Annotated in this window: 52 protein-coding genes and 6 pseudogenes (1 of these 58 running past the window's edge); 25 read left to right on the top strand and 33 right to left on the bottom strand. The window is 45.5% G+C overall.

All coding sequences use genetic code 11. The annotated features are described in order from the left end of the window. Positions 1-21 precede the first annotated feature (21 nt). Positions 22-234 carry a DUF2811 domain-containing protein gene (locus AM1_RS34565; RefSeq protein WP_012166607.1) on the top strand — a complete coding sequence of 71 codons (213 nt, stop codon included), beginning with the start codon at positions 22-24 and terminating at the stop codon, positions 232-234. 158 nt (positions 235-392) lie between these two features. Continuing rightward, a complete protein-coding gene (locus tag AM1_RS43740; RefSeq protein WP_012167625.1) occupies positions 393-584 on the top strand; it encodes a dsRNA-binding motif domain-containing protein in 192 nt (63 codons plus the stop codon). Positions 585-743: 159 nt separating this feature from the next. Here the strand turns inward: AM1_RS43740 and AM1_RS34555 are convergent, their stop codons facing one another. Together AM1_RS34555 and recA are read right to left on the bottom strand one after the other, a co-directional pair. Beyond that, positions 744-1121 (bottom strand): VOC family protein, encoded by a 378-nt coding sequence (locus AM1_RS34555; protein ID WP_012167626.1) that lies wholly within the window; start codon positions 1119-1121, stop codon positions 744-746. 9 nt (positions 1122-1130) lie between these two features. Then, positions 1131-2189: a recombinase RecA gene (gene recA / locus AM1_RS34550; protein ID WP_012167627.1), complete on the bottom strand. Its 1059-nt coding sequence runs from the start codon at positions 2187-2189 to the stop codon at positions 1131-1133. A 61-nt stretch (positions 2190-2250) separates the two neighbouring features. On the opposite strand from recA, the gene AM1_RS34545 reads away from it, so the two are divergent. Then, on the top strand, positions 2251-2508 hold the full coding sequence (locus AM1_RS34545; protein WP_390610085.1) for a hypothetical protein: 258 nt from the start codon (positions 2251-2253) through the stop codon (positions 2506-2508). Between the two features lie 30 nt (positions 2509-2538). Beyond that, positions 2539-3354, top strand: coding sequence for a hypothetical protein (locus AM1_RS34540; protein WP_238549380.1), 816 nt, complete (start codon positions 2539-2541; stop codon positions 3352-3354). Between the two features lie 482 nt (positions 3355-3836). Here AM1_RS34540 and AM1_RS34535 read toward each other — a convergent pair whose 3' ends face one another. From AM1_RS34535 to AM1_RS39355, 3 genes are all read right to left on the bottom strand, one after another. Continuing rightward, entirely contained in the window at positions 3837-4070 is a 234-nt protein-coding gene (locus tag AM1_RS34535; protein ID WP_012167629.1) for an RNA recognition motif domain-containing protein, read from the bottom strand. A 278-nt stretch (positions 4071-4348) separates the two neighbouring features. Then, positions 4349-4501, bottom strand: a complete 153-nt coding sequence (locus tag AM1_RS34530; RefSeq protein ID WP_012167630.1) for a chlorophyll a/b-binding protein — start codon at positions 4499-4501, stop codon at positions 4349-4351. 63 nt (positions 4502-4564) lie between these two features. After that, positions 4565-4708 (bottom strand): hypothetical protein, encoded by a 144-nt coding sequence (locus AM1_RS39355; protein WP_012167631.1) that lies wholly within the window; start codon positions 4706-4708, stop codon positions 4565-4567. Between the two features lie 194 nt (positions 4709-4902). Between AM1_RS39355 and AM1_RS38305 the strand changes: the two are divergent. Next, a pseudogene (locus AM1_RS38305) lies at positions 4903-5208 on the top strand (hypothetical protein); the annotation flags it as partial. Between the two features lie 75 nt (positions 5209-5283). Continuing rightward, the gene (locus tag AM1_RS34520) at positions 5284-5898 is read left to right on the top strand and encodes a hypothetical protein (RefSeq protein WP_012166988.1); all 615 of its coding nucleotides are present in this window, start codon (positions 5284-5286) and stop codon (positions 5896-5898) included. Between the two features lie 258 nt (positions 5899-6156). Here AM1_RS34520 and AM1_RS41755 read toward each other — a convergent pair whose 3' ends face one another. Continuing rightward, positions 6157-6615 (bottom strand): hypothetical protein, encoded by a 459-nt coding sequence (locus AM1_RS41755; RefSeq protein WP_148216084.1) that lies wholly within the window; start codon positions 6613-6615, stop codon positions 6157-6159. 574 nt (positions 6616-7189) lie between these two features. Here AM1_RS41755 and AM1_RS34510 point away from each other — a divergent pair. Further along, entirely contained in the window at positions 7190-8173 is a 984-nt protein-coding gene (locus tag AM1_RS34510) for a hypothetical protein (RefSeq protein ID WP_012167635.1), read from the top strand. 143 nt (positions 8174-8316) lie between these two features. On the opposite strand, the gene AM1_RS34505 is transcribed toward AM1_RS34510, so the two are convergent. The 4 genes from AM1_RS34505 to AM1_RS34490 all read right to left on the bottom strand — a co-directional run bounded on the left by AM1_RS34505 (position 8317) and on the right by AM1_RS34490 (position 11743). After that, on the bottom strand, positions 8317-9429 hold the full coding sequence (locus AM1_RS34505; RefSeq protein ID WP_012167636.1) for an alkene reductase: 1113 nt from the start codon (positions 9427-9429) through the stop codon (positions 8317-8319). A 109-nt stretch (positions 9430-9538) separates the two neighbouring features. Then, the gene (locus AM1_RS34500) at positions 9539-10471 is read right to left on the bottom strand and encodes a DUF4351 domain-containing protein (RefSeq protein WP_012167637.1); all 933 of its coding nucleotides are present in this window, start codon (positions 10469-10471) and stop codon (positions 9539-9541) included. A 113-nt stretch (positions 10472-10584) separates the two neighbouring features. Next, positions 10585-11250 carry a hypothetical protein gene (locus tag AM1_RS34495; RefSeq protein WP_012167638.1) on the bottom strand — a complete coding sequence of 222 codons (666 nt, stop codon included), beginning with the start codon at positions 11248-11250 and terminating at the stop codon, positions 10585-10587. A gap of 13 nt (positions 11251-11263) precedes the next feature. Next, positions 11264-11743, bottom strand: a complete 480-nt coding sequence (locus AM1_RS34490; protein WP_012167639.1) for a hypothetical protein — start codon at positions 11741-11743, stop codon at positions 11264-11266. A gap of 213 nt (positions 11744-11956) precedes the next feature. Here AM1_RS34490 and AM1_RS34485 point away from each other — a divergent pair, with 213 nt between their 5' ends. The 8 genes and pseudogenes from AM1_RS34485 to AM1_RS44615 all read left to right on the top strand — a co-directional run bounded on the left by AM1_RS34485 (position 11957) and on the right by AM1_RS44615 (position 21333). Continuing rightward, positions 11957-13012 (top strand): tyrosine-type recombinase/integrase, encoded by a 1056-nt coding sequence (locus AM1_RS34485; protein ID WP_012167641.1) that lies wholly within the window; start codon positions 11957-11959, stop codon positions 13010-13012. Between the two features lie 335 nt (positions 13013-13347). Beyond that, entirely contained in the window at positions 13348-16971 is a 3624-nt protein-coding gene (gene nifJ / locus AM1_RS34480) for a pyruvate:ferredoxin (flavodoxin) oxidoreductase (RefSeq protein ID WP_012167642.1), read from the top strand. Between the two features lie 56 nt (positions 16972-17027). Next, positions 17028-17582, top strand: a complete 555-nt coding sequence (locus AM1_RS34475; RefSeq protein WP_049783899.1) for a hypothetical protein — start codon at positions 17028-17030, stop codon at positions 17580-17582. A gap of 41 nt (positions 17583-17623) precedes the next feature. Then, on the top strand, positions 17624-18346 hold the full coding sequence (locus AM1_RS34470) for an MBL fold metallo-hydrolase (RefSeq protein WP_012167644.1): 723 nt from the start codon (positions 17624-17626) through the stop codon (positions 18344-18346). Positions 18347-18437: 91 nt separating this feature from the next. Next, the gene (locus tag AM1_RS34465) at positions 18438-18920 is read left to right on the top strand and encodes a rhodanese-like domain-containing protein (protein WP_049783898.1); all 483 of its coding nucleotides are present in this window, start codon (positions 18438-18440) and stop codon (positions 18918-18920) included. A 63-nt stretch (positions 18921-18983) separates the two neighbouring features. Then, positions 18984-20720, top strand: a complete 1737-nt coding sequence (locus AM1_RS34460; RefSeq protein ID WP_012167646.1) for a SulP family inorganic anion transporter — start codon at positions 18984-18986, stop codon at positions 20718-20720. Positions 20721-20732: 12 nt separating this feature from the next. Then, positions 20733-20954: pseudogene (locus tag AM1_RS34455) on the top strand (YeeE/YedE family protein); the annotation flags it as partial. Then, entirely contained in the window at positions 20929-21333 is a 405-nt protein-coding gene (locus AM1_RS44615) for a DUF6691 family protein (RefSeq protein WP_012167648.1), read from the top strand. The pseudogene AM1_RS34455 and the gene AM1_RS44615, both read left to right, overlap by 26 nt. Positions 21334-21357: 24 nt before the next feature. Here AM1_RS44615 and AM1_RS34450 read toward each other — a convergent pair whose 3' ends face one another. Continuing rightward, the gene (locus AM1_RS34450; protein ID WP_012167649.1) at positions 21358-21975 is read right to left on the bottom strand and encodes an esterase/lipase family protein; all 618 of its coding nucleotides are present in this window, start codon (positions 21973-21975) and stop codon (positions 21358-21360) included. A 54-nt stretch (positions 21976-22029) separates the two neighbouring features. Then, the gene (locus AM1_RS34445; RefSeq protein ID WP_041661423.1) at positions 22030-22884 is read right to left on the bottom strand and encodes a lysophospholipid acyltransferase family protein; all 855 of its coding nucleotides are present in this window, start codon (positions 22882-22884) and stop codon (positions 22030-22032) included. 667 nt (positions 22885-23551) lie between these two features. Between AM1_RS34445 and AM1_RS34440 the strand changes: the two genes are divergently transcribed. Continuing rightward, entirely contained in the window at positions 23552-23902 is a 351-nt protein-coding gene (locus tag AM1_RS34440) for a DUF5335 family protein (RefSeq protein ID WP_012167652.1), read from the top strand. A gap of 30 nt (positions 23903-23932) precedes the next feature. Continuing rightward, positions 23933-25012, top strand: a complete 1080-nt coding sequence (locus tag AM1_RS34435; RefSeq protein WP_012167653.1) for a DJ-1/PfpI family protein — start codon at positions 23933-23935, stop codon at positions 25010-25012. 248 nt (positions 25013-25260) lie between these two features. On the opposite strand, the gene cls is transcribed toward AM1_RS34435, so the two are convergent. The 7 genes from cls to AM1_RS34395 form a co-directional block, all read right to left on the bottom strand. Further along, positions 25261-26733, bottom strand: a complete 1473-nt coding sequence (gene cls / locus AM1_RS34430; RefSeq protein ID WP_012167655.1) for a cardiolipin synthase — start codon at positions 26731-26733, stop codon at positions 25261-25263. 31 nt (positions 26734-26764) lie between these two features. Continuing rightward, entirely contained in the window at positions 26765-27541 is a 777-nt protein-coding gene (locus AM1_RS34425; RefSeq protein ID WP_012167656.1) for an endonuclease/exonuclease/phosphatase family protein, read from the bottom strand. A gap of 200 nt (positions 27542-27741) precedes the next feature. Next, on the bottom strand, positions 27742-28431 hold the full coding sequence (locus AM1_RS34420; RefSeq protein WP_041661398.1) for a class I SAM-dependent methyltransferase: 690 nt from the start codon (positions 28429-28431) through the stop codon (positions 27742-27744). A gap of 121 nt (positions 28432-28552) precedes the next feature. Then, positions 28553-29395, bottom strand: a complete 843-nt coding sequence (locus AM1_RS34415) for a PaO family protein (RefSeq protein ID WP_238549377.1) — start codon at positions 29393-29395, stop codon at positions 28553-28555. Continuing rightward, a protein-coding gene (locus AM1_RS40485) for an IS630-like element ISAcma30 family transposase (RefSeq protein ID WP_148215677.1) occupies positions 29343-30460 on the bottom strand; the annotation gives its coding sequence in 2 pieces (ribosomal slippage) (positions 29343-30046 and positions 30046-30460; 1119 coding nt in all). The genes AM1_RS34415 and AM1_RS40485 overlap by 53 nt, the downstream gene beginning before the upstream one ends. Positions 30461-30496: 36 nt before the next feature. Continuing rightward, on the bottom strand, positions 30497-31201 hold the full coding sequence (locus tag AM1_RS34400) for a Rieske 2Fe-2S domain-containing protein (RefSeq protein ID WP_012167659.1): 705 nt from the start codon (positions 31199-31201) through the stop codon (positions 30497-30499). A 184-nt stretch (positions 31202-31385) separates the two neighbouring features. Further along, on the bottom strand, positions 31386-32333 hold the full coding sequence (locus tag AM1_RS34395; protein ID WP_012167660.1) for an SDR family oxidoreductase: 948 nt from the start codon (positions 32331-32333) through the stop codon (positions 31386-31388). Positions 32334-32875: 542 nt separating this feature from the next. Between AM1_RS34395 and ftsH the strand changes: the two genes are divergently transcribed. Further along, positions 32876-34843, top strand: a complete 1968-nt coding sequence (gene ftsH / locus AM1_RS34390) for an ATP-dependent zinc metalloprotease FtsH (protein ID WP_012167661.1) — start codon at positions 32876-32878, stop codon at positions 34841-34843. Between the two features lie 174 nt (positions 34844-35017). After that, entirely contained in the window at positions 35018-35554 is a 537-nt protein-coding gene (locus AM1_RS34385; protein WP_010471142.1) for a flavodoxin family protein, read from the top strand. Positions 35555-35906: 352 nt separating this feature from the next. Here the strand turns inward: AM1_RS34385 and AM1_RS34380 are convergent, their stop codons facing one another. Further along, positions 35907-36452, bottom strand: a complete 546-nt coding sequence (locus tag AM1_RS34380; protein WP_010471144.1) for a universal stress protein — start codon at positions 36450-36452, stop codon at positions 35907-35909. Positions 36453-37205: 753 nt separating this feature from the next. Here AM1_RS34380 and AM1_RS41750 point away from each other — a divergent pair. Continuing rightward, positions 37206-37478, top strand: a complete 273-nt coding sequence (locus AM1_RS41750; protein ID WP_012167665.1) for a hypothetical protein — start codon at positions 37206-37208, stop codon at positions 37476-37478. Between the two features lie 135 nt (positions 37479-37613). Further along, positions 37614-38084 carry a hypothetical protein gene (locus AM1_RS41745; protein ID WP_148216083.1) on the top strand — a complete coding sequence of 157 codons (471 nt, stop codon included), beginning with the start codon at positions 37614-37616 and terminating at the stop codon, positions 38082-38084. A 78-nt stretch (positions 38085-38162) separates the two neighbouring features. On the opposite strand, the gene istB is transcribed toward AM1_RS41745, so the two are convergent. Both istB and istA read right to left on the bottom strand, forming a co-directional pair. Beyond that, positions 38163-38981, bottom strand: a complete 819-nt coding sequence (gene istB / locus AM1_RS34370; protein WP_012168214.1) for an IS21-like element ISAcma26 family helper ATPase IstB — start codon at positions 38979-38981, stop codon at positions 38163-38165. 382 nt (positions 38982-39363) lie between these two features. Further along, positions 39364-40416 (bottom strand): annotated as a pseudogene (gene istA / locus AM1_RS43730) (IS21-like element ISAcma26 family transposase); the annotation flags it as partial. A 238-nt stretch (positions 40417-40654) separates the two neighbouring features. Here istA and AM1_RS34360 point away from each other — a divergent pair. Next, positions 40655-40975 (top strand): hypothetical protein, encoded by a 321-nt coding sequence (locus AM1_RS34360; RefSeq protein ID WP_012167667.1) that lies wholly within the window; start codon positions 40655-40657, stop codon positions 40973-40975. A gap of 139 nt (positions 40976-41114) precedes the next feature. Here the strand turns inward: AM1_RS34360 and AM1_RS34355 are convergent. From AM1_RS34355 to AM1_RS34330, 4 genes and pseudogenes are all read right to left on the bottom strand, one after another. After that, positions 41115-43148, bottom strand: a pseudogene (locus AM1_RS34355) (transposase); the annotation flags it as partial. A gap of 7 nt (positions 43149-43155) precedes the next feature. Next, positions 43156-43985, bottom strand: a protein-coding gene (locus AM1_RS40475; RefSeq protein WP_148216081.1) for an IS1 family transposase whose coding sequence is annotated in 2 segments (ribosomal slippage) — positions 43156-43643 and positions 43643-43985 — 831 coding nt in all. Because the reading frame shifts where the segments join, the coding sequence is not laid out codon by codon here. Positions 43986-44050: 65 nt separating this feature from the next. Next, a pseudogene (locus AM1_RS44700) lies at positions 44051-45054 on the bottom strand (DUF4158 domain-containing protein); the annotation flags it as partial. Between the two features lie 4 nt (positions 45055-45058). Beyond that, a complete protein-coding gene (locus AM1_RS34330) occupies positions 45059-45532 on the bottom strand; it encodes a double zinc ribbon domain-containing protein (RefSeq protein WP_041661418.1) in 474 nt (157 codons plus the stop codon). An 80-nt stretch (positions 45533-45612) separates the two neighbouring features. On the opposite strand from AM1_RS34330, the gene AM1_RS34325 reads away from it, so the two are divergent. The 3 genes and pseudogenes from AM1_RS34325 to AM1_RS40470 form a co-directional block, all read left to right on the top strand. Then, the gene (locus tag AM1_RS34325; RefSeq protein WP_012167673.1) at positions 45613-46509 is read left to right on the top strand and encodes a tyrosine-type recombinase/integrase; all 897 of its coding nucleotides are present in this window, start codon (positions 45613-45615) and stop codon (positions 46507-46509) included. A gap of 254 nt (positions 46510-46763) precedes the next feature. Then, a complete protein-coding gene (locus AM1_RS34320; protein WP_083776874.1) occupies positions 46764-47078 on the top strand; it encodes a hypothetical protein in 315 nt (104 codons plus the stop codon). Positions 47079-47144: 66 nt separating this feature from the next. Beyond that, positions 47145-48053, top strand: a pseudogene (locus tag AM1_RS40470) (transposase); the annotation flags it as partial. Between the two features lie 246 nt (positions 48054-48299). On the opposite strand, the gene AM1_RS34315 reads toward AM1_RS40470, so the two are convergent. From AM1_RS34315 to groES, 7 genes are all read right to left on the bottom strand, one after another. Then, positions 48300-48851, bottom strand: a complete 552-nt coding sequence (locus tag AM1_RS34315) for a universal stress protein (protein ID WP_012167677.1) — start codon at positions 48849-48851, stop codon at positions 48300-48302. 303 nt (positions 48852-49154) lie between these two features. Continuing rightward, positions 49155-49409: a hypothetical protein gene (locus AM1_RS34310; RefSeq protein ID WP_010476529.1), complete on the bottom strand. Its 255-nt coding sequence runs from the start codon at positions 49407-49409 to the stop codon at positions 49155-49157. 1255 nt (positions 49410-50664) lie between these two features. Next, entirely contained in the window at positions 50665-51936 is a 1272-nt protein-coding gene (locus AM1_RS34305; RefSeq protein WP_010476531.1) for an MgtC/SapB family protein, read from the bottom strand. A 35-nt stretch (positions 51937-51971) separates the two neighbouring features. After that, positions 51972-52229: a DUF1816 domain-containing protein gene (locus AM1_RS34300; protein ID WP_012167679.1), complete on the bottom strand. Its 258-nt coding sequence runs from the start codon at positions 52227-52229 to the stop codon at positions 51972-51974. Positions 52230-52378: 149 nt separating this feature from the next. Next, positions 52379-52630, bottom strand: a complete 252-nt coding sequence (locus AM1_RS34295) for a DUF1830 domain-containing protein (protein WP_012167680.1) — start codon at positions 52628-52630, stop codon at positions 52379-52381. 198 nt (positions 52631-52828) lie between these two features. Continuing rightward, complete coding sequence (gene groL / locus AM1_RS34290; RefSeq protein WP_041661416.1) at positions 52829-54439, bottom strand: chaperonin GroEL; 1611 nt, start codon at positions 54437-54439, stop codon at positions 52829-52831. Positions 54440-54467: 28 nt separating this feature from the next. Further along, positions 54468-54634: the 3' portion of a co-chaperone GroES gene (gene groES / locus AM1_RS34285; protein ID WP_012167682.1), read on the bottom strand. 145 nt of this gene lie beyond the right edge of the window; only the last 167 of its 312 coding nucleotides appear in the window; its start codon lies off the right edge, out of view; its stop codon occupies positions 54468-54470.

Below are 54634 nucleotides of genomic sequence, written 5' to 3'. Positions count from 1 at the left end.
TTTGAGAAGAGTAACCACTTCATGTCCACTACGATTAGCATATTGGCCGATATCCCTGAAGAGCTACATGATGCCTTGCGAGGTTATTTAGACACCCATCCTGACTGGGATCAGAGTCGGGTTCTTTCAGCGGCGCTATCGTTATTCCTAATGCAGAATGGCACAACAGATCGCCGTACAACTCGTGTGTATTTAGATAGTCTCTTTAGAAGAGAACTACCCACTGCCTGCTGATGAGCAATCTCCAGCCCCTCATCAGCCTGACAGTTTGATTAACGGAGAAACAGCTTGGATTCCTTACCTATCTCTACCCCAACGAAGATCCAGAAGATGCCCTAATCAAGCTCCTTGATAGCGCCCGAAACCGAGCCATTCGCAGAGCAGAACATCAAGTGAGAGTCCTACACCTAGACCAGGACCAAGCCGAGGACCAGGAGGAAGACCCAGAGGAATCCGTGAGCTTGGCTGGTGATGTGACAGAAAATCCGATTGGGGCATTGCAGGAGTTATGCCAGCGGCAGCAAATATCGTTGCCCAGATATGAGTTTGAGACAATACCAGAAGGATTTCGCTGTTCAGTGTAGGTGATGGCCTTGAAGGGGTTGGTGAGGGGGTGTCAAAGAAGGAAGCGAAAGTGGGGGGCTGCGGAGGGTTTGTTGGGGTTGATTGGGGATTAGAAGAGAATGGTTATTGATTGACAGGTTGGCATTCGTATCGACCAATTGCTACGAAATTAACTTTACCTAATTCCCTTCATACTGCCTGACATGCCAGCATACCCCTCCTGGGTCAATAAATTGGACTTCGCGTCCCCAAGGATAATCGGTCGGGGGACCAATCTTCCGGCCTGGAAATTTGGTGGGGATGTCCTTAGCCTGAAGTTCTAGATAATATGCCTCCAGATCATCTACCTCATAGACAATAATTTGATTTGATTGCCATTCCTGAATATCGATATTGGATAAGAGAAATTGTGCTTCACCAAAACGTAATGCGGCCAACCCATCATTCTCATTCTCCCAAAGCTTCTCAAAGCCAAGCTCAACGAAGAACTTAAGGGACTCCTGGAAATTTGGTCCAGAGGGGACAAATGGGTATAGTTTCTTGCCCTGAGTATTCATGGAATATTTTTACGCTGCCTCCTCATCTTCGACTTCCACAGGAGTGGTCGAATTGGCCGATACTTCGCCCCCTAACTCAAGCTTCTGACGGACTTGCTGCTCTATCTTCTGAGAAAATTCTGGATGATCTCCAAAGTACTGAATAGTATTCTCCCGGCCTTGACCGATGTTGCTGCCGTCATAGCTATACCAAGCCCCTTTGCGGACGATCACCTCTGCTTCCTCAGCCATGTCTACTAAGCATCCTACGGTGGAAATCCCTTGACCAAATAGAATGTCAAATTCCGCTAGCTTAAATGGAGGAGCGACCTTGTTCTTAGCGACCTTCACTTTTGCCCGGATACCATACATCTCTGTGCCTTTCTTCAAGGTCTGAACACGACGAATATCCAAGCGAACGGACGCATAGAACTTGAGGGCGTTCCCTCCAGTGGTGACTTCGGGACTGCCATAAGTGACCCCAATCTTTTGACGGAGTTGGTTGAGGAAAATGACGGTGCTACCCGATTTGCAAATGTTGCTGGTGATCTTGCGCAGAGCTTGGCTCATTAGACGTGCTTGCAAACCCATATGGGAGTCGCCCATATCCCCTTCAATCTCAGCCCTTGGAGTGAGAGCAGCGACGGAATCGACGACCACTAAATCCACGGCACTGGAGCGGACCAGCTGATCCACCACTTCCAGGGCCATTTCCCCAGAATCCGGTTGGCACACGAGCAACTCAGAGACATCCACTCCCAAAGCCGCGGCATAAACCGGATCTAAGGCATGTTCCGCGTCCACAAACGCTGCCACTCCCCCAGATTTTTGGATTTCAGCGATCGCATGGAGGGCCACCGTCGTTTTCCCGGAACTTTCAGGGCCATACACTTCAATGACCCGACCTTTGGGGAGCCCTCCGCCCAAGGCTAGATCTAGGGGTAAAGCACCCGTAGAGATGGTTTCAATCTGCATCCGAGCGGCATCTCCCAGCCGCATGATTGCCCCTTTGCCAAACGTCTTTTCCACGTTTTTCATCACCAAATCGAGGGCTTTTTGCTTCTCGGTCATTTCTGTTTTGGCACTCATAAGGGGATCTCCAAAAGATCAAGATGGGGGTGCTAGACCAATATAGTAATCTTGTACTAAGATGGTGTCAACATGGTACTTTTTTCACGATTTGCCGCCTCACCGCGTGGTTGTCATGGCGATAGAGACACTGACTGATTTGGTAGGATTCCCAGATGGCTGGCTCGTTGGCGTCTCATGTTCCTTGGAGTGGGGATATCAATGTTGGGTGATTACCCCAGAAAGACAGGTCCATACTGACGGTGAGTTCTATGAGAGTAGTTTTGTGGCTTTGTCTGCGGGTCGCTTCCTGGTTGAACATTCGCTGGAGGTGGAGTGAAATCATATCGGGAATGATGGTGTGATGGCAATGGATTCACCCCGTATCTACTGTATCCCTGCTTCTGAAGCGCCTGTGATTGCAGTATTTCGACGCGGGCCTAGCAAATGGTTCCATGTCGGTCGGTGGGATCTAACCCAGCAAACGTATGAACCAGGTGCCTGGTTACATGGGCGCATCTATCCCCGTCGCTCTGACCTTTCACCCGATGGTCGATTCCTGTGTTATTTTGCCCACAAGCCCAATGCAACCTGGGAACATGGTGAAACCTACATTGCGATTTCAAAGTTACCTTGGCTAAGAGCGATCTATGCTTTTGGTACTTGCGGTACATGGACGCGCGGTTACTATTTCATACCCCCTGATCAAAGTGATGAGCACCTTAAGATAGACGTTCCATTTCCTTACAATCTCAGTTCCATTCCAGTGGTGCAATTTGCCAATGAACGTCATCGGGGATGGACGGAAACAGCCGATTCTCCATTGCGGCAACCCAATGACTTGTGGGATGAACATCGGAATGCACGACTCTATAAAATACAACCTGAAGGTCATCGAATCCTTTATTTAGAAAGCTTAGGTTTGGCTGGGGGTGAGTTTGGAGAAGATCAAGCAGTAGATGGAATGTCGGTTCTTTATTCGATGCAGTCCAATGAAGGCATTGAGATTCTGGATGCGTATCAATGGGCAGACTGGGATTTGCAGGGAAACCTTTTAGTCGCTACTCGTTCTGGAAAGCTTCAGGTTAATCAGGTAGAAGATAATGGCTTAAGAGTTGTGTTTGAAGTTGATCTATCTGTGATGGACCCTGACCCACTTCCACCACCTTCTTGGGCTCAGAATTAGTTATTCGTTGAAGATGTAATGCTTGGGTAGTTTCTTAGGTCAGCAGAACATCACTCCAAGGTAGCGCTAGAACCACTGACGCTGAAAATTGAGCACAGTTTTGTAAATGTATCGTGAGTTCTTTATCCAGCTTTAGATCGATTATAAAAGCGGAGCATTATGATCAGGAATACCTTATTCTGCCCTTGCTGTTCGAGTGTATCACTGAGTTTTTAAGGCTCAGAATCTCGGTAGTGGTAAAAATCTAGAGGTATTCCCCTTTAGTACATGCAGTAGTTAGATGGTGAAAAGCTCTATCAGTATGAATGACAGAGGGAGGAAATGAAGTTCATGATCTTGGGTGTGGATGAAGTGGAGAAATCTGATCATGTAATCTCATAGCCCATTGGTTTGAGCTATGAGATAGATCCTCTTAATGTAAATTGTCTCTAGGAGAGGTTTCCAACAACAAAATTATCACTATCCATTCTATTTACCTGAGGTTATGCCTTATTTATTGTGAGAGTCTTTCCCATCCACTCACCTCCGTCCAGTTTTTTGATTGCTTTGGCTTCTTCAGCATCATTATCCATTTCTACAAAAGCAAAGCCTTGCTTCTTGCCTGTCTCGCGGTCAATGGGGAGCTTGACCTGTTTTACCGCACCATATTGTGCAAAAGCAATTTTTAGATCTTTCTCTGTAACGGCATAAGAGAGGTTACCAACGTAAATCGACATGATACTCATCCTAAATTATCAATGTGTGTAGAGTAGAGATCTAGCAATTGGTGTATGGGCTTGAAAATTGAACCAGAAAAAACCAGTCAATCTTGAAAGCAAACACTAAAACGATTACTTGTACCGCACTGCTGCTAGCAAATCCCTAATATTACTGACTGCTATAAGTTTCGCCTTAACCGACCCGACAAAGTTAAACTTTGGAAGTGGGCCAGACAAATTTACCTATACAGATGTGTAAGTAAGACTAAATTGAGAGGATAAAATTACAAAAGTCTTTAGAAAGTAAACCAAGAAATAATTTGACCAATAATGCCTTCCCCAGTAAGTGCTTCAGTAATCAAGGCTAGGGTGAAACCAATCATTGCAAGACGGCCATTCCAAGTTTCGGAAAAGGCGCTAAATCCTGTGAAGGAAGACTGAGAATTCATAACAGTTAAATCTCCAGATGAGCGGTTTATAGATGTTCAGTAACGAAAGACATATTTGAGGGATTACATCAAACCCCAGAAATGTAGAACACCTTTACCAGTAACTAATTCAATTGCAATAGCTAAATAAAAACCGACCATTGCTAGACGACCACTCCAAGCCTCAGCAAAAGGGTTAAAGCCGAAGAAATTGCCAGATGAATTCATGTCTTTGGACTCCGATAAATCATGTGTGTTGTGGTCTGATGTGTCTGAATGTAACAAAAGTGTAACAAAATGTCAATGAAATAATTATGTTTAGTTACAGTTTCTTGACTAATACAGGATTTATGTAATCTCAAGCACTATTCTGCGGTTACTGGTACTAGGCGTGAGTTCGAGGAATTGGTAGCAGGCCGGATCGTAATCTGGAGCTGCGACAGAAGGATTAGATAGAGCAAGCCAGGACACGAGGGGAGCTGGAGTATCTGGCTGTTTCTAAGAATGGCTTCGGATGTTACTGGATTACTGTGGCGGGAACGGGGAAACCCTTCGTGAAGGAATCGTTTGCTACACCGGGATTCTGCCGTGAGTGCACCGTCGAGATTGAGGAAAACTTTGAGATTGGGGAAGTGATTGAGCTGAGGCCACCGGAGACGATGGAGCGGATCGAGGAGATGGTTGGAGAGTGGTTGGAGAGGGAGCGGGTGAGTAGGGTTTGGGGGTGATCAGCCTGAGACCTTTTGTTTCAATGTGAAGGTGGGGTAAGACAATAGTCTCAAGCTGTTCAAGGGGTTAGAAATATGAACAAGGTCCTCACAGATTGGGTCACAGTCAAAAACTTAGATATCCAAAACCGTTCCTTATTATTCCGTGTGGGAGGGCAAGATCGTGCTGGAGTAGTCGCCAAAGTTACTGGGTTATTGGAACTCCAGCACCTATATGTGGAAGCCATTCAGTTTAATCTGATTTTGCCCGAACAAAACCAATTTGAGATGGAAATTCTCGCCAAAGGAGCCCTAGAAGATTTGACCTGCATTCAAGGTCGCATCCAATCTAATCAATTTTTGCAGCCTGTCTCTGCTGCCCAAAACACCTATCTCTATTGGCCGCAGGCTTACATGATGCATCTTGCCTTAAACACGCCAGACCAAGAAGGTCTTATTGCCAGAATTTCGAATATCGTTAGTACCCCTCGCGATAACAACAATCCGTTTAGTGCAGGGAATTTTGTCTATTTAGCAGGCATTACCCATAATTCAGATGGTCCTCAGGGAGGCACCGCCTATTTTAGTGTACGAGCCAACATAGCCAGTCAGTCTTTGGAAGTACAACACCAGATTCAGAATCATCTATTGGAATGGGCTAAAGAGAGTTGTATTGAAGAAGATATATGGATCCGTGATCTCAATCCTTGAACGAGGTAGCGATAATTTTTTGTCTAAGTTTTAGTGAAAATAAGATATGGGTCGAATATTTATGTTGCTGGCGATCTAGTTTAGGCAAAACCTGATTGCGAAACTGTCCAACCGCTTGCTCAATCTGGGGTTTAGGGTAAAAATCTGGCTTAATTGATAAGGAGATACTACTTATTCTGAGTTACATGAGACCATTGTAAAAACTCCAAAACTGAGTCTGGGTAATGCAACGCGGAAAAATTTACAGGTGGAATTTTTCTACAGACCTAAATACTTCATCACAGCCCAGCCTTTAATAGCACCCCCAACTGCGGCAAAGAGGATAAAGAAAACGGGGATACTGCCACTAAAAAAAATACCAATAAAACCCATGATCCAGGATATAAAACTGGCTACAAACCACATGAAGGGTAGGCGATTGGTCTGTGATGCCACGCTATGATGACCTCTAAGGAGCAAAAATTGAGCGTAGCCTAAGACCCATCCTCCCAAGATAGCTACAATGGGTAGGCTTAGGAGTAGAATAAGCACCCCTTGTCCACCCATATTGATGCCAGTGCTCAGCAAAGTTAGGTCATGAACTAGCATAATGAGAAAGCCAGTTGCACTGGTGTTGCGAAGCCACTTGTATGCCAAGGTCTTATATTGAAACTTGAGGAGCAATGCCCCTTGAAGACTTCCTAGCAACCCCCAGTAAATGACGTAAATCGTGATCATTAACAGCGATGCATCGAGAGTGCCTGGGTTCCAATGAATCCCCAAAAGATAATACAAGCCGACTGTTAGAAGTAGACAGCCAGGACTGATCAAGCTCCAGAGAGCGAGAAACCTGTTTCTTTTCGCTTGGTTGGGCTCTTGGATCATGCTGTCAGTCAAGTCCTCTCTACCCGACTCGTCACTTTTGGTGGTTCTTCCAAAATACCTCTCTCTGTTTGAGCCTAGAAAAAAATGTAAGCGTTTATTCGGTCTGGGATAGATGTAAATTGTTTTAGCCATTTGATATTGATTTATTAATTTCAAGAAGTTCGATTATTCGTATAAAAGCTGTAATCTACAGATTTTTAGTCTTTCTAGCGATTGGCTATGGCAGGTATTAAAAAGCAAAAAGATAATACTTATTAAGTTGCCTTACCCCAGACCTTAAGAACGCTAACTTGATGAATTTCCATTAATACTGAGTCTTTATATCGTGATGCTAATGTAGAAAAGGCTTGGATTTGAGAGGTAGACAAACTACCACTTTATTTCGTGATAGGGGGAAGTTTTGGTCTACTTAAACTTAGCTAGTTAGATGAATCACAACATTTCCATCTTCACCGCTTTGTTGATTTCGTTGCTTCCTGCTTGTAGTCTGATCGGTTCCAGCTATGGGGGGCATCTGTCGCGGCCAGACGAGGCTCGCATTAATATCTCTGCCGAACCAATGGCAAGTTTTGACGCCGAGCCCAGATCCATCCTGTTTCGGTATCTAGCTGGCAACTCCAGATGGGAGATTCGTCAGGAACGTGGAATCAAATATGCAGTAAGGCGGGAAAAGGTCATGGGTGAATATAAAACGACACGCCATGGCTTTTATAGCAACGATGATGACGATTCCGTGCACCAGACCCGTGTGCTAATTGCCTTCGAAGAGCCATACGGAATAGGACGGGATCGCGGCAATATAACGCGAGCAATTGCAGGGTCTGACGATGTGGCTGTGATTGTTGAAGGAGCTCATGAAGGTACCCCCGGCAACACATCCTACGTCATTATTGAAGGTGATCGCTTATACCTCGAAATCTATGACCAAGCACCTGAGACTGCCCGACAGTTTACAAAGAAAACAATAGGTGAGGTATTCGCTGAATTAGCAGATGTTCTGAAACATCAAGACGAAATCAAAACGACAGGTTTAATTCCTGTCGAGTCGCGTTACCCAGGTAAGCGCCCGAATTCCCCACACTTCAAGGTTTCCGACGGAATGCAGCCGGGAATATATTTGCTCAACGGAGCTATTAACCCAACCACTCCCGGATATGTCTACACAAGGGTCTATGACGTAGAAACCGGACAACGCTTATCTGAGGAACAACTGACGTCTCGCTCGACGCGCTATGTTGGTTGGTCGGATTCTGGTGAGACATTCTTTCCATACAATGCTGAGGTAACGGTCTATGAAGGAGATTGGAGCAACAAATACGAAGCACGGTTTGAGCTCTGGCACAAGTCAGAACAAGGGAATGAATTCAAGATCGCGGAAATAACCAGGATGATTAATGGCTGGGAGCGCTAAGTTTGAAATTGTCAAAAGTCACAGACCCGTCAAACATCGCAGTTCCCTGGCGCTTTGATGGTGTTGAGTCGTTTTTTTATAAACAAAAAACAGAGAATCTCGATTGATATCAGTCAATTGTAGAAAATCCTGAATTAGGTGGTTTAGGCTTGGGATTCTGAATAGATTGGGAAGTCTGTGTATCCTTCCCTCTCGAATGAATACCAAATACTCTGCTCTGCAGGTGGGTTTAAGGGCCAGCCGTTTGTGAAACGTTCCACTAGATCTGGATTGCTGATGAACGGTCGGCCAAAAGCGATTAAGTCAGCGTTACCGTTCGAAATTCTATCGTCTGCATCCTCTTGACTGTAACCACAATTGCCAATGATGGTTCCGTTATAGACAGACCTGAATTCTGATAATTGCATGGGCTCACCTAACTCATGGAATCCAAAGGCCAGACCGTCTAGTATGTGGAGATAAGCTAGATCAAAGGCATTTAACTGCTGAGCAACATACAAGAAAGTTTCACGATAGTCTGGTGACCCCATGTCGTTAAAGACGCCATTCGGCGAAAGTCGCACACCGATGCGGTGAGTTGGCCAGACTTGGGAAATTGCCTCTACGACTTCCTTTAGAAATCGATAGCGATTCTCCAAAGTTCCACCGTAACGATCTTGGCGTTGATTGGTTTTACTCTGCAAGAAGCTATCGAGCAGATAACCGTTGGCACTGTGAATTTCCACACCGTCAAAGCCAGCCGTTTTGGCATTGATAGCCGCATTTCGATAATCTTCAACAACCAGTGGAATCTCATCGGTACTTAAAGCACGTGGGGTTTCGTAGGGCTGCTTGCCTTGTGGGGTATGAATTGAGTCCCCCTCAAGTTTGATAGCTGAGGGGGCTACAGGAAGCTGATGATCCTGATGAAAGCTGCTGTGAGAAGCTCGCCCACAATGCCAAAGTTGCAGAAAAACCTTACCCCCTTTTTCATGAACAGCTTTAGTTACTACTTGCCAAGCTTGGGTTTGCTCTTGGGTGTAGATCCCAGGGACATGCTGCCAACCGATGGCTTGGTCTGAGATAAAGGTTCCTTCTGTAACAATCAAGCCTGTTGATGCCCGTTGAGCGTAATATTCAGCCATCATTGCATTCGCCAACATTTCTTCCCCAGCTCGCGATCTTGTCATGGGAGCCATGACTATCCGATTGGCGAGTGGCAAATCATGAAGATTGAAACTGCTGAGTAATGTCGGGGATGCTCCTGTTGCCGTCATATCTCGATTCTATTGAATTAAGTAATAACCAGGAAATTGTATCTTGAACTGTGTGAAGCCTTAGTTACTGGCAATACACACATAGCATAACCAGTTACCCAGAGCTAATTTAGGAATTCTCAAAATTTTGCAACCAAGCGTTCAAATTTTCTAAGCTCTCGAATTCCAAAAGTGCTTCGCTCAGTTCCTCAAGCTTCTCAACTTCTAAGGACTGGATTTGGGCTTCAACTTCAGGTAATAGATTCCCTAATTTGCGGTTGAGAATACGCAGAACTATGGTTGCTCCCTCCTCTTGCCGACCGCGTGCAAGGCCCTTTTCTTCCCAACTCGTCAATGTCTGCATGATTGCGTCCCTTTCTCCTAATTCTAATGTATCAATTTCTGCCTGAAAGAGTTGTTCCTCGTCCGCTTCCAATCTGAGATAGGTATCGACAAATTGAGAAATAAACTCAGTTCTCGCTGGATCTAGCTGCAAGGTAGTCAACATCCGCAGGCATTCCATCTTTACTTGAGGCCGATCTTCTTTGGCAATTTGCATCTTAGCCATCAAAGCCGACGCTACTGGATTGTGCTGCCTCAAGTAGTCCCGCCAGTGCAAGCGGTTGAGTTGAATGGCCCGGAAATTGAACTGTAAGACTTGAAAATCAGGAAACTCAACGGTATACCTGCTCTCTGCTTCCTTTCGGGGACTGTCATAGGAAAAAATCACCACTGGGTAAATGGGCAAATCATATTTCTCCTGCAATCGTCCGAAGTAGTAGAACATGCGTTTCTCAAAGTCCGCTTGGACTGAAGACTGCGGCTCTATATGAAACAGAAAATAGCTTTCTTGCTCTCGAAATTGAACCCGAGCCAGCAGGTCTATGATGCGCTTCTCTTCTGCACCAATACTGCTGTATACCTCTTGGGATAAAAACGTGACGGGTCCGCGCTCCACATAGTCTAAGACTTGAGGTAAAAACAAATCTAAGAACTCCCAAAAGAACGTCTCGATCAATTCTTTGAACAGACCATCATGGTCAATGGACTCCTGTTGTGTCACCCGCTGCTCCGTGATTCGTATTCGATTCGCTGATTGAGTGTATCACTGGCATCTCATCCGAGTTATCCAGGTACGGCTTCTTGCAGCGGTCTTCGAAAAAAGGGAGATAGTCTTCAAGGCTGGCTGTTCAAGGCACCCGTCTTAATCCAGACATTCTGATCGTAAAACCCACCCCGCTGCTCAAACTGAAATCCACCGAGTAGCATTCCTAGCCAGATAGGTACCAGTGACAGCTGTAGCTCCTGTTTTAGCTCGACCAAAGGCACCATCCCAGATGTCCCCTGTAAGTACGTTGAGATGGCCTGTACCCATGCCAAAACATCCTCTTCTTCCAAGACTTGCAAGACTTCATCAGGTTGCTCAAGCCTTAACTCAGTCTCCAGCTCTTCCAGCAACGATGCCTTGTCCTTGAGCACAACGATCGACTCACACTCCTCTTTGGGTAATGTTCGCCGAGTCACCGGGTCGGGTTCAGCAATTAGATCATCGTCTAACACCATGGATTGCCGAACCATCCCCATTTCGTCATCCAAATCAAGGATGGGACCGTCATCGTTGTGGGCATCTCGCCAGTCCCTGAGGAAGACCTCCGCTCGCCGACTCAAGATTTCCGCCATCTGCAATAGGGCAGTCCCTGCCGTGGATAACTTCTCCTCTAATGGCAACTGGGCGACTACTAAGTCCAATCGCTCCTGCAACTGTTGGAGGTCACTCTCTACTGGAACCGCTTCTGCTTGATTCAGCTGCTGCCAAAGATCGAGTTCCAGTTGCAATGCCATCGTGAACAACCTCCTACGGGAACAAGGGGCAGGGACGAATCGGGCATTGACTTGGATCCACTTCGACTTGTGAATCAAACTGATGAAGTACTTTTCCGTCTAGATGCTCAGAGAAGCGGTTGAGTATACTCCTTGAGTATTTCGTCACATCAGAGTTAGTCCATCCCAGGGTATGAACAGGCTCAACGAACGCAACCCGCTTTTGACCTATCCACAGCTCCGCTGACATGGCATGAAGGGGCGCATCCCTTCTCGCTCGATACATCCGTCGAATGGCCGCAGGTTGGACGGGGACATCCACCGTAACTTCAGGAATCAGCTTCCCCGTCTGTAGTTGATATTTCCGTTTCTTGTTTCGGTTATAGCGATCGCGGTGTTTATACGAGGAACGACGGACATGGCAACGCTGGCCCACCCAGCACTCCTTTAACTTTGCTTGGTCCACGGGTAGCTTGGAACACCGCCTGCATTTTTCTGCGATTGCACGGGCCATCGTCTTAAACCGTAGGTAGGGGATGGGTTTTGGCCAAGGATTTGCTCTTTTTCGGCAAATACCCCCATAGCTTACCATGCTTATTAGTCAAAGTTTAGTCAAAGTCCAAATAATAAGATTTTGGCGTTAGTGTACGGAAATTGCCATTGACGTACACTAAAATGGACGTGGATCAGATCGGCGATGACCGAAGGTCGGTCGGAGACCATCGCAATGGCAGAATCAGGGTTAGTTCGCCTAGAAATCGATGAGTCGGCAGTTGATGTCGATTTGCTTAGAGCAGTCTTGGTGGAGAAAACCAAACCCTCCACGCGGGAAGGGTATACCAAGGATCTGGTGGACTTCTTTTTATTCGTGACCCAAGGGGAAATGGTCTATGGAGTTGAGGGACCGAAGCGCAAAAGTGAGATAAAGGCGCAGGTGAAGGTGGAACTATCCCGGCTGAGTCAGTCCTTTGTGGGGATTGGCCGATTGAAGGCTTTGGAATTAGCCGCTCGGTATCGGGAATGTATGATGCAGCGAGGGTTGCAGGCAAATACCATCAATCGGCGGTTGTCCGCAGTGAAGTCCATGGTGCGGATGGCCAGACGTTTGGAAATGTGTGATTGGACTTTGGCGGAAGTAGATGGCCTAACAGTAAAACCTTATCGGGATACTCGGGGAATTACAGCCTCTCAATTTCGACTGATGATGGTGTTCGTCAATCGGTTTTCCCTGGCTGGGTCTCGGGATTTCGCCATGTTGACGCTACTCTGGGAGGCGGGATTGCGACGGTCTGAGCTGGTAGGCTGTGATGTCCGTCATTTTGATTCGGAGCAAAAACGGTTGTCGATTTTGGGGAAAGGAAGGAACGAAAGAGAGTGGATTGATTTGACGGAAAGTGGGGTACTAGCGATTTCAGAGTGGCTGGAACTGCGAGAAGTTTATGGCCTCACGGAGCCGTTGTTTATCTCGTTGGATCGGGCGAATTGGGGGTCGCGGTTGTCAGGGACATCGGTATATCGAATTGTTCGGGCATTGGCGAAGAAGGCGGGGGTAAGTGAGAACTTTGGACCTCACAAAGTCCGCCATAGTGGGACAACCACCTATTTAGAGATGACGGGTGGGGACTTGCGCGGAGCACAGGCGTATTCCCGACACGCCAATCTGAATACGCTCAAGTTCTATGATGACAATCGCAAACAGCTTCAGAAGAAGGCTTCTGCGAAATTGGCGGAGACGATTTCTTGGCAGAAGAATTCTGATGAATCATCAGAGGTAAGAAAATAGGAATGACGACTCATTAGACCTTATCGGAAATAGCTGAAAGCCTTACTGGTAAAGCGTTTTATTTTTGGAGAAAAATCGGCCTCAAAGACTTACGACATAGACGTTTGAAGTTATTCTCACCCATTTTATTTCCGATAAGGTCTATTCCTTCCCTCAATGTACTGGTATATCAAAGTTTTCCCCGTTTTTAATCAATCTCCACATGGTAAGAATTTCAAGCCATAGTGATTCGATCTTCATATTTTTCTCAAACTCTTTTCCTAGGGTTTGCTTGAGCATAGCGAGAAGCGGATGTAGCTGTCGTCATTGCATGGCAAGCCCAGGAGTATCGACTAATGAAGAATAGTACCTGCACAACCCTTGATGGAAATGAAGCTGTTGCGAGGATAGCCTTTTTTCTGAATGAGTTGATTGCTATTTACCCCATAACTCCAGTATCACCGATGGCTGAATGGGCTGATACATGGACAGAAGCTAATAACAAAAATTTATGGGGTGTAGTTCCTCTGGTCGTTGAAATGCAAAGTGAAGCAGGTGTCGCAGGGGCAGTCCATGGAGCCCTTCAAATGGGGGCACTGACGACTACTTTTACTGCATCTCAGGGATTGCTGTTAATGATTCCCAACCTATTTAAGATTGCGGGAGAACTGACCTCTACGGTATTTCATATTGCTGCACGCTCTGTTGCAGCCCAAGCCTTGTCAATTTTTGGAGACCACAGTGATGTAATGGCAGCGAGGGGGACAGGCTTTGCAATGTTGAGTGCTGCTTCTGTTCAGGAAGCCCAGGATTTTGCCGCGATCGCAACCGCTGCAACCCTAGAAACCCGAATTCCCTTCCTCCATTTCTTTGATGGTTTTCGAACTTCCCATGAGATCCAGAAAGTAGAACTACTGTCCATCGCTACCCTCAAGGAATTAATCCAGGATAAGTCCGTTATGGCCCACCGTGCGCGTGCCCTCAGTCCTGATCATCCCGTCTTGCGTGGCACCGCTCAAAATCCTGATATCTACTTCCAAGCTCGAGAAACAGTCAATCCTTACTATCTGGATTGCTCCACGGTTACACAAACAGTGATGAACGACTTTGCTCAATTAACAGGTCGACAATACCAGCTATTTGAATACCATGGCCATCCAGAGGCGGAACGGATCATCGTTCTGATGGGCTCCGGTTGCGAAACAGTCCATGAAACGGTGGATGCTTTGAACCGACAAGGGGATCAAGTTGGAGTGATCAAAGTACGCCTTTATCGTCCTTGGGATGCGCAGCGATTTATAACCGCTTTACCCCCTTCGACCCAATCCATAGCTGTTTTAGATCGGACTAAAGAGCCTGGTAGTCTCGGTGAACCACTTTACCTGGATGTCCTTGCCACGCTTAGCGAACATTCCTCTCATCTTTCTGTTCAAAAGGTTGTTGGGGGGCGCTATGGTCTGTCCTCTAAAGAGTTTACCCCAGCCATGGTCAAAGGAATCTTTGACCATCTCGCGACTACCAACCCCAAAAATCACTTCACTATTGGTATCAACGATGATGTCACGCTGACAAGCCTACCCTATGATTCTTCTTTTTCCACGGATTCAGATCAGGGAATGAGAGCTATCTTCTATGGCCTAGGGGCTGATGGCACTGTCGGTGCCAATAAGAACTCGATCAAGATCATTGGCGAGCATACTGATCACTATGCCCAAGGCTACTTCGTCTACGATTCCAAAAAATCTGGGTCAGTCACAGTTTCTCATCTCCGATTTGGACCAGACCCCATTCGGTCAACCTATTTAATTGAACAAGCCAACTTTATTGCCTGTCATCATTGGGACTTCCTAGACAAAATTGATGTCCTGAAAGCTGCCCAACCCAAGGCTATTGTCCTGCTAAATAGTCCATACCCAGCTACAGAGATTTGGGAACGCTTACCTGCTCATGTGCAGCAACAAGTACTTCAGAAACATCTTAAGCTCTATGGCATTAATGCCAACCAAATAGCTCAGGCTGTAGGTATGGGGGGACGCATCAATACCGTGATGCAGGTGTGCTTTTTTGTCCTTTCAGATATCTTGCCCCGTGATGTGGGAGTTGCATGTATTAAGGAATCGATTCATCAAACCTATGGCAAGAAGGGCGAGGAAATTGTCCGCATGAACCTTAAGGCAGTAGATGCGGCTCTAGAACAACTCTACAAAGTCCCTATGGATGATTCAATCGGCCAGTTAAAGGTAAACAATAGTCAAGCCTCAACGATGCCGGAAACTGCTCCCAAGTTTGTCCGTGAAGTGCTCAATTATATGATTCAGCGCCAGGGAGATATGCTCCCGGTTAGTGCGTTACCCGCTGATGGTACCTATCCCACGGGCACAGCCAAATGGGAAAAAAGGAATATTGCTCAGTTTATTCCTGTTTGGGATCCAGAGGTCTGTATACAGTGTGGGAAATGTGTCATGGTTTGTCCCCACAGTGTCATTCGGAGTAAAGTCTACGACCCTGAACACACTGAAAAAGCACCAACAACCTTTAAGAGTACAGCGGCCCGTGATCATGCTTGGAGTGATCTTAAATTTTCCATTCAAGTGGCACCGGAAGACTGCACGGGATGCGGCATCTGTGTGGATGTTTGCCCAGCGAAAAATAAGTCAAAACCCCGACTGAAAGCCCTCAACATGGAACCCCAACGTCCTTTGAGAGAAACTGAGGTTCAGAATTGGGATTATTTCTTAACCCTGCCCCATCCCCAACGTCAATCGCTCAATCTCCATAAAATTAGTCATCAACAAATGCAACAACCCTTATTTGAGTTTTCTGGGGCTTGTGCGGGGTGTGGAGAAACACCTTACATCAAACTGATAACACAACTATTTGGCGATCGCATGGTCGTTGCTAATGCCACAGGTTGTTCTTCTATTTACGGTGGCAACCTACCCACAACACCTTGGACCGTAAACGCTGACGGCCGAGGTCCTGCTTGGTCTAACTCCCTATTTGAGGATAATGCTGAGTTTGGTTTGGGTTTCCGAGTCGCGATTGATCAGCAAAAAGAACTTGCTCGTAAACTTCTTGAGGAGGTAGTCAATACCATAGAAGACGAGCATGATTATATCCAGTTTCTAGCTGAGCGACTCTTAGCAGCCAAGCAAGATGACGAAGCTGATATTGCTGAGATCCGTCAAGAAGTTGTTCTATTGAAACAATGGCTAACGGAGCAGGAAATTCATCTGGAGTCCCATAAAAACGACAGACGGGATAACTCGCTGATCGAAAAAATGAGTCAGCTCAAGGCCCTGGCTGACTATTTCGTTAAAAAGAGTGTCTGGATTATTGGTGGAGATGGTTGGGCCTACGATATCGGTTATGGCGGCCTAGATCACGTCTTGGCCAGTGGGCGCAACGTCAATATCCTTGTGCTGGATACCGAAGTTTATTCCAATACGGGTGGACAGATGTCAAAGTCCACTCCAAGAGCTGCCGTTGCCAAATTTGCCGCAGGAGGCAAGCCAACCCCGAAGAAAGATCTGGGTTTAATGGCGATGACCTACGGCAATGTCTATGTGGCTAGTGTTGCTATGGGGGCACGGGATGAACATACCCTTAAAGCTTTTATCGAAGCTGAATCCTATGAAGGCCCCTCCCTAATCATTGCCTATGCCCATTGCATTGCTCATGGGATTGAGATGTCTTCAGCCATGCACCATCAAAAATCCTTGGTAGATGCTGGGCGTTGGCTCTTGTATCGTCATGATCCTCGACGAGTGACCCAAGGCCAAAATCCTTTGGTATTAGATTCGCATGCTCCCAAGGTTCCCATCAACCCATCCATGTATGCCGAGAATCGATTCAAGATGCTAACCCGTAGCCAGCCAGAGACGGCTCAACAACTCTTGCAAGAAGCTCAGCAAGACGTGAATACCCGTTGGCTTCTCTACCAATATTTAGCAGCTAGACCCCAACGGTCCCAGTCTTGATCCTGCTTTGAGCAGACTCCTTTGAGATTGATCGAATCACGCCAGGAGGGAAAATCATGAAATCTAACTATGCTAAGGCCGTTGTTACGGTTCTTTTGACGGGGTTACTCTTGCTGCTCCTGACTGCCTGTCAACAGTCTATGGAATCTAGCTTTGAGCAATTCCCTGCACAAAGTAATGCCCAAACCAATGCTTCCCCTGCCTCAGAATCAGAGTGCCTTAACTCGCCGCCAAGATGGCAGAGACGCCATAGAAGACAAAATTATGGTCAATACAGCAGACTCTACAATCCAAGCACAGTTGAGACTATTCAGGGGCAGGTCATACAAGTAGATACGGTTACCCCTCGTTGGGGAATGTCCACAGGGGTTCATCTTCAGCTTAGGTCTGACGCAGATAATGTTGAAATCCGTCTAGGACCCACTTGGTTCTTTGAGGAGCAAAATTTCATCATTCAACAGGGGGATAAGATTACCCTCACGGGTTCAAGAGTGGAGGTTGATAATCAGCCAGCTGTGATTGCAGCTGCAGTTACCAAAGCCGATGTGACCCTAAAGCTTCGCGATCAAGAGGGTATTCCGGTTTGGAGTAATTGGGGCGCATGTCCCTAAAGCAAGTAGCTGAAGATAATCTGATAGGGAGCATAGTGATGATGGCAAGACATTCACATAGTGAAATATGGTTATTTAGACAGCTTTTCGACCAGCAATCTAACACCTATACCTACCTGATAGCTGATCCTGAGACCAAAGCAGCACTGTTAGTGGATCCTGTTTTAGAGCAAGTAGACCGAGATTTAAAACTGATACACGAATTGGGCTTAAAACTCCAGTTCTGTCTAGAAACCCACATCCATGCTGATCACATTACGGGAACTGAAGCATTACGGGCAAAAACAGGGTGTCAGGGGATCGTGCCAGAGCATGCTCATGCCGCCTGTGCTGATCGTTACTTACAAGATGGGGAAACAATAACCTTGGGGACTATCCCTATCCAAGCCATTGCGACGCCCGGTCACACAGATAGTCATAACGCCTATTTGGTCAATGGAGATCGTGTACTAACGGGAGATGCTTTGTTCATTCGCGGTTGCGGTCGTACAGACTTCCAAAGCGGAGATGCAGGAACACTTTATGACTCAGTCACCCAGAAATTATTTACGCTGTCGGAGGAGATTCTGGTCTTTCCGGGGCATGACTATCGAGGACTTACCCTCTCCTCGATTGGTGAAGAGAAGCAATGGAATCCCCGGTTTAAAGGAAGAGATCGCAACACTTTTATTGAGTTTATGAACGCTTTGGATCTTCCTAATCCACAAAAGATCATGGAAGCGGTCCCAGCTAATGAACGATGTGGTCAAGTGATTACTGCTTAATGATGCTTGGAATACTGGATTGCTAACTCCAAAAGATCAGTTCTTTACCAATCCCATCAGCCTAATGGGCTCATTTCAAAGAGGGAAGACAATGACATTTGCAATGCACAATCTAAAAGAAATTGATGCCCTCACGCTCAAGCAATGGATGGATCGGAATGAGGTGTTATTGATTGATGTCAGCAAACCCCAGGAGTTTGAAAAAAGTCATATTCCTGGAGCAAAACTGATACCGATCGACAAGTTTGACCCCGCCACAGTCCCTCGTCTTCAGGGGCAAAGGATTGTCCTTCAGTGTCAATCTGGTGACCGTTCGACCCAAGCTGCACATCAAATGTTGCAGGCAGGATTTAGCCATGTTCATCATCTTCAAGGCGGTTTAGCTGCTTGGAAGGCTGCTGGATATCCCACTCAGGGCAAGCGATCCATAAACATACTTCGTTTAGCCCAAATTTTAACGGGCTCTTGTGTTCTCCTTGGGACTAGTTTGGGGTCAACGCTATCTCCTTGGTTTGTACTATTCAGTATTGTTGTGGGGGGTAGTCTTGTCTTGATAGGGGTAAGCAACGATTGAAAGTTCTCGACGCCTTCCTCACAGGGAGCAGATTAGACCCGATTTTAGGCTGATTCAAAGTGTATGCCTCTTCATAGACTCACTCACTTAAGTCGCTATCTACCCTTTCTAAAATGGTTTCTGGAATACCGTTCTCAGCACCTTATTGGCGATTTAATGGCAGGAGTAATAGTAGCGATCATGCTGGTTCCTCAAGGCATGGCCTATGCATTGCTGGCTGGTTTACCCCCTCAGATTGGCCTCTATGCCAGCATCATGCCACTGATACTGTATGCGCTTTTGGGGACAAGCAGAACTTTGGCTGTGGGTCCCGTCGCCATCGTTTCGCTGTTAGTGGCCACAGGGGTAGGACAACTCGCTCAACCCAATACGTCTGAATACCTAACTTTGGCTATGATGTTGGCCCTTTTAGTAGGCATCCTACAAATGCTGATGGGAGTGGTTCGACTCGGTTTTCTGGTGAACTTTCTCAGTCATGCCGTAATTTCTGGCTTCACGAGTGCAGCTGCCATCATTATTGGTTTTAGCCAGCTTAAACACCTTTTTGGATTGCAGCTTCCAAAGACCGAGTCCTTTCCAGAATTACTACAGGAGATTTGGCAGCACCTGCCTCAGAGGAATAGCATTACCCTGATCCTTGGTCTCACTAGCCTAGTTGTGTTGCTGGTCTTCAACCATCAATTGCAGCCACTACTGAAGAAGCTAGGGATGCCTCAAAATTTGATTCTCCCCTTGACCAGAGGTGGACCATTGCTGCTGGTGCTCGTTAATACTGTTTTGGTGTGGAGACTCCAACTCCATGAAGTGGCGCAGGTCAAGATTATTGGTGAGATTCGAGCGGGTTTGCCGCCCTTGACGCTGCCCACCTTTGACTTGAAGAGTTGGCAAGCTCTTATGCCTACTGCCGTTGCAATTAGTCTTGTGGGATTTATGGAAAGTATTTCTGTGGCTAAGTCCCTGGCTAGTAAACGTCGGCAAAAAATTGATGCCAACCAAGAGTTGATCGGTCTAGGAGCTGCAAACCTGAGCGCAGCCTTCACTGGTGGATATCCAGTCACTGGGGGATTAAGTCGAACCATGGTTAATTTTAGTGCTGGGGCCAACACAGGTTTAGCATCCATCATCACAGCTTTGCTCATTGCCTTAACGGTTCTATTTTTCACACCCTTATTTTATTTTTTGCCTCAGGCTGTGTTGGCAGCGATCATTATCGTTGCTGTTTTGAATTTGATAGATTTCACGTCACTTCAACGCATGTGGCAATACAATCGTGCAGATGCGGCTTCATTACTGATCACATTTGGTGCTGTGTTGGGGTTAGGGATTGAAGCTGGAATTCTCGTAGGGGTTCTGGCCTCTCTATGCCTGTATTTATGGCGGACCAGCCATCCCCATTTAGCAGTTGTTGGTCGAATTGAGGGCTCTGAGCATTTTAGGAATGTGCTACGGAATCCTGTAAAAACCTACCCACATGTGTTAGCAATTCGTGTGGATGAAAGTCTCTATTTTGCCAATATAAAAGCTTTGGAAGACTATGTGCTGCATGCTGTGTCTCACATATCTGATTTGCAACATCTTGTACTGATCTGTAGTGCCATAAACTTCATTGATGCGAGCGCATTGGAAACGCTTGAAGCACTGTTTGCTGATTTGAACTCTGCTGGCGTGAGGGTCTATTTAGCTGAAGTTAAGGGTCCAGTGATGGATCAGCTAGAGAAGACAGATTTTGTGGAAAAGCTGGGTCGAGAACGCATCTTTCTAAGCACTCATCAGGCTATGCTAGCGCTGGGCTGTAATTGAATAAGGAGAAAAATGGGTACCTTTTACTGGGTTAGGGCTTTGTTAGGAGGTATCCTAATCGGTCTCAGTGCGGCAATCTTTCTACTCTTCAATGGTCGCATTGCTGGTGTGAGCGGTATGGTTAACGGTGCGATCAAGCTTACTCCCCACGAACGCTGGCGTTGGACCTTTATCTTAGGACTATTTATCGGGGGGGCTCTTTACGAATATGTTTTGGCTCCCCAACCCACACCCACGGGTTTACAAGGTTAATTTAGCCTCAGAGAGGATCGCTCGAAGTAGTTCTACTTCAAGCAGTAAGACTCTAGATGTTATAGGTCATAACCGAGAGCTAGAGAGAGCTGCAAAGGACAATAGAACCCCCCGCCTTTACGTGTGGGGAGGTATCAGTAAACAAGCTATCGATTTGCAGTTACTTATCGGCTCAGCTATCTTTGGCATTGGTTGGGGAATGGCAGGTTACTGCCCTGGTCCTGGTCTAGTCGCCTTAGTTTTAGGAATTTGGAATCCATTCTTGTTTATCATTTCGCTCATGTTTGGATCATTGTTTTACCACTGGATTACAACTCAGCGAATAAATCGCTCTCCAAAAGTCCCTAACCCAAATCCCTAAACTGTCTAGGGCCATGGCCATTATTTATTTAGATGAAGTGTGTCGAAAGACTTGAGCTACCGCTGTCTGAACGGTTGCTTGATTCATCATAAAGCCATGGATCCCTGGAAAGGTTATGGGTTGATCGGATTCCAGGAGACGAGTTTCATTCAGAGCCACAAGCCCATCGTTCAACTCCATCCCAAAGGGGCTCCAGGGACCACGAGGACCGCTGGTACCCGCAATGATGGTATAGGAGGCGTGCAAATGGGGCAGAGATGCATAAAATTCTGAGCTGGCGAGATTGGCACCACTGGTTCCCGAGAACCATTGGAAGGGCCATAGATTCCAAGCTATTTTTGCTAAGCGTGGGGGTTGATTGGGCGTGCCTAGCATCACAATATGGCGGGGGAAACTTCTAGATAGAGATAGGGCTGAGCGGGTCAATATCCCACCGAGAGAATGAGCTACAATTCCGTATGGGCCTTTATTTGACAACATCTGGAATCGATTTCGTAAACGCGTTACGATCTGCTCGTAAGATTCAGCAAAGGCAGTGTAGCTAAAAAATTCTGTTTGATAGCCAGACTGATCGAGAGAATATGCGAGGCCCATCATGGACATCGGTGTCCTACCCAGGCCATGAACTAAGAGGATCTTCATTGAGCTGCACAACCCATATATTGGGGATTAGCAAAGATGCCTCTACTCTAACAATTATGGATTTGAGTCCACTAATGCATCTAAATCTTGTTGCATTTGGGCTTGGACCTGTTCGTAACAGGCAGTTACGTAGGTGCGATCGCGCGCTGCTTCTGCCCCATAATGCTCAAACACTATCGGTGGACAGACTTGCGTTTGGATGGGAACAGGTAGTGGAATATTGGGTAGGGGACCAAAAGCTAGCCCCCAAGGGAGGCCAAGATAGACAGGAAAAACATCTGGATCAATTCCACCAAGCCAGGGAATTCCCCAGTCGTGAAGCTGCTGGATCGCCTGGTAAAAATCAGCTAGCACAATCAGCGTCTCGTGAGCACCATTTGAGATCAAAGGAACAATTGGAACTTTTTCCTCCAACGCTAACTTAATAAACCCCTTGCGCCCAGCCAGATGAATTTGGTGGCGTTGACAATAAGGACGAAACACATCCTGTGCCCCACCGGGATAAACTAGAACGCTAGCTCCTTGCCTTAGAGCGTTGATCGCCATCTTAGGGTGAGCCATAATACTGCCAATCTGCCCCGCCAGTCGGGCTAAAGGAGGACATGTTTGCTGAAACGCCTGCCAAATCCCAGGATGTAGCAGTCCATAAATAGGCCGTTCAGCCCCAAACTGTCTACACCAGTCATACATGCTCATATACATATCAGGTGCAGACAGTCCACCGTTATGGGAACCAACCATCAAAATGGGGGCATCGGATGGGACATGGTGCCAACCACTGGTTTGGACATGGAAGTAATGATGATATAGCCAGCTCAAAAGTGGCATCAATTGTTCGATCACCTTCGGATCACGATATTCGAGGGACCACCCCAGAGGAGCAGCATGGCCGTTAGCTTTCAACAACATAGAGACATGGGGGGTGTGATTGTTATCCCCATCCACATAATATAGGGAGAGGAAATTGTAACTGACGCAAACCAACTTCAAGCCAATCTGCTGAGCAACCCTTAGGGCTGAGGTAATTGCCCCTTCGTGCAATCCATCTTCTAGATAAGCACCTACGTGGTAAGTGTTGTTCTCTCCATTGCTCTCCACCACTTCATCACGATAGTGAAATGACTCGACCGTATACAGTGAAGTGTGGTGCTCTTGAGATTCTAAGATTCTGACTTTTTTGCCAGCGTTAGCCATCAATACTGCGAACAATAGAGAAGATAAGCCATTTCCGGCGGTTAAGTAATCTGCAGTTATCGAGTCCCCTCAAATGTTCTTCAGATGAGCCAGACACCTGGAACAGTAAAGACAAATATTGAAGAACTTATGAGGTAAGCACTTTTGGGGTTACTGCTAATGCTTTCAAGGGGATTTCACTAGTAATATTCAGAGCCCCCTTGTTCAATGAATGGCTTATGGGATTGGGGCAAGGATATAGTCCCAGCATTGAAATATCTGTGAACACATACCGGGCAGCGTTTGGTCTCTGGCAATGCCTTCACAAATTTCTCAATTTTATTTTCTAAGTTGAAAGGTAGTTCTTGATGGTGGGGAGCTTTAGACTCCTAGGGAGCGGTTTATGACTGAACAAACGATTCAAGAAACCCAGCAAATCCCTCAAGAGCAGTGGTTAGCTTTTTTTGATCACCTTACAAAGAATTATAAGGGATGTTCCCTTGCAATTGAAGTGACTGACGAAGACATTGGAGATGAAAATCTCGTTCAACAGTCACCCTTAGCGTCCATCACTTACGATCCACCCGCGAAGGGGAACGATTTGATGATTGCGATTGGAGGTGATCAGGTGAACTATGCACATACAGTCAATGCGCCCAAGGCCGTATGGGTTGCCAAAGATATCTCTGGACAAGTAGTTGCAATAGATATTGTGGATCACAACGGTACTCAGACGATCTTGCGTTTGAGTTAGTTATCAAATGGCGAATCAGAGGTTACTCTCATGTCACAACATCCAACGCCGAGAAAACGAATTGCTATTTTACTGGAGAACCAGTTTGAAGGCTCTGCATATCAAGTTCCAAGTACTGCATTGCGAAAAGCAGGGGGTACTGTCTCGGTTATCGGTTCCCGCATGAATGAGGGGTACCAAGACAAACAGGGTTCGGTTACAGTCAAACCGATTGCTACGTCAACTGAGGTGAGGGCTGGGGATTTTGATGCCATCGTTATTCCTGGGGGCCACATTCGTGCCAACCCTAATATGGTCCGGTTGGTTTCTCAATCAATAGACCAGGGTATCTGGGTAGCGGCTGTGGGCTATGGTCCTCAGATACTGATCGAAGCAGACCGACTTCGCGATAAGCATACAACGAGTGCTCGATCGATTCATAAAGATCTCCTAAATGCTGGTGCAATATACGTCAATGAACCTGTTGTCGTTGACGGAAATCTGATCACAGCCAGACAACCTAGCGATCTGCCAATGTTCACCACCATGCTACTCAAGTGTCTAAACTTGACGATTAAAGGAACTAGGCTGCCAGAGTTTACTGACTCCACCTTTAATTGGTGGAAGTTAGGGGAAGCCTGGGGTGGCTCTAGTAAACAGGAGATTGTTAAAGCCCTCAATACAACCATTGTCGGGGAACGGTATACCCTAGAAGCTTTTAGGCAGTATAGTCATCGCGTTTCCCATCAAGATTTGCGATTGTTCTTACAGGGTATTAGTTCAACTAAGCACTATCATGTGGAGCGGCTAGAAGCTCACCTTTATGATGTGTTTGGAGAACGGGCCACTTGGCGGGCCGTGGGTAGTGAAGCTTATGCCGCTCTGCAAAGTTGGCTGCAATCGAGTAATGATACATCGATTTTACGGCGTGCCCTTGGCGATATTCAAACTGGGGTGATTGATGTTCATCACTTATGTAATCAACTGACTGACCCTCAAACCGTATCAATTTTAGAAGAAGTGGAACATGATCTAGCCAATCATGAACAACGATTGGCAGATCTATACCGGGCTAGATCTGGGGATCATATCAAGCCCCCTATGCCCACAACGATCGCTGCAGTCACTTAAGCTGATGAATTTCAGAAGGACAATGAACAATGAAAAATCAACCGAAGCCACCCATCACCCTTAATGTTGATCCAGCTACTCTCCTATGGGTTTGTGTGCTGCTATTTTTAATCCCGCTGCTATTAACAGGACTACTCTCTCATTAAATTCCCATCAAGAATCACTTGTGGACGTTGAAATCCATCTTTTTTTTGGAAAGACCAAGGAATGGATTCGTACCTTTACATAGGGAGTGGATAAAACATCGGCTATTGCAAGGGGGCCAACAATCGTGACACTCTGACAATCAGCTTGAACCAGTTAGGTTTTAGCTCATATTCAGACAGATTAATCTCCATCGAATGCTCAAAATCATCACATAACATCTGTTCAACGTTGCGAGCGAACTCAACATCGCTAACAAAGGTCATGACCTCAAAATTGAGATGAAAAGACCGATTGTCTAGATTGACTGTTCCCACTCCTGCGAGGCAACCATCCACCAACATCACCTTTTGATGCATAAATCCATGGTTATAGCGATACAGTTTAATGCCTGTAGCATCCATTTCGGTGTAGTAAGAATAAGAACAAAGATACACAAGCCAATGGTCTGGTCGATCAGGTAAGAGAATACGTACATCCACCCCTCTCAAGGCAGCCATTTTTAATGACGTGAGTACGGGGTCATCTGGAACAAAATAGGGGCTTGCGATCCACAAGCGATGTTGGGCGAGGTTGATGATACTGCCAAAAAAGAGGGTGCAATCATTTTGAGGATCGGTAGGACCGGGTGAAAAAATGAACACCGTTTGGTTCTTTCCTCGGTCAGGGTGAACTTCCCAGCATGCTTCAGGAATTTCCCTAACGGCCCAAAACCAATCTTTGAGAAAGGGAAGTTGTAAACACTGGACTGCTGGACCTTTCACCTTCAGATGAGTATCCCGCCAAAGACCAACATGAGCATTTTGTCCCAAATACTCATCCCCAATGTTAATGCCACCCACAAAAGCAACTTGACCGTCCACTACCAGGATCTTTCGATGATTGCGGAAGTTGAGTTGAAATTGATTCCCCCATCCTTGAGCACTATTAAAAGCTGAGACTTGAATTCCTCCTTTCTGCAGGACGTTGATGTAGTTTTTTGACAAGTTTTTAGAGCCAATTTCGTCATACAGGATATAAATACGAATCCCCTCTTGAGCCTTTTGCATCAAGATTTTTTGAAAAATGTCCCCGACGTGATCATCATTGAGAATGTACGATTGGAGCAGAATATATTCCTTAGAATTTAAGATCGCTTCTTGCATCGCTGAGTAAGTTTGCTCTGCATTAATCAGCAACTGAACCGAATTACTATGGGTAAACGGAAATTCAGTTAATGCTCCTGCTACCCTCTGAAGGGAGGCAAGTTGTGTAGGAAGAACTGCCTTATAGGACAGGATTTCTAAATAGGTGTTATGGGCAAGATCGTGATTTTGAGCGTAAGCTTGATGATAAGCCTGGGTATATCCGTGGAATTCTACTCGTCCCAAGATCCAATATAGGGGTAGAGCAATCCCTGGGAAGGTAATGAGAGACAAACTCCATGCGATCGCACTTTGTGAAGATCGCACATTCATGACTGCATGAGCTGCGTTCAATACACCTAAGGCGTAAACCAATAGCAACAGTACACTAGGGACCGTCATACCGTGAGCAGAGAGAAAATGATTGGGGTGCTCTATGGCGATGAAGGTCATTAGTAGGGAAATTATCGGCCAATTATAGCGATTAGTGAAGCATCAATTCGACGACCAGGGGGCTGTGATCTGAAGAAGATAATTCTCCCAACACTATTTCACTCCCTAGACATTGTGTGAAGCCACGATAGAAAATATGGTCCAAAGGATAGTCAAAAAATTGTTTCAAATTTTTGTAGTGGGCAGAAGAAAATGTCACTTGTCTTAAATCGAGTCGACGGACCATTGTCTGTAGAACCTTCATCCGATATTCGTTCCAAGTATTGAAATCCCCTGATAGAATGATTGGTCCTGGATGAATCGTCAGTTGTGCTTCCAGTTGTTGCAATTGTGATTGAAATTTTCGAGTACTGACAAAATTGATCCCATGAATATTCACGGCCAATAAAGTCTGTTTTGAGCCAGCTAAAGAATATTCCGTAATGAGGGATACTTTGGGGGTGTTGAGAAAAGGCTCGCAAGCTTGAGTTAAAAATGACTTCCCAGACTGATGTTTAACTTTTGAAGCAGTCAGAACTCCAAAATGTTGATCAGTATATGGGTTGCTCATATTTGGGGCGAATTGCCAACTCATCGCATCACAGTAAAACGGCTTTTTGAGGGTGGAATCGAATCGGAATTCCTGCAAGAAGATTAGATCTGGGGGATACCATTCCACAAGTTTAGAAAAATCTTGCAGCCATTCATGACGATGGTTATTCTTAGCAATGTTCCAGTTCAAGATCCGCAGAGAAGCCTGATCTATAACCATTAGTGAAAACTGATGATTCTCTATGAGAACCTGCTCAGCAGTATTTAAACGAAACATTTTAGGTAACAATCCAACTAATCCTTGATCCAATCTGAAAACGCTATATTCAAGTGGAAGACGTTGCGAATGCTAGGTCTCGGCTCCTCTCTAGCATAACGTTGAGGATTATCTGATTGAGCCACTCGAACCTGAATCTTAGACTATCAAACTCGTTGAGATGATCCTGTACAGCTATTGTGCTCCGAAGTCTACAAGAATTAATTGCCAGAAGTTAGCGCTAATGCCTTTGGGAGAGTAGTTTCTAACGATTTTCTGGCCTTTCCCACAATTTGGGGGCTAACCACGGGTAACGACAGCCGAAAGTGCTGATAATGCACCCATTCAAAACCAGCCTTTTCTAAAGTTTTCCAGGTCTCACGATTTGGATGACAATTATGCAAAAGGGTTTTCCATAAAGGTTTAACAGCTTCTTGGATTCTACGCTCCAAAGTCATCGGTTTCGCTGCAACATGTTCTAGAAAGACAAACAGACCGCCAGGTTTCAGAACACGTTGAATTTCAGATAGGCATTCCTCAAGTTGTGTGACTGAACACAAAACATAGGTACTCACGACAGTATCAATACTATTGTCAGCTACGGGCAATTGCTCAGCAGTTCCCTTAAACACGTTAATCGATGACAATCCCTGGCGGTCAGCCTCTTGCCTAATATACGGATGCAGAAATGGATTCAGTTCAATTCCAATCCAATTAATGTCTGGAGGATAGTAGGACAAATTAATCCCTGCCCCTGGACCCAGTTCTAAAACAGTACCGTGGAGATCAGCAAACAGCCAGTGTTTTAGTTGAGCCATGGTTGCAAACTGCTGACATTCATTTAGCTTGATGTTTTCTTCGGGAACGGTATTGGCTCTCGCCATCCCCCAAGCCAGCAATCGATTGTACATATTGCGTCCTCTTCGATGTTGAGCAAAGTTATGCGTCTATCTCATTCCTACTAATCAGTTTTTTGATCACCGCACAGTTGAATCTTCGGTATTTCACCCAAAAGACTTTTGGTGAAAAGTCCTATTTCTCTGAGACATTGCGAAGTGGGATGGAGCGGCCCTCGTAAAACTTGCGCTCAAGCCACCCTAAACTGAGCCAGATGATGGTGCAAACGATGAAGCTAATGCTGGCAACTCGGGCTAACTTGGCGGTTCCTCCCCAATCTAAGAGATAAAGTTGCACCGTTATCCAAGCCACAAGTGCCCCCATAACCATCCCTTGTCGTCCTCTCTTGATTCGGCTCAGCGTAGTCCGACAACTAGCACAGTGAACAGTATGAGAGTGATAGCGTTCGATCACCTGTTCTCGCCCTATCGCTGGGGGCAACGGCTTATTGGGGAAGGGATCCGCAGTGTAGCGTTGCAGCCACTGGTGTAATGCCACTACAAACCGATCCGCTCGGGTTGGCATATAGTAGGATTGCGCAATCGGTATCCCCTGCTTCTGCTGGGTGAGATGACGCTCCTGAAGGTACAAGAAAATTTGGTCATCTTCTAGAATAGAATTTTGCAGCAAGTGAAAGACCCAACTGGGGGTGTAGCGCATCAACCCCGCTGGCAAAGGAGAGGCGAATTGAAAGGGGAAGCGAGCAAACAGGCGGCATTCTCCCTTGCGAATAGGTGTGCAGTAGGCAACGGTCAGAGTACGATTCTTTTCCTGAGTGGTCAAATCATGCCACATCAGATTGGGGGCGATGAAGGTAGTCAATTGAGTTCCGAATTGGCCTTTTTTAGGACCAACAGCCGTTTTCCAAATTCCTTGAAATCCCTGTCTATCCGCGTGGTTAATCTCTAGTGCTTCGCCACAGTGATTATGACAGGATAGTTTGGGGATAGAGTCGGCTGAGTTTAGTTCGTGCATCATCCACCGTAAACAACCAATTAACCGTTGCCTTATCATGGTTCCGCCTTTTTTCCCATGCAGTGACCTCGTACCGGAGTTGTTCAATATCAGGAATCCGCCGATTTAAGCATTGCCTCGAAAGGGCAGAGAACTCAAACTCAATCATATTGAGCCAACTGCCATGTTTTGGGGTGTAGTGAAACTGAATACGCTTGAGAATCCGCAAGGCTTCATCTGGATTGAAGGTTTTGTAAAGTGCTGCGGGAGAATGGGTATTGAGATTGTCCAAAACAACATGTAGCTTGTCAGCCTGGGGAAACAGACCATCCACTAGATATTGCATGCAAAGTGCAAAATCTTCGCTTTTGCGATGCTCAGTCACCTTCAAATGTCGCCAACTTTTGAGCGGTTGAAAAAAGCCAAATATATTACAAGTGCCCTTCCGCTCATATTCATGGTCGTAGCGTTGAGGACGACCGGGCTTCGGTGGACGGGGCACCCGGGTTTCGCCAATCAGTTGGCAAGGCCGTTCATCAAAACAAACAACAGGCTCATCAGGATCGTAGGGTTGGGCATACCAATCTAGAACGTTCTCCATCCGCCAAACAAAGTCTGCGCCTACAGTAGAAAAACACCACTGCTCTTTTAGCCAAGGCTTAAGCTGTTTTTTTCGAGCGTACGTCGCACAGTTTCATCCGATAGGCTTTCGACGACTTTAAGTTCAACCAGCCGTTCTGCCAATAGCTGCATGGTCCACCGGCAACAACCGGTTGGTGGGTCGCTACAAGCTGTCGCAATTAGCAAGGCCTCTGCTTTGCTATCGAGCTTCTTTTGCCCTCCTGGTCTGGGACGCTCATTGAGGGCAAATTCCACACCACCTTCAACAAATTTCTGGCGAGTACGATGCACGGTAGAGATGCCTGCATTGAGCATTTGAGTAATGGTATCGTCTTTGTGTCCCTCATCTGCCAACATCAAAATCTGGGCTCGTTTCATTTTTCGCGCTGACAGGGTTCTACGTCGGGTGAGTTGTATCAGCTCACTGCGTTCTTCAGGCGTTAGCGTCACAATATATTTGTCAGGCATGATTAGTTGGCTAAAAACAGCTAGATTGTTGCTAGCTTACCTATCCAATTCAGTGTGGTCGAGCACTAGGTCCATGGGGCCAGCCACACTGCGATCGCCAACGGAACGGTGATGAGCAAAGGGTAAATGACTCGGATCCAAGACATTTTCCAACAGTGTGAGCACATCGAAAGGTAGATCGCGCACCCCATCCAAGACAATCCATTTATTTGGTGCTTCTTCTAACGGTGCCACTAATGGGATGGGGATGTGAGCTGCGCGTTCGGATTGCCCCGGATAAACAAACAACATCCCCTGTCTCACTGTTGTTGGCAAAGATTGAACACAAGCCCGTCGGGATTGCTCCACTGATTGGCCACCAACCTGCTGAGGAATCCGACAGCATTGACCTAAACCGGAGAACGCCCAACCGTGATACGGGCATTCCAGCAAACCATCTGCAGTAAGGCGACCTTCAGATAGGGGAGCCAGCCGATGAGGGCATTGATCAGCAAAGACCCTCCAAGTTTCTGCCGATTGATCCCACCAAATGACCAAATCTTGTTCTAACAGCGTGAACGTTGACAATTGAGATGGATCTAAATCCTTCACATAGGCAATGGGATGCCAAGCGTCTTGCCATGTGAATTGGGAGGGATCTTCTCCACCTGGCAACAGCCATTGCCCAAGGGGTTGTTCAGCAGTTGAGGATAGTTCAACTTCATGTGCAGAGTTGTGAGGCTGATTAGAAATCGTACTCATGAACAAACTCCGAAAAAGAGCAGCAAGACATTCGATAAATTCAGCTGCATAAACGCTCGATTTCACCAATTCCAACCTTAAACTGAGGGTCTTCCAAGGAGGTATTGGGAAACGTCGTTCTACACCAATCGGATGTTATTGAACACTAGGCCAACCGTTTTATCGATTAACAGTGATATGGCCCTTACCTCTTGGCATCCACAGGCAATCGCGACTCATTCCATAAGCCCAAAGCCCTATCTGCCTCTACCAAAGACATGCCTTTGGCAAGATTTCTCAAAAAATCCCCAACATGTCTGTGACCAATCGCCTCGCCTGTCATATCTGGGGTACGAGCAGTGAACTCGAAGAATTTGACCAACGCATAAGCATTGTAGTTAAAAGGACGAAGAGCTAATGCCCATAAGGCTATTACCCAAGTAGGGATTGATTTGATGTTAGGTTCTTGATCAAGAATTTCAAAAACTAATTCGGCCATTTGTCGATTGCTATATTTCTCACATCCTCCAACTGGTCTAACTGTATTTCTAAGCAATGGCTCCTTGATCACCCTAGCCACTTCTTCACCAAAATCGAGCGCACTCAAGGGATTATAAATACTAGAACCATCTCCGAACAGATGAATTACACCCTTCCGTTTCGCTGCGACTAAGAACTCTTGTGCATCATTAAAGAATCCAGTGGGCGCAAAGATGTTGTAATCCATCCCTGAGGCCATGATCGCTTGAGCGACCTGATCCCTTGCTTTGGCCAGGGGCGATAGACGTGCCATTTCAGAGGCACGTAACACAGAAACAAAGATGAAATGTTTGACACCTGCAGCTTTAGCCGCTTCAAGAATATTCAGGTTGGCTTGATAGTCCACATCCCAAAAAGTGGGGTGACGGTTGAATGAATGAATACCTATGGATGAGAAAACAACGTCTATATCTTCACAAAGATCTTTCAAAGTGTCTGGTTGAGTAGCATGGCCTATGAAAATGTCATCGCACCAATTGGCATTCCTCAGGCGGTTTTGATCGCGACATAAGGCACGGACCCAAAAACCTTGTTGATGTAAAACCTCTAATACACCACCACCAATATATCCTGTGGCTCCTGCTACCAAAACTTTTGGATGTTGATTACTCATACTTGATCTCCCGCAATAATTTTGCTGTTTATCTCAAGTTGCTCACTGATCAATCAAGCTCTGGAAATTGCTTAACCCATTGTATTTATCTGTTAGATAGTGAGATATCAGCGTTTTGTTCTATAACGAGTCGCTGATTTTTCTAGTCGCACTATTCAGAAAGGTAACTACCTTAAGGCTAGAAAGATAAATTGAGAATCTTGTGAAATCACAAAAAGATTGAGTAGTGAACCCCAATCTTAAAGGTAGGAATACTATCAAGAGATATTATGCCTGCAAGCGATATTGGGAAACAAAGTATATATCTTTGAGCTGTCCTTCACAATTATCCAAACTTTGAGAACCACTTCACTTTATGCCTCACAAATTACTCAAACTCTTCCTCTAACTTCAGGATGAAGTGAAATTAAATTCATTATTTGTCTGAAGGAGGGTACTGAAACATTTGTTATTCAAATTCTCAGATGCTATATCTTATTGACTTGAACAATGCAGCTTTGAATGAATAACAGACAAAATCAACCTATTCAGGAGAAGCAACTATGCCTATTGAAACAGAGCCTAATCGCACTCGAAAAAATTTTGAGCCCAAGCGGTTTGGTGGCAGTTTATTCATTCTGTTTACATTATTATTATTTCTAAATCTATTTGTTTTGCGAGGACCGCGGTTCCCGATAACTGCCTACAGTGATTTTATTACTCAAGTAGAGGCGGGGCAGGTTGAACGGGTGGAGGTTCGGCCAGATCGCATTCGATATATCTTGAAAAGCGATCAGTATGGATTTAATGAGGGGACTGAGACTGCTGCAGTATTCGATACAGTGCCTGTTGGGATTGATTTAGAATTACCCAAGTTTTTGCGAGAGCATGATGTTCAGTACTTTGCTCCACCTCCAAGCTCCTTAAGCTGGTTGCCGACACTTTTAGGGTGGGTTGTACCACCGTTAATTTTCTTTGGCATTTGGAGTTGGTTGATCAATCGAAATCAAGGGGCAGGCCCTGCTGCCCTAACGGTGGGCCAAAGCAAGGCACGCATTTACTCAGAAGGAAGTACAGGTGTAACATTTGACGATGTTGCTGGAGTTGAAGAGGCAAAAACTGAATTGCTAGAAATTGTAGATTTTCTAGCTCATGCCGACAAATACACCCGCTTGGGAGCCAAAATACCCAAAGGTGTCTTGTTAGTTGGCCCACCGGGAACAGGTAAAACTTTGCTCGCTAAAGCTATTGCCGGAGAAGCAAAGGTGCCGTTTTTCAGTATTTCAGGATCAGAGTTTATTGAGCTATTTGTCGGTATTGGCGCAGCCCGAGTTCGCGATTTGTTTGAACAAGCAAAGCAACAAGCTCCTTGTATTGTATTTATCGATGAATTAGATGCCCTAGGCAAGGCACGGGGAGGACCCGGTGGATTCACTGGAGGAAATGATGAGCGAGAACAAACGCTTAATCAACTACTTTCGGAGATGGATGGGTTTGATCCAAATGTTGGGGTTATTCTGTTAGCAGCTACCAACCGTCCAGAGGTACTTGACCCGGCACTGCTCCGTCCTGGTCGATTTGATCGGCAAATAGTAGTAGATCGCCCTGACAAGATGGGTCGGGAGGCAATCTTGAAGGTCCATGTTAGAGGAGTGAAACTGGCTGAAGATATTAACTTGACCAAGTTAGCAGTAAGGACACCCGGATTTTCTGGGGCAGATTTGGCCAATTTGGTGAATGAAGCAGCCCTACTAGCAGCTCGTCAGAGCCGTGATGCAGTAGTCATGTCCGATTTTAATGAAGCGATTGAGCGAGTTGTCGCAGGACTGGAGAAAAAGTCGCGCGTTCTCAATGATTTAGAGAAAAAGACTGTTGCTTATCACGAAGTAGGGCACGCTATTGTGGGCAGTTTAATGCCAGGTGCAGGGACGGTTGAGAAAATTTCGGTCATTCCCCGCGGCATTGGTGCACTGGGCTATACTCTGCAACTTCCTGAAGAAGACCGCTTCTTGATCACAGCAAGTGAATTGCGGGGCCGGATAGCGACTTTGCTAGGAGGACGTTCAGCTGAAGAGTTGATTTTTGGAGTTGTTTCTACAGGAGCCAGTGATGATATCCAAAAAGCAACCGATTTAGCTGAACGGTATGTCACCCTCTACGGTATGAGTGATGAACTTGGTCCGATTGCGTATGAAAAGGCACAACAACAGTTTCTAGAAGGAGTGCCTAATCCACGCCGTACCGTTGGTCCCCAAGTCGTTGAAGCAATTGATCAAGCAGTTAAGGATGTGGTAGATGGGGCTCACCATATGGCATTGAGTATTCTATCCATCAATCAAGATATGCTCCAATTAACTGCAAGTCATCTTTTAGAGAAAGAGGTTTTAGAAAGTCAAGAATTGCATTCGCTGTTGAGTCAACCTCAATTCCCACCTGATATGGATGAATGGTTACAGACAGGTAAGTTACCTCAAGGAAAAGAGTTGATCCAAACTACCCTAAATTCACATCAGCTAATCGGAATTAATTAAGTCATAGGGAAATCTATCAAATCCATATGAAATAGATATTACCGAATCATAATTGTTTATGCGCCATAGAGGAGATCAAGAGATCAATAGTTTTGCAGTTTTGCAGCCTTTGTCTCCATAACTATACTGCTGAATGAGTCTCCCTTTTTGTACTCTTGCATAAGGAGCACGTCTGTGAGAATCTTGATTATCTATTTTTCCTTTTCAGGTAATAATCGGCGACTTGCTGAGTATCTAGCCAAAGAAATTCAGTGCGATATCTGCCCCATTATTGAAAAAAAGAGGCGGACAATGTTAACGATTGTTTTGGATATGATCTTCAAAAGAAGCCCCAAAATCGAGGCAATTGAAACCCCGATCTCAAACTACGATCACACCATCTTGGTTGCACCGATCTGGGATTCTAAGATAGCTAATCCCTTGAAAACATTGATCAAGCGTAAGAAGAATTCATTGAATAATTATTCTTTCATATCATTCTGCGGTTTCGACCGCCCTGGACAAAAAGAAAGAATTACTAATCAACTTACAGATCTCACTGGATATCCACCAAAAGCTGTCTCTGAATTAAAAGTTTGCGAACTCTTTCCATCAGAGTATAGAGACGAAGTCAATACTATTTCCCGCTATCATATCACTAGTAAAGATCTCTTTAAATTTGAAGATAAAATTTATGATTTTCTCCACCTCATACAAAGAACAAAATATTAAATATTCACTCAATATAATAGACTATTTACTTTCTTTAGATGTATATGAGAGTGGAGGAGAAGCTCGTAAGGACAATCATCTGTGTCTTCACCTAGTACAAATCTATTGAAACTTTGGCAAGTGACTCTCTGTAATTATTGAGGATAAATATATTCTTAATGATTATCAATATACTGAATAGCAAGCAACGTCATTAGACCTCTTGCATAATTCAGCTAACGACATAGTAGTGGCCTAAAAATCTAAGTCATATTGCAGCATCAACTGAGTTATTAACACATCAAGAAATGAATATTGCAAGAGGTCTATTATTCCAACGATAAATGGTTAATTTATTAAGTTGATTATGTGATCATGTTGAAATCATAAAACGAAGCTGTTCTGCCGATGAATTGGTGGAGGGCTGTACTGCTAATTGATTCGGTGTTCGTACAACCATGACTGAACATAGGGCGTGATGTACAACATAGTTGCTAATACTACCTAACACTAATTCTTTTAACCCAGAATGACCTCGACTTCCCATTAAAATTAAATCAGCGTTCCATTCCTTAGCAAAATCGCAGATCTCTTGCCGAGGATTACCAAATTTTTGTGTAATCTCAGTAGTAATTCCAACTGACTTTGCTTGCTCAGACAGTATTGCTAATCGATGTAACTCTTTTTCTTTATACTTGTTCCATTCTTGTTGAAAGCGATTCAACGGTATGTCAGAAAAAGCTGGATAGAGATAGGTTCCAGGAAAAACAGGATGTGCTTGATAGCCCTCTCCTTCGATGGATAGAACATGTAGCAGCATAAGTCGAGCATGGCAAGATTCTGCTATTTCCATTGCAACTTCAAAAGCTTGAATAGCATTTATTGAGTGATCCATGGCGACCAAAATCTTCTTAATCATATTAGCCTCCAGACGAATAGCAGATGGGTTGTATTGAAAATCACCCTGCTAAATCAAATGCAATACACTAATAAGGCTTATCTAGAGATACCTTTGTGAATAAATAAAAATCACTAAGTGATTTAATTTTATTGATCGCATTCTTAATGTAAAGGATGATCAACTCATTCTGACTATAACCAAACAGGATGAGAAACTTGTGAAGGAACACTTACAACCTTATATCTAAAAGATAAAAAAGCTTGAAAGAAACAAAGTTTTCCTTGTCGCAAGTAATCCTATTATTTTAATCAATAGATTAGTTCTATATAGCTTTATAGGAGAGAATTAAGACCATGATATTCAATATATTATTCAAATTCAGTAAGGGATTTATATCTAGACTGAAATGAGTATTAATTGCTTTACTTAATACACTCACATTATTCACAGATAGATTTTATAAATTAAAACTATAGAGAGCTATTCAAATCACCTAGTCTTAATCTACTCAATTTTAATTTTTTAGAGGTAATTATGTTGCAATCTACTTTACAATACTTGAACTCTGTAGATTTCTGGGTAAAAATTTCTATTCTTATCCTTGAAATTTTAATTTATAGATGGGCTATCTATAATTTGGAAGATAAATATTTCTCTAAATAATGATTGATGATTAGATTTAGAGGGGCGTAAGCACAGAATCGGGGATGCATGTCTCAAAGAAAAACGGGTCAAGGACAATAGATCCTGTACCCGAATCAAAAACTTGTCATGAGCCTACCATCGCAATTGCCAGCCGTACTAGACCATCACGATGTTCTAGTACAGGCCAAAGCACTCAAAGAAGCAACCAGCCTGAGTCAGATGGTTTATATCGTTCTGCACATGGGTTTGTTTTTGGCTCGATGGCTTCTGGAGGATGAACTCTCACGGCGAGCAAAAACAGTATTTGAATGGCCTAGGTGTCCCACCTGCGGAACCCGCTTGCACTCAAAGGGATGGGAATCTCGTCAGATGCAGACACTGGTGGGAAATATTTACTGAAAGCGACGGGTAGGTCGTTGTCCGAAAGGGTGTCCAGGTAGTCTATCAGCTCCTCTAGATCAATCCATTGGGATTACCTCTTATCAGCACAGCAGTGAAGAACTGGTGCGTCTAGGCTGCTTGTTCAGTCTATTTATGCCCTATGAACTGGCTAGTTGGATGCTGAGTCAGTGGAGTGGTTTATCCGTCAGTTCATCAAGCTTGTGGAATTGGGTGCAAGTCATGGGCAACAAAGCTTATCAGGCGCTAGAGACTCAACTCAAAGCTCAAGCATCAGGTGACCAGGCTCCTTGTGAAGCGATTTCAGAGTTGTTGTCTGCTCTGCCTTTGGCCGTTGCTGCTGACGGTGTAATGGTGCCCTTTCGCCCCACCCCGAAAACACCCAAGGGAAAAATCCAGTGGCGAGAAGTCAAAGTCGCTATCTTAGCCCGCCTGGGAACACGGGTCACCCGAGCTAAGAAGAGTGTCCCCCAACTACTGCGTCGAAGACTGGTAGCAGTATTGGGTATTGGATGTCAACCCCATAGGCGATGTCGCGACAACCACAAGGCGGATCAACCCCCAAATTTGAACCGTATTATTTGGCGTACACTCCCTTTGCGTTAGCTCTTTTTCAGACCTCATACGATACCTTCAGAACAAAACGACAACCCGTGATCGAAATGACAACCAGTGATCGCTCGATTATTTGGACTGGGATTTTTGAGGTTGAGACTGAGTTTGAGCCGTTCTCTGAGTCGCTGATTTGCGCCGATAACTATCGGCTTGAATTTCGATAATCAAGCCATGATGAATTAAGCGATCAATGGCAGCCACCGCCATCATCGAATCAGTGAAAATGTCATCCCATTGGCTGAAGGGTTGATTCGCTGTAATCAACAAACTTTTTCGTTCATAGCGATGCGCAATTAATTCAAACAGAACGGACGTTTCCGCTTCCGACTTTTTGCAATAGCCCAAGTCATCCAAGATCAACAGATCATAGCGGTCCAGTTTTTTGAGCATTGGATGCAGCTGCAGTTGGAGCTTCGCCTGTTGCAGTTGCTGGACCAATGCGTTGGCTGCAAAGAACTTCACCCGCTTACCGAATTCCAGCATCTTTTTGGACACCCCAGTGGCCAGATGTGTTTTTCCAACACCCGAGGGCCCCAGAATAAGGCAATTCTCGGCGCGCTCCAACCAACCCGGATCTGCGGCTAATTGCATCAAGGGAGCTGGATTGAGCTGGGGACAATGGCTAAAGTCAAAGTTGGTAAAACTTTTTGCGTTTGGGAGCCTGGCTTCGGTGAGGGCACGTTTTAGACGAGCTTGTTCTCTTCGTTGGGCCTCCGTTTCGCACAAGGCTAGTAAGAATTCCGCATAAGACCAGTTTTCCTGCATGGCTTGGGATTCGATAGATTCCCAATGGGTCAACATGTGGGAGAGCCTGAGCTTTTTTAAATAGAGGCTCAGGTGCTGGTAGGGGCTCAGCGGGGACTGAGCAGGAGGGGAGGAGTTTGTCATAAAGTTCAAGTGAATGTTGTTCAATGCTGAGTTCAGGAACCTGCTTCATCTGAGGCGGCTCAAACTGTTTTTTCAGGCGATTGAGGGTAAGGCTGGATGAGCGAAGCTGCTGCTGTAAGTACACTGCTACGGCCTGTTCTTTATCTTGAACCGCAGCAATATACAGGGCTTCCACGATGATCTTGGCAGCCTGCTCCAGGTCAAATTGGGCTTTGAGCTGTTCCCAGATTTGGCGGTATTCAGGATTGGGAAGTAGGTCTGATTGCCAGGTGCAATAGATAAAAGCACGAGGCTTCAATCGCATTGAACCAATAACATGGCGATAGTTGATGCAACGGTCGCGACGTTTGCCTTTGCCACTGACGCGCTTCCTCGGCAATTCCACCACCGGGTGTCGCTCCAGATAGCCGACAATCCGGTCATGGTATAGATGCAGTTCCAATTGACGACCAATCAGTCGAGAAGGGACGGTGTATAGAATGCAGCGAACATCGATGGTGCTGCGTTTGCTGACTTTAGCCGTGAGCACTTCATAGTCAGGGGTTCGATATTTGGGCAGTGGTTGTAGATGGTCTTTCTCTTGCTCATACTTGGTTTGGCACTGCTGATTCAACTTGGCAACCTGTGCATCAATTAAGGCTTGATACTCAGCAACGCTCGTAAAATCTGCACTGCCGCGCAGATAGATCGCCTGCTTAATTCGGTTTTTGAGATGGCCATGGGGAGATTCAATGGAGCCATTCTCATGGGCTACACCTTTGTTGTTACGAGTGGGTTCTAGCCGATAGTGGTCACACAGTTCGTCGTACAAACGCGTGAGGTTTTTGGACCGGCGGCCGCCCATGTTGCGATAGGCTGCACTCAAACTATCAGTACGATGCTGTGTAGGAACACCTCCACAGGCTGCAAAGGCATTTTGCAATCCTTCTGAGAGGGCAACAAAGCTTTCGCCTCCTTGGATGATCTGGGCATATCGCCAGCCGCTATATCCCAGACGGTAATGGTAAATCAGGTGCTCAAAGGGTTTGCCGGCAATGGTAATCGTGATGCCTTTGAGTTCTGTAAAATCGGAGAACCCTTGTACCCCTGGTTCATGACGCAATTCAAACATCACTTCAGGGCTTGGTCCATGTAAGGCTTTCCACGTTCTCACCCGACGTTGTAGGGTCCGCAGGACTTGGGGATACTGGCCTGGATACTTATCCTGCAGGTACTCATACAGGGTCATGGGTTTGAGGCGTGGGTCTCGACGCAGCATTGGTTCTAGCTCGTCTTCCCACACATCAGCTAAGGGGTCGGGAACGGTGCGTTGGTCCTGAAGGCGGCCGCGATTAGGTTGATGGGTGCCGGCCTCAATTCGTTGTCCGGTTCTTGTAGATATTTCGGCAATGTAAGCTGCATCAGCTTGTTTTAAGCCGAGGTCTCTTCCGTTCATATAAACACGAGTATGATAGGAATCAATTCTTTTGTTAGGCACTTGTACAGCCCTCTATTGATTAGGGATGTAAAAAGTGTCTTTTTTCTTGAGATTGAATTCTAGAAACGCGATCTCACACATCATTTCTAGGGAATTGAGATCTAGTTTTATCCTTCTCAGGGGATGCCTGGTTTCTTCATAGCTATAGCCGACGTGACATCGTCATTAATCCGTCAGCTCGATTGTCGTCTAATAATTGGGCGATATCGACCAGTTCATCCCCTTACTGCAACTCGAAGCCCACAAACAAGACTTTGAATCGGCCCCAAGCGTCATCTGGTTAAGTGATGGGGGGCGAGGCTTCTGGCGAGTCTACCGCACCTTGTTCTCTCACTGTGCTGTGGCAGTTCTCGATTTTTTTCATGCAGCAGGCCATCTTGCACGAGCAACAAAAGTGATGTTTGGGGATGCCCGCTCTGCTCAAGCCCAAGTCTGGTTCCGGCGCTGGCGACACCAATTGCGACATGGGCAACACCTACTAGTATTGGGGTCCGACAACGATTCATGTAGAAACTGATCATAGGGCTGAAAGCTATATCTGATAACTATTTCAGGCGACGATTTTAGGGCTTTGGCAAAATACGAAGTCAATTTCGGTACTGATGTCCTATTCTTAAACTCTCTTGCCAACTGACAAATATAGTTTTAGCCACCGGCTACACCAACATAGGCTCTGCCTCTTGTTCTTTTTGAGCAATTGGAATTTCGAAATTGATCGGTGGTGGATTTCGCTGTTCATCTAAGAAGAATATTCCGAACCGATTGAGATGGTCCATCCAATAAGGACTCAGTAACGCCAATACCTCTGCATCATACGTGCGGCCATTTTGAGCTTCCTCATTGAGAATGCGACTCATCTCTGAAACGTTGTAGAAAATCAGACAGTTGGCCACCAGGTGATTGTATTTGATGCGCTTTCGGAGTTCAGCCCGGTTGTTGCTAGAGAGGACTTGGTTTTCACCGCCAAAAGCGAGCCACTTAATAAAGCGATTAAATGCCTCGCACTTGTTGGTTTCAGCATGGATCGTTTCCTGCATTTGAGGATCATTGATGTACTGCAGTAAAAAGATAGTTCTCAAGACACCTCCAAGTTCATGAAAGGCTTGAAATAGCTTATTCTTACGGCTATTGGTTCCCAACTTTCTCAACAGAGTAGAGGCTTGAACTTTCCCGTCCTTAATGGACAACGCCACCCGCAACATGTCCGGCAGGTGTGTCTCAATCAGATCCCAGTCCGTCACTTCGGTGAACAAGCTGTCCAAATGCTTGTAGCGGGTGCCCCGAGACGGTCGATAGAACGCTAAGCTCTGCCAGCCTCGAATGCGGGGCATTAGCGTAATGCCCAATAGAAACGCTAAAGCAAACACCGTACAGCTTTGGGATTGAGTATCACCATGAATCGTGTCCGGTTGGATCTCGGAAGTATTCTTGAGCAATCCATCGAGGATGTAAACGGCTTCCCAGACACCACAGGGAATAAAGTGACTGAACAGAGCAATGTAGGTATCACTGATGTGGTAATAGCCAATGCCGCCATACCCGCCATAGCGGATGTGATATTCCGCCAATAGATTCTGCTCATACATATCCCACTTGGTACCATCCACTGAAGCCTGTTTGCCGGACCCCCAAACCTTGGGAAGCGAAAAGCGATTGTAGGAATCGATAATCCCAGTAATGGCCTGTTGTATTTTCTCTTCACTGATATGGCGATGATGAATCCACCAAATTTGGCGACGGTCAGTTCCAGGGAGTGACCGTGCCAGCTGGTTGGGGCCAATGTTGCAGCCATAGCAAAATGTCGTGGTGATATAGCGTTCGACCGGATCTATGATCTTGGTATCAAAGCCAGATAGGGGCCCGAAGCACTGGGTCCAGTTGAGCCATTTCTCGGTGTCACACAGCACATCCAGAATAGAGACGGGTTTGATCTTCCGTTCAATGAGTGCCTTCACTTCCGCCAATCCTTCAGGTAATTGACGTTGGCGTTTATGGATCACCAGACGGTCTTTTTTGAAACTCAAGTGAGCATTGGTGGGAAAGGCCTGATCTGCCGTCTTGGCCGCCGCTCGCAACCGCTGCTTCATCTCTTGAACAAAGGCCTTACCCTCCGTTGGCAGATTGATCATCTTGCCATACTCTTCAGCTGAGTCCTGGTATTCTTCCCATGAAATCAACTGGCTGTAATAGTCACCGAATTCATTACTGCCAGGGATATACAGATCCCCCGACTGCAGTTCCAGACTGATATGAGAGAACACGCACAACTCAAAGTAGAGGCGATGAATTTTAGTGGGCGTAGTCTGTTGCGGGTCAGTGATCAACGACCGCCACTTGTTAGGCACCCAACTGAGATCCAGCAACGGGACAACCGCTTCATCAGGGGGACCCTGATTGACGATCTGGGTCATCGGCACCCATTTACTGCGTTTGGACCCATGGGCTTTGATAAATTCAATCGCGTTGATTAAAGACTGGTCCTGGGTGCTAGAGCACAAGGGAAGTTGCTCTAGGAGTCGGAAGAATACGGCTCGATGGCTACGATAGAAACGAGTCAAAAAAGAGAAGTAGTTGTTGCCCACGTAGGCTAAGTGCTCTTGGCAATCGTCAATGAGCGGTTGTGGATCATCCCCAATCACAATTTTCATCGACTTGAAGCGTGTGGTGATCCGGCCTTCAGAGTCATAGGATTGTGCATCAATACAGTGTGGGGTAGGTGGCTAAGTCTTGCCATCCCCAAGGATGCTCCGTCAGTCCAGCCCGTTGGGCAGCCGTGTTCTTGAATCGAGAGTGGCACCAGATCCAATTGAAATAAGTCAGCACCAGTCTTAAGGTCACTGCACTCTGTTGCCAGACTTTACCAAACTTGTTCTGACGCCGATGCCAGCGACCAGTCTGTTGACGTAGTATGCCATTGGTCCGCTCTAAGCGCTGTGTCAGAGCTTTACTCACGTGATGGATCACCTCATCGGCTAATTGTCGTGAATACCCTTCCCAGCCATCGGTTTGCCAATGGTGACAGACGGTCTTGCCCTCGGTATTCTCAATTAATTTTTGAGCGAGTTCGTCGGTATGTTTGCCAATACGGCCACTGAGCACCAGGCCACTGTCTTTGGCGAGACTCAAGGCTATCCAGCAATCGCCGACGCTCAACTCTTCCGGTTCACAGTGCTTTTGCTTTTTTTGACAAAGGACCACAACTCATCCGCATTGATGACGTCAGTCGAAACGGCCTGAACTTCTTGGTTATGAATCATTTGGGCTTTTTGGCTCGCTGAACGAATCACACTCACACAGGTGTTGTAAGCCACACCTGTGATACGGGATAGGCCCCTCAGGCTACTGCCTTCAGCATGAGATTGAAGGATGGCCTGGATGGTTTCAGAAGAGATCTGACGGCGATAATAAAGGGTATCAAAGGTCTCACTGAAGGTTTGGTGACAGTGGGGGCAACGGTAACGTTGGCTGCCTTTACTGGTTTTACCGTGTTTGTGGGTTGTTGGATGATCACATAGAGGACATTGCATCAGCGGATAGGAAAACTCAACTCCCTATAGGTTTAACAAACCCACTCTTTTTTGATGCACGACCAGTCATAGGCCAATAGAACATGCAAGAAGATATCGATGAGTTCATCCGTGCGAGCTTGCGTCCTGCGACGATAGTCACTCAGGGCTTCTGCCCCCTTGTGATGGAGCTGGCGGACCCGTTTGATAAACATCTCCGCGAGATCATCCAGGGTGTTGGCATATTGAGTCGATAGCAAGGCCAGGGCTAAGGTATAGCGTTTAGCATCGCTCATTTCTTTCATGCGAGCGGCATCTAAAGACTGGGCTTCTGCGGCGAGGGCCTTGATCTTGACGGCGGGAATATCCTCCAAACCGGAAGTTGGGATCTGCAGATCAGCCAACCATTCCAATCGCTCAATCCACTCTTGCAGCCGCGAGAGCAAGGGTTTGCCGGGGTCTTCCTTCAAGCGGTTCCATAACGATTTCTCTGCTAGAGAAGCCGACAAAAACAACCGATTCAGCTTCACCCGCTCCGTCCGCTTTAAGGCCTGACTGACTTGTTTTACAGCTGAGTAGATACGGCTTGTCTGACCTGACGGGCTGCGCGATCTAGGGCAATAAAAGCGGGTAATTCCAGTCGATGGCGGACCAATTCTTCAATGGCCACATTGATGAGGTCAGCGAGTTCATGTTTCGTCACTGCGGCCTTTTCCATGGACGCCTCAATGACCGCTTTGGCTTGAGGACCATACTTGGTGATTTGTAGATACCCCCGAATAATATTCAGGTGCCGGTAGCGTGTGGGGGAGCGATCATAAGTCGTCAGATCCAGTTGGAAACCGTGTAGGCCAACTATAGTGGCGATGTGACGCACAGCAGCAGCGGGCACATCACTGGTCTTGATGGCATAGCCCAAGCGCTGGTAGGTTTTGAGCATCACCAAAAACCCCAATTGAGTTTGAGGACTACGGGTGAGGTGCTGCGCTAGCGCCATTTCCTCTTTAGTGGGAGTGTAGATAGCTGAAAGGTCTTGATCTGAAGGATTCCGTTTCAAACGTGGATAGGCGGTTTCATGTACACTGGCCACGACCTCAAACTCCTTGGATCTGCTGCTGGGTTTGATAGGGGGTTCCGCAATAGGGGCAAAAACGATGCTTGAGGGAGGTAATGGGTTCTTGGCAGCTGATACAGCGATCTTGTAGTCGAGTGCCGCAAGCAAAACAGTGTTTAGATCTGAGGTCCATCCACAGCGGCTCTGGAGCACTGCCTATGCGCCAACACTGGGGGCAGAATTTCAAAGTTTGCGTGGCTTGGATGGCTCGACCTCGGCTGATGGAATCCAAGTAATCAGGTGGAATTTGTAAGGCACAAGCTAAGCCCTGACGAGTTTTATGATTGAGGGACAACGTTTTGCCGCGCTCCAGCTTACCCAAGCTTTGGGCATGAATATTGGCCTTGAGAGCGACTTCCTTCTGGGTGAGACCGAGTCTGACTCGTAGACGGCGAAGATACTCAGCCAAGGATTCATCGGCAAGGGGGAGGGAATCGGATTCTAAAGGTTGCATGGATTTATCACTGGATATTTCTTCCCCAGAGGTATAGTGCATGAGGCGAAGTGAGTCTTTAGATTTAAGCAAAGCTCCAGATGAATCAGCCTTTAGCCACCGTGGCAACCCAGTTTTTAGATCGCCCCCATCTGGCTACGAGCACAGCCCGCTCCTATGAACTGACCTTGATGCCGTTACTGAAGCGATATGGCAGCTGGTCAGTGGAATTATTAGATGCTGACATCCTGTCTGAGTATCTCAATAGCCTGACGCACCTGTCTTACACGACTCACCATCGGCATCAAGCCACCCTCAAGGCCTTACTCAACTTTGCTGTGCGCCAACGGTATATTCGCAGCAATCCCATTGCCCAGTTAGAGCATCGTTCACCGGATAAAGCCAAGGGAGAGCATCTAAGTGATCAGCCCATTCGGTTTTTGAAACCCGAGCAATTGACGACCTTGTATCAAGCTGTTTATAACGATGCACGCTTGTATGCACTGGTGAAGCTATTGCATCACAGTGGGGCCCGCATCTCAGAAATTTTGGCCTTGGATTTGGCAGAAGTCGATCTGGAGCAACGGCAATTTCAGGTCGTGGGTAAAGGCAACAAAACCCGTTGGTGCTTTTATAGTGAAAATGCAGCTGCAGCCTTGCAGACCTATATTCAGCACTATCGCTATACGCCTTCGCCAGCATTGTTCACGGCTAGAAAGACCCCTACGAGTCAAGTGACCCGTCTGAGTTACAGAACAGCCCATCATCACTGGCATCAATCGATTCAAGGCTATCCACAACTCCAAGGGATAAGGTTGCACGATCTGCGTCATACTTTTGCGACAGAGCGAGTGGGACTAATGGGGTTGGAGGAACTCAGAGCGTTAATGGGGCACCAGCATATCCAGACCACCCTTCGATATCAGACTGTCACATCTGAACAAGCAAAAGGGGCAGCGCAAAGAGCATTTCAATATTTGGAAAATGCAGTTCAATAAGATGTTCTCAAGATGATGACATGGGTAGCTCAGAATTGACCATCTTGCCGAACATATTGGAGATCTCTCAGAGTATTGAAACTACTCTGCAATCAAACAGTGAGTTTAAAAACGGGTCCAAAACAACGATATGAACTTCTACCTCACCTCAAAATACAAAACCGTTGTCTGAAATAGCTATCAGATATAGCTTTCAGCTCTATGATCAGTTTTTGTACGAATCGTTGTCATACCCCGTATTGCGGTCCTTGACGATGTTGATTCACTCACAATTGTTTACGGGCAAGTCTTTTACGACGTTGCTCCAGGTACAGGCTTATTTCCAGCGCCATCACCGACACATCCGATATCGCCACTTTGAACAACAACAGATGCCGCTGGGGTCAGGAATGGTCGAAAGTGCTTGTAAGTGGCTGATTCAACAGCGCTTTAAGGGGGTTGGCATGCGCTGGAGTGAGGATGGTTTCAATCATCTACTCATTCTTCGGCTTACTTGGGTCAATGAACGGTTTGACTCCCTATTCCCAGGGGTGACCATTCCGAAATCTAAGGCATCCCCGATCCACTAGCTACGCCCATTTAGAGAAACTAATATTTCAGACATAAATTGCTTGTTTGTCATGAAATTCGATTAATTTCCGTGTAAGGATTGCAATCGGTGTTTCAATGAACGCACCGATACCCCAATGGCTCGCTTACGCACCTCTAGTTCAGTGGTGAGCTGTGCCATCAATGCTCGCACCGAAGGAATGAGCGTTCGTGCTACAGGTGGGATTTTCGGTAAATCTCACACCATCATTATGCGTTGAGAAAAACGCCTAGCAGACCAAGCAAAGAACGGGGCACCCCCCTCTCCAGCAGGCCCTGATGTGACGGTAGGAGGGGATGAAGTATACACTCGTGTAGGCAAAAATCTTCCCCCCAGTTAGTCCCAGGGCTGGAACATCCACGTTCTTGAACGCGAAAGCCGCTATTGGTTGACAGCACAAGCTGACCTCAAGGATACACAACTTTTTGCAAATGGCGTTTACTAGGCTTGGGAGTGGGTGAAAGCCTGTGATGGGATTCGATGGTTTACCGTTCGAGTAGCGTGCCGAAGGCTTAGGTGAAAGGCTTTATGGACAAGAGCTTTGGAAGCTCGCCAGTGTCTATCTCAACGGTGAGGAGTGTCACCCTGACTATGGGCATCGCAAGGTTTAGCGAGAAGGGTTAGAAGTCGCGATGAAAGTTAAAGGGTCTCAGGGGAATCGGCGAGTAGAGTGGGTGAAAGCAGAGCATCCCTTTACCGCTATGAGTACAGGGTCTGAGGTCTATGCCAATCATAATGAGGCTCACAATGCTGCCTTGAGGAGACGATGTAGTGCTTATCGAAGACGGCAGAATCTCTATGCGAAGAAGCGGCCGGGGTTACAGAGAGTGCTAGACGTACGACGCCTGATTCAAAAGTTAGACCCCATTGGGGACTCAGTAAGCAGACCACACTAGCAATGGAGATGAGATTTTGTTCTCGTCCGTTGAGCACACTAGAACTCCTCACTAAAAAGAGTTTAAGTGTGTACCTATTAATAGACCAGTGCCATGAGTTTCCTCTGCACCTAAAGTACAGAGTTTTTAAATTTCCTTAGAAATCTTAGGGGTGTGATGTGCCCAGCCCCAAACGAAAATGGCTAAACAAAGAACACCCAGTTTAACTACGAAGTAAGTCGCTCCGCTGGAATATAAAGGATATAGCATCGTAATCCCTCCCTTATGGAACTGAATTTATTTTTCGATTTTCTGGGTACCTAAAATTATTGCCAACCAGAAAGATGTGAATAAAGAACCTCATTTTCTAGTGAGTTTGATGGCTGTTGATTCCTTGAAAGTCGTGCAACTTCAACTGAACAAGGTGCATGGTGTGTAACATAGTTTCTGACACTATTGTGAGAAGGTGTACTATCACTAGCTGGTTCTTCTCCACCCAAAAGAATTAAGTCTGCACGCCAAGATAGCGCTAAGTCACAAATTAATTGTCCCGGTTCTCCAATTATGCAGATATAGTCCGCATCTATACGGGCAGCCTTGGCTCTCTCTACACAACCAACTAGACGCCTTAAAATCCTCCCCTCAGAATTGGATTTAGGGAAATTAGACTTTTGAACAGGCATTACATTTGAATTTTTCTGAGTAGATTGTAATTGGTCACTAAGTGTCTTGTTGGAAGGTAAATTTTGATCTTGAGAATTTAGAACATGGAGTAGTTTGAGACTAGACTTATGTTCTTGTGCGATGAGAAATGCTTGTTCGAATACAAACTCACTGGAATCAGAATCATCCATGGCGATCAAGATTCTCTTATTCATCATTACCTCCATCTGTTTAAGTGGTGGAAGGTAGAAGATAGTATTACCTTTTCACCTCACCTTCAAATTACTGATATAGTTTGAAGATCTTGTGAGTGAAATGATCCTACTGGCTCAAATTCTGTAGAGCTATTGACTTAAGTTTCATTCCTAAGTAACTTTTTATTTTGGTAGGCTTCAATTTTAATTTATACGCTTGGAAAAAGACTAACAAATTGCGGAACTGATTATTCACCTGCCGTTGATTGATCGGTGAATGTCAAAGTGTTTATGAAATTACCTGCTGATAGTTTAACTATTCATTTAACTCAAAATCTTAAGTTCACATCCTAAGTAAGGACCCTCTACAAACTGGCTGTTGTCTTTTTGAACTGAGTCAAAATCTTTTAAGATAAAAAACACACCATCATTAGTACTTCCTATGATTTTACCTTTACATCCACGCAAAGGTCCTTTCAGGATTTCGACTGAAGTGCCAAAGGAAATCTTTCTTTGATTACTTAGCATCTTTTGCTCAGTGCTGGCTGATATTAGATGATTTTGGTTGGTTTCTTTCATAGCTAGTGATTGTTTCTTTAAAAAAGACCATCATCTGCTTTTAGATATCCAGAAAATATTTCTTAATTTCCAATAGTATTGAATTATAGAAATATACATATATATAACCTAGGTATTTGTCATAGATGCATAGGATATTTTTTTGCTTATCCCTTGGTTAAGTAAAGCTTGAATTCCAATTCTTATATAGGCTCAAAAGGTGCCATGGAGAATAAGTTGAAACATAGAAATAGGAGGAAGAAAAAAACCAACGTACACATGTCAAGAAAGAATTTTATCTCTATAACGGAGGATAACTATTATTTTGGGCTAAGGATCCTATGCAAGATCATTAGTATTCATAACTCTGAATCCCTAAACAATTCTTTTCGGTTAGACGTGCTTAGCTAATTACACATAATCTTTGAATTGATTAGTACCTAGTCTATTCTAAGAACTTGGAGGTTTTGTGAGACATAGTAGAAATCTGCCGCCACTAAAAATATTATTCAACAGTATAATTATATTTATTAAAATTAAATATAGTATTTAATCCTCCAAATATTGATGAGAAATATATCGGTGTCATCTAATAATTCGAGAAGAAAGCTAAAGTTCCTTTTATTCCTATAGCTATAAATCATCAGCCAAGAGACGCACTATCTATATCTTTATCAGTGCTCACTTCATTCTTGCTTTCTCACAAATACTTCAAATTTTACAAATATATTTTTATTATCAATGTCTAACTTATAACAGGCAGAAAGTGATGCTTATCGTAACTGTCTGGTTTATGCCGAGGACGCAAGAAAGTTATTGTTAACTATTTCAGAAGAATACTAGTTACTGAAAAGATAATTTCTCTAAGTAAATAGCAGGATGTAATCATGGTATACACAATAGATTTGATTAAAATACTGGTTGAACAAGAGCAAATATCTAGGAAAATTATTTTAGTGAACCAGCTTGATATTCCTAATCCTAGAGAAGTATCTGATAATCATGTCAGTTCTTCTATTAATTTAGGAATAGTAATAGCGATTTTAGTGGTGATCTTGATTTGCTGTTCCCCAAACTTTATTAAGCTCTTTCGCAGATCTTTAGTATATTTGCGAAAAGATAGTTGTAATCATTGTCTAAAGTGTAAGTTTTACAATCGAAATGCATACCTTAGTTGTGCTGTTCACCCAGGAAGGGTCCTAACAAGCGATGCACTAAACTGTCAAGACTTTCAATCAAAATAGTGGCGTTAATAGTTTTAGTAACCTCGCATTTTCTACCTCAAATATAAAATAGGAAGTAAGCTGATCAAAGCTAGAATACTTTGTAAAATAAGGCTTGATTTCCCTACTTTCCAATCACCAATACCCAATGTGTATATACCTTTCGCGATACTATTACTAGCTGCGGCTATTAAAATAGCGATCGCACTAATGTTTAGCGCAGTAGACTGACCAGCAGATTGGGTGATACCCATGACGAAAGGATCTACATCCGCGAACCCCAAAATACCAGCTAGGGTGTAGATGCCCGCTTGACCCAAAACCTCAATTGCGTAGTGTGTCAAAACTAGCAACATCACAAATACCCCTGCAAAGAGTAATGCAAATCTTAGCTCAAGTGGATTTTGAGATGTTGCTCGGACTGAGTAAACCTTAGCTGAGCGACCTGTAAATATTAACCATATTCCACCTCCTAAAATAGCGATGCTTGCCACGAGACTCATAGGTCCCCATAGGAGGGCTGCAAGAGACTTATTGAAGATACCCGTTAAAACGATCAAGCGGCAATACATCATCCCTGAGGCGATGAGAATTGCTCCTGCATACCTTCTTGGCAGAGGATCTGAGGTGGATTGTTTGGCAAGGGCCACGGTTGTAACGGTTGAAGAATAAGCTCCACCAATCAACGCAATAATAATCAGAGTCCCTCTCCCCTGAAATGCACGCTGCAACAGATAGCTGGCATAGGAGATGCCGCTTACAGCAATGACGACTAACCAAGTCTTAAAGGGATTGAGTTGAAACTCGCCATAGGCTTGATTGGGCAGAACTGGCAAGATCACAAATGTCAGTAGTAAAAACTTGGTTAATGTAAGAATATCTTCTGAAGAAAATTGGGTAGCCAACTTTTCTAAAACAGACTTTAATTCCAATAAAAATAAACTGGTAATCGCTAAGGTTGCGGCTTCCCAGTAGTGACCAAAGTAGACAAGAGCACCCACCAAATAGGTTGCTAAGCAAGCAATTTCTGAAGTTACCCCTGCATTTTCTACTGTTTGCAACTTATGCCAATACGAAAGAGCCATCAGACCAGCAATGGCTAGAAAACCCATTCCCAATGCGATACTTTGACCGTTCGTCAGAAAGGCGATGCAGTACCCTACTAATCCAATCATTGGGTAGGTACGAACTCCACCAAAAGCATAGCGACCTGTTTGAGTATGATGTCCTTCTCGCTCCAATCCAATTAGAAAAGATAAGAATAAGACCCATAGCAGCTTAAAAACGTTGCTCTGAGGGATGAATTTTAGATGTTGAGTATCCATACTTCTCGTTGAAGTATTAGTGGTCGTTTTTGGAGCTATCGTTCGGGTAGGAAAGGGGGTTCTCTATTCGGGTCTTCAATATTGGTGATGGCTAAGATTTCTGGTTGACATGTGCGGATTGTGACAGTAATTCTTTGAGGCATTGCCTTCATGTCTTTAATAATGTTTGATTGATAACTTGCAGCTTCTGTCGAAGTTTTGAAAGGGCCATAGTAGAGGGTGCTTTGTGGTTCTAGCGTCACAATTTCAATCCACCAAAAGGGGGCCTGTTTTTGGGAATAGATCCAAAGCATACCTAGTTCTAAGTGGCAAAGGTTATTAGAGTGGGAACAAGAATCATTTGCGTTTAAAGGCCTGAGGGGACCTTTTATCCCCCATTCAACTCTTTATATAAAGCACACATCCTAGTTGTTTCCGATACTGTTGGAATGGCCAAGCGATCTCATATAATCTTCGCCGTCAAAGTAGCACTGGCCATTTCATAGGTATGAACCTCCAACTCAGCGTCGGGATAGGTTTCAAAAACTAAGTGATCACCTGGTAATACAGTTCGCTCGAGGAAGTCCTGGGGAATATTGACAATTCGGATAATTTGGGTTCGCTGCATCTCATTGACATAACGACACATCACTTTCTCAGGCAGTTCTGTAATATCAGGACACCTATCTAGTACGCCAGTTGATGCGGATGACATGATGACTCACTCCATCTATGTGGGCACTTTTTCCTTCCGTTCCATCTCATGGATGATTACCAATATTCCAAAGATTAAGGAATAATTATGTGAAAACCATGAAGATCAGCCAACGAATACAGGCCAAATCGGACATTGAAGGGAATCCTAATGTCGTAGCATCAGATCAAAGAATCAGTCACCGGACCCTTTCCTTTCTCAACCAGCATTCGCTAAATCCTTTGTTGTGGCCTGAGATTGCTCCGCAATAATGCACTCTGTGGTCAGAACCATACCCGCAATGGAAGCGGCATTTCGCAACCCAGCACTAGTCACCTTAGCTGGATCGACAATCCCGGCAGTAAACATATCCACATACTGGTTGTTCAAGGCATCATAGCCCGTGTTGAACGGTAAAGTCTTAACCTGCTCTACAACCACCCCACCATTCAGACCCGCGTTCTCCACAATCTGTCTCAATGGAGCAGAGAGGGAACGGACTAGAATCATGGCTCCGATCAGTTCATCACCAACCAAATGTTCAGCAGACCAGTCCTCAAGTTGAGGGGCAAGATGCACGAGGGTTGTACCACCACCTGGAACAATGCCTTCCTCAACAGCGGCTTGAGTTGCGTTAATCGCGTCTTCTAGTTTTAACTTACGGTCCTTCATTTCCGTTTCAGTGGCGGCCCCAACCTTGATTACAGCTACCCCACCAGAAAGCTGAGCTAGACGCTCATGCAGTTTTTCCTTTTCAAAGGATGAGTCTGTCTCATCTATCAGGCGATGAATTTGCTCACAACGCGCTTTGACAGCAGCTTCATTGCTTTCCGAAATGAGGGTGGTATGGTCCTTAGTGATGACCACTTGGCGAGCACGGCCCATCATTTCTAGGGTGGCGTTTTCTAAGGTCAGCCCAGTATCTTCGCTGATGACTTGTCCTCCAGTGAGTACTGCTATATCAGCTAACAGATCCTTGCGGCGATCGCCAAATCCAGGTGCCTTAACCCCAGCCACCCTGACAGTACCTCGTAATTGATTTAGGACAAGGGTTGCTAAGGCTTCTTTTTCAATATCTTCAGCAATTATCACAAGAGGTTTACCCGTTTGTGTAACGTTCTCCAGAATGGGCAGTAAGGCATTCACTAAGGTGATCTTTTTATCCGTTAGTAATAGGTAGGCATCATCCAGAGTCGTCACCATTCGCTCGGCATCCGTTACGAAGTAAGGTGAAATATACCCCTTGTCAAACCGCATCCCTTCCGTGACTTCGACTTCGGTCTGCATTGATTGGCCTTCTTCCAAAGAAATCACCCCTTGCTGACCCACCTTTGCCATGGCAGCAGCAATCATTTGCCCCACAGTTTCATCATTGCCCGCAGCAATGGTCCCAACCTGTGAGATCGCATTGGAATCTTTCACAGGTAGTGCATGTTCAGCAATCTGATCCAACAAAAATTGGGTGGCCTGGTCGATGCCCCGTCGTATTGCCATTGGATTGGCTCCCGCTGCGATATTGCGCAACCCTTCCTTTACCATTGCATGGCTTAAAACAACGGCTGTGGTGGTGCCATCCCCTGCCGCATCATTGGTTTTGGCTGCAACTTGGCGCAACAAGGCTACGCCTGTATTGGCTAAAGGGTTGTCTAGTTCAATTTCCTTGGCAATGGTGATGCCATCATTCACAATTTGCGGGGGACCAAATTTTTGCTCAAGGACGACATTGCGGCCTCTAGGTCCTAAGGTCACTGCCACTGCTTCAGTCAGCAGATCGATCCCTTGCTCTAAGGCATGGCGAGCCGCTGTATCGTATTGAATTGACTTAGCCATCATTCCTTACCTCCAACACGTTGATTCCCTATGTGACAATCGCGAGAATATCTTGAGCTTTGGTCAGCACATAATCTTCATTACCCAGTTTGATATCCGTTCCACTGTATTTGGCATATAGCACCTGATCGCCGACTTGAACGTCGATGGGGGCATAGGAGCCATTCCCAGACCTCAAACCAGGCCCAACACTAA

The organism is Acaryochloris marina MBIC11017, assembly GCF_000018105.1.
Classification (GTDB): Bacteria; Cyanobacteriota; Cyanobacteriia; order Thermosynechococcales; family Thermosynechococcaceae; genus Acaryochloris; species Acaryochloris marina.
This window is presented reverse-complemented; position numbering and strand designations above follow the sequence as displayed.

What these genes read in the sequence shown, in the direction of transcription:
- AM1_RS34565 (WP_012166607.1), top strand. Translation starts at nt 22, where the DNA reads ATGTCCACTACGATTAGCATATTGGCCGATATCCCTGAAGAGCTACAT.
- AM1_RS34555 (WP_012167626.1), bottom strand. Translation starts at nt 1,121, where the DNA reads ATGAATACTCAGGGCAAGAAACTATACCCATTTGTCCCCTCTGGACCA.
- recA (WP_012167627.1), bottom strand. Translation starts at nt 2,189, where the DNA reads ATGAGTGCCAAAACAGAAATGACCGAGAAGCAAAAAGCCCTCGATTTG.
- AM1_RS34545 (WP_390610085.1), top strand. Translation starts at nt 2,251, where the DNA reads ATGGTGTCAACATGGTACTTTTTTCACGATTTGCCGCCTCACCGCGTG.
- AM1_RS34540 (WP_238549380.1), top strand. Translation starts at nt 2,539, where the DNA reads ATGGATTCACCCCGTATCTACTGTATCCCTGCTTCTGAAGCGCCTGTG.
- AM1_RS34535 (WP_012167629.1), bottom strand. Translation starts at nt 4,070, where the DNA reads ATGTCGATTTACGTTGGTAACCTCTCTTATGCCGTTACAGAGAAAGAT.
- AM1_RS34530 (WP_012167630.1), bottom strand. Translation starts at nt 4,501, where the DNA reads ATGAATTCTCAGTCTTCCTTCACAGGATTTAGCGCCTTTTCCGAAACT.
- AM1_RS39355 (WP_012167631.1), bottom strand. Translation starts at nt 4,708, where the DNA reads ATGAATTCATCTGGCAATTTCTTCGGCTTTAACCCTTTTGCTGAGGCT.
- AM1_RS34520 (WP_012166988.1), top strand. Translation starts at nt 5,284, where the DNA reads ATGAACAAGGTCCTCACAGATTGGGTCACAGTCAAAAACTTAGATATC.
- AM1_RS41755 (WP_148216084.1), bottom strand. Translation starts at nt 6,615, where the DNA reads ATGATCACGATTTACGTCATTTACTGGGGGTTGCTAGGAAGTCTTCAA.
- AM1_RS34510 (WP_012167635.1), top strand. Translation starts at nt 7,190, where the DNA reads ATGAATCACAACATTTCCATCTTCACCGCTTTGTTGATTTCGTTGCTT.
- AM1_RS34505 (WP_012167636.1), bottom strand. Translation starts at nt 9,429, where the DNA reads ATGACGGCAACAGGAGCATCCCCGACATTACTCAGCAGTTTCAATCTT.
- AM1_RS34495 (WP_012167638.1), bottom strand. Translation starts at nt 11,250, where the DNA reads ATGGCATTGCAACTGGAACTCGATCTTTGGCAGCAGCTGAATCAAGCA.
- AM1_RS34490 (WP_012167639.1), bottom strand. Translation starts at nt 11,743, where the DNA reads ATGGCCCGTGCAATCGCAGAAAAATGCAGGCGGTGTTCCAAGCTACCC.
- AM1_RS34485 (WP_012167641.1), top strand. Translation starts at nt 11,957, where the DNA reads ATGGCAGAATCAGGGTTAGTTCGCCTAGAAATCGATGAGTCGGCAGTT.
- nifJ (WP_012167642.1), top strand. Translation starts at nt 13,348, where the DNA reads ATGAAGAATAGTACCTGCACAACCCTTGATGGAAATGAAGCTGTTGCG.
- AM1_RS34475 (WP_049783899.1), top strand. Translation starts at nt 17,028, where the DNA reads ATGAAATCTAACTATGCTAAGGCCGTTGTTACGGTTCTTTTGACGGGG.
- AM1_RS34470 (WP_012167644.1), top strand. Translation starts at nt 17,624, where the DNA reads ATGGCAAGACATTCACATAGTGAAATATGGTTATTTAGACAGCTTTTC.
- AM1_RS34465 (WP_049783898.1), top strand. Translation starts at nt 18,438, where the DNA reads ATGACATTTGCAATGCACAATCTAAAAGAAATTGATGCCCTCACGCTC.
- AM1_RS34460 (WP_012167646.1), top strand. Translation starts at nt 18,984, where the DNA reads ATGCCTCTTCATAGACTCACTCACTTAAGTCGCTATCTACCCTTTCTA.
- AM1_RS44615 (WP_012167648.1), top strand. Translation starts at nt 20,929, where the DNA reads ATGTTTTGGCTCCCCAACCCACACCCACGGGTTTACAAGGTTAATTTA.
- AM1_RS34450 (WP_012167649.1), bottom strand. Translation starts at nt 21,975, where the DNA reads ATGAAGATCCTCTTAGTTCATGGCCTGGGTAGGACACCGATGTCCATG.
- AM1_RS34445 (WP_041661423.1), bottom strand. Translation starts at nt 22,884, where the DNA reads ATGTTGTTGAAAGCTAACGGCCATGCTGCTCCTCTGGGGTGGTCCCTC.
- AM1_RS34440 (WP_012167652.1), top strand. Translation starts at nt 23,552, where the DNA reads ATGACTGAACAAACGATTCAAGAAACCCAGCAAATCCCTCAAGAGCAG.
- AM1_RS34435 (WP_012167653.1), top strand. Translation starts at nt 23,933, where the DNA reads ATGTCACAACATCCAACGCCGAGAAAACGAATTGCTATTTTACTGGAG.
- cls (WP_012167655.1), bottom strand. Translation starts at nt 26,733, where the DNA reads ATGACCTTCATCGCCATAGAGCACCCCAATCATTTTCTCTCTGCTCAC.
- AM1_RS34425 (WP_012167656.1), bottom strand. Translation starts at nt 27,541, where the DNA reads ATGTTTCGTTTAAATACTGCTGAGCAGGTTCTCATAGAGAATCATCAG.
- AM1_RS34420 (WP_041661398.1), bottom strand. Translation starts at nt 28,431, where the DNA reads ATGTACAATCGATTGCTGGCTTGGGGGATGGCGAGAGCCAATACCGTT.
- AM1_RS34415 (WP_238549377.1), bottom strand. Translation starts at nt 29,395, where the DNA reads ATGATGCACGAACTAAACTCAGCCGACTCTATCCCCAAACTATCCTGT.
- AM1_RS34400 (WP_012167659.1), bottom strand. Translation starts at nt 31,201, where the DNA reads ATGAGTACGATTTCTAATCAGCCTCACAACTCTGCACATGAAGTTGAA.
- AM1_RS34395 (WP_012167660.1), bottom strand. Translation starts at nt 32,333, where the DNA reads ATGAGTAATCAACATCCAAAAGTTTTGGTAGCAGGAGCCACAGGATAT.
- ftsH (WP_012167661.1), top strand. Translation starts at nt 32,876, where the DNA reads ATGCCTATTGAAACAGAGCCTAATCGCACTCGAAAAAATTTTGAGCCC.
- AM1_RS34380 (WP_010471144.1), bottom strand. Translation starts at nt 36,452, where the DNA reads ATGATTAAGAAGATTTTGGTCGCCATGGATCACTCAATAAATGCTATT.
- AM1_RS41750 (WP_012167665.1), top strand. Translation starts at nt 37,206, where the DNA reads ATGAGCCTACCATCGCAATTGCCAGCCGTACTAGACCATCACGATGTT.
- AM1_RS41745 (WP_148216083.1), top strand. Translation starts at nt 37,614, where the DNA reads ATGCCCTATGAACTGGCTAGTTGGATGCTGAGTCAGTGGAGTGGTTTA.
- istB (WP_012168214.1), bottom strand. Translation starts at nt 38,981, where the DNA reads ATGACAAACTCCTCCCCTCCTGCTCAGTCCCCGCTGAGCCCCTACCAG.
- AM1_RS34330 (WP_041661418.1), bottom strand. Translation starts at nt 45,532, where the DNA reads ATGCAACCTTTAGAATCCGATTCCCTCCCCCTTGCCGATGAATCCTTG.
- AM1_RS34325 (WP_012167673.1), top strand. Translation starts at nt 45,613, where the DNA reads ATGAATCAGCCTTTAGCCACCGTGGCAACCCAGTTTTTAGATCGCCCC.
- AM1_RS34320 (WP_083776874.1), top strand. Translation starts at nt 46,764, where the DNA reads ATGTTGATTCACTCACAATTGTTTACGGGCAAGTCTTTTACGACGTTG.
- AM1_RS34315 (WP_012167677.1), bottom strand. Translation starts at nt 48,851, where the DNA reads ATGAATAAGAGAATCTTGATCGCCATGGATGATTCTGATTCCAGTGAG.
- AM1_RS34310 (WP_010476529.1), bottom strand. Translation starts at nt 49,409, where the DNA reads ATGAAAGAAACCAACCAAAATCATCTAATATCAGCCAGCACTGAGCAA.
- AM1_RS34305 (WP_010476531.1), bottom strand. Translation starts at nt 51,936, where the DNA reads ATGGATACTCAACATCTAAAATTCATCCCTCAGAGCAACGTTTTTAAG.
- AM1_RS34300 (WP_012167679.1), bottom strand. Translation starts at nt 52,229, where the DNA reads ATGCTTTGGATCTATTCCCAAAAACAGGCCCCCTTTTGGTGGATTGAA.
- AM1_RS34295 (WP_012167680.1), bottom strand. Translation starts at nt 52,630, where the DNA reads ATGTCATCCGCATCAACTGGCGTACTAGATAGGTGTCCTGATATTACA.
- groL (WP_041661416.1), bottom strand. Translation starts at nt 54,439, where the DNA reads ATGGCTAAGTCAATTCAATACGATACAGCGGCTCGCCATGCCTTAGAG.